32 protein-coding genes (1 of these 32 cut by a window edge) are annotated in these 41530 nt (G+C 64.1%); 23 read left to right on the forward strand and 9 right to left on the reverse strand.

The window, feature by feature from the left end:
* The 4 genes from OXT71_07750 to OXT71_07765 all read left to right on the forward strand — a co-directional run.
* On the forward strand, window positions 1–871 hold the 3' portion of the coding sequence (locus tag OXT71_07750; protein MDE2926274.1) for an alpha-E domain-containing protein. Its footprint begins 119 nt before the window's first position; only the last 871 of its 990 coding nucleotides appear in the window; its start codon lies beyond the left edge, outside the window; it ends in the stop codon at window positions 869–871.
* Window positions 872–875: 4 nt separating this feature from the next.
* On the forward strand, window positions 876–1748 hold the full coding sequence (locus tag OXT71_07755; GenBank protein ID MDE2926275.1) for a transglutaminase family protein: 873 nt from the start codon (window positions 876–878) through the stop codon (window positions 1746–1748).
* On the forward strand, window positions 1738–3465 hold the full coding sequence (locus OXT71_07760) for a hydantoinase B/oxoprolinase family protein (protein MDE2926276.1): 1728 nt from the start codon (window positions 1738–1740) through the stop codon (window positions 3463–3465). Before OXT71_07755 ends, OXT71_07760 begins: the two co-directional genes overlap by 11 nt.
* A gap of 368 nt (window positions 3466–3833) precedes the next feature.
* Window positions 3834–5159 (forward strand): alginate export family protein, encoded by a 1326-nt coding sequence (locus tag OXT71_07765; protein ID MDE2926277.1) that lies wholly within the window; start codon window positions 3834–3836, stop codon window positions 5157–5159.
* Window positions 5160–5240: 81 nt separating this feature from the next.
* On the opposite strand, the gene OXT71_07770 is transcribed toward OXT71_07765, so the two are convergent.
* The gene (locus tag OXT71_07770) at window positions 5241–5978 is read right to left on the reverse strand and encodes an aldolase/citrate lyase family protein (GenBank protein ID MDE2926278.1); all 738 of its coding nucleotides are present in this window, start codon (window positions 5976–5978) and stop codon (window positions 5241–5243) included.
* 142 nt (window positions 5979–6120) lie between these two features.
* Here OXT71_07770 and OXT71_07775 point away from each other — a divergent pair, with 142 nt between their 5' ends.
* Window positions 6121–7002 (forward strand): acetamidase/formamidase family protein, encoded by an 882-nt coding sequence (locus OXT71_07775; protein MDE2926279.1) that lies wholly within the window; start codon window positions 6121–6123, stop codon window positions 7000–7002.
* A 99-nt stretch (window positions 7003–7101) separates the two neighbouring features.
* On the opposite strand, the gene OXT71_07780 is transcribed toward OXT71_07775, so the two are convergent.
* Window positions 7102–8259, reverse strand: coding sequence for a sialidase family protein (locus OXT71_07780; GenBank protein MDE2926280.1), 1158 nt, complete (start codon window positions 8257–8259; stop codon window positions 7102–7104).
* A 365-nt stretch (window positions 8260–8624) separates the two neighbouring features.
* Here OXT71_07780 and OXT71_07785 point away from each other — a divergent pair, with 365 nt between their 5' ends.
* Both OXT71_07785 and OXT71_07790 read left to right on the forward strand, forming a co-directional pair.
* Window positions 8625–9284 (forward strand): lectin, encoded by a 660-nt coding sequence (locus OXT71_07785; GenBank protein ID MDE2926281.1) that lies wholly within the window; start codon window positions 8625–8627, stop codon window positions 9282–9284.
* Window positions 9285–9504: 220 nt separating this feature from the next.
* Window positions 9505–10689 carry a sialidase family protein gene (locus tag OXT71_07790; protein MDE2926282.1) on the forward strand — a complete coding sequence of 395 codons (1185 nt, stop codon included), beginning with the start codon at window positions 9505–9507 and terminating at the stop codon, window positions 10687–10689.
* 25 nt (window positions 10690–10714) lie between these two features.
* Here OXT71_07790 and OXT71_07795 read toward each other — a convergent pair whose 3' ends face one another.
* The 4 genes from OXT71_07795 to OXT71_07810 all read right to left on the reverse strand — a co-directional run bounded on the left by OXT71_07795 (window position 10715) and on the right by OXT71_07810 (window position 17876).
* A complete protein-coding gene (locus OXT71_07795) occupies window positions 10715–11845 on the reverse strand; it encodes a mannonate dehydratase (protein ID MDE2926283.1) in 1131 nt (376 codons plus the stop codon).
* Window positions 11846–11877: 32 nt separating this feature from the next.
* Entirely contained in the window at window positions 11878–13656 is a 1779-nt protein-coding gene (locus OXT71_07800; GenBank protein ID MDE2926284.1) for a discoidin domain-containing protein, read from the reverse strand.
* A gap of 186 nt (window positions 13657–13842) precedes the next feature.
* A complete protein-coding gene (locus OXT71_07805) occupies window positions 13843–15354 on the reverse strand; it encodes an SDR family oxidoreductase (protein ID MDE2926285.1) in 1512 nt (503 codons plus the stop codon).
* A 140-nt stretch (window positions 15355–15494) separates the two neighbouring features.
* A complete protein-coding gene (locus tag OXT71_07810) occupies window positions 15495–17876 on the reverse strand; it encodes a TonB-dependent receptor (protein ID MDE2926286.1) in 2382 nt (793 codons plus the stop codon).
* 153 nt (window positions 17877–18029) lie between these two features.
* Between OXT71_07810 and OXT71_07815 the strand changes: the two genes are divergently transcribed.
* The 8 genes from OXT71_07815 (at window position 18030) to OXT71_07850 (ending at window position 25938) form a co-directional block, all read left to right on the forward strand.
* Window positions 18030–19550 (forward strand): hypothetical protein, encoded by a 1521-nt coding sequence (locus tag OXT71_07815; GenBank protein MDE2926287.1) that lies wholly within the window; start codon window positions 18030–18032, stop codon window positions 19548–19550.
* A 35-nt stretch (window positions 19551–19585) separates the two neighbouring features.
* Complete coding sequence (locus OXT71_07820; protein ID MDE2926288.1) at window positions 19586–21106, forward strand: hypothetical protein; 1521 nt, start codon at window positions 19586–19588, stop codon at window positions 21104–21106.
* Window positions 21107–21120: 14 nt separating this feature from the next.
* Window positions 21121–21903 (forward strand): SDR family oxidoreductase, encoded by a 783-nt coding sequence (locus OXT71_07825; protein MDE2926289.1) that lies wholly within the window; start codon window positions 21121–21123, stop codon window positions 21901–21903.
* Between the two features lie 197 nt (window positions 21904–22100).
* Window positions 22101–23648: a hypothetical protein gene (locus OXT71_07830; protein MDE2926290.1), complete on the forward strand. Its 1548-nt coding sequence runs from the start codon at window positions 22101–22103 to the stop codon at window positions 23646–23648.
* 11 nt (window positions 23649–23659) lie between these two features.
* The gene (locus OXT71_07835; GenBank protein ID MDE2926291.1) at window positions 23660–24661 is read left to right on the forward strand and encodes a Gfo/Idh/MocA family oxidoreductase; all 1002 of its coding nucleotides are present in this window, start codon (window positions 23660–23662) and stop codon (window positions 24659–24661) included.
* A 102-nt stretch (window positions 24662–24763) separates the two neighbouring features.
* Window positions 24764–25033, forward strand: a complete 270-nt coding sequence (locus tag OXT71_07840) for a type II toxin-antitoxin system HicA family toxin (GenBank protein ID MDE2926292.1) — start codon at window positions 24764–24766, stop codon at window positions 25031–25033.
* Entirely contained in the window at window positions 25033–25362 is a 330-nt protein-coding gene (locus tag OXT71_07845) for a type II toxin-antitoxin system HicB family antitoxin (protein MDE2926293.1), read from the forward strand. The genes OXT71_07840 and OXT71_07845 overlap by 1 nt, the downstream gene beginning before the upstream one ends.
* Window positions 25363–25440: 78 nt before the next feature.
* The gene (locus OXT71_07850; protein MDE2926294.1) at window positions 25441–25938 is read left to right on the forward strand and encodes a hypothetical protein; all 498 of its coding nucleotides are present in this window, start codon (window positions 25441–25443) and stop codon (window positions 25936–25938) included.
* A 17-nt stretch (window positions 25939–25955) separates the two neighbouring features.
* On the opposite strand, the gene OXT71_07855 is transcribed toward OXT71_07850, so the two are convergent.
* Entirely contained in the window at window positions 25956–27380 is a 1425-nt protein-coding gene (locus OXT71_07855; protein ID MDE2926295.1) for a hypothetical protein, read from the reverse strand.
* Between the two features lie 73 nt (window positions 27381–27453).
* On the opposite strand from OXT71_07855, the gene OXT71_07860 reads away from it, so the two are divergent.
* From OXT71_07860 to OXT71_07885, 6 genes are read left to right on the forward strand one after another with little or no spacing between them, the layout of a single operon-like run.
* On the forward strand, window positions 27454–29064 hold the full coding sequence (locus tag OXT71_07860; protein ID MDE2926296.1) for a hypothetical protein: 1611 nt from the start codon (window positions 27454–27456) through the stop codon (window positions 29062–29064).
* Between the two features lie 26 nt (window positions 29065–29090).
* A complete protein-coding gene (locus tag OXT71_07865) occupies window positions 29091–30710 on the forward strand; it encodes a hypothetical protein (GenBank protein MDE2926297.1) in 1620 nt (539 codons plus the stop codon).
* On the forward strand, window positions 30707–32368 hold the full coding sequence (locus OXT71_07870; protein MDE2926298.1) for a CRTAC1 family protein: 1662 nt from the start codon (window positions 30707–30709) through the stop codon (window positions 32366–32368). Before OXT71_07865 ends, OXT71_07870 begins: the two co-directional genes overlap by 4 nt.
* Window positions 32365–33636, forward strand: a complete 1272-nt coding sequence (locus OXT71_07875; protein MDE2926299.1) for a tetratricopeptide repeat protein — start codon at window positions 32365–32367, stop codon at window positions 33634–33636. The genes OXT71_07870 and OXT71_07875 overlap by 4 nt, the downstream gene beginning before the upstream one ends.
* A 32-nt stretch (window positions 33637–33668) precedes the next feature.
* Window positions 33669–33776 (forward strand): type II toxin-antitoxin system RelE/ParE family toxin, encoded by a 108-nt coding sequence (locus OXT71_07880; protein MDE2926300.1) that lies wholly within the window; start codon window positions 33669–33671, stop codon window positions 33774–33776.
* A complete protein-coding gene (locus tag OXT71_07885; GenBank protein MDE2926301.1) occupies window positions 33776–34138 on the forward strand; it encodes a helix-turn-helix transcriptional regulator in 363 nt (120 codons plus the stop codon). Before OXT71_07880 ends, OXT71_07885 begins: the two co-directional genes overlap by 1 nt.
* A gap of 77 nt (window positions 34139–34215) precedes the next feature.
* Here OXT71_07885 and OXT71_07890 read toward each other — a convergent pair whose 3' ends face one another.
* Together OXT71_07890 and OXT71_07895 are read right to left on the reverse strand one after the other, a co-directional pair.
* Entirely contained in the window at window positions 34216–37704 is a 3489-nt protein-coding gene (locus OXT71_07890) for a TonB-dependent receptor (protein MDE2926302.1), read from the reverse strand.
* 130 nt (window positions 37705–37834) lie between these two features.
* Entirely contained in the window at window positions 37835–39610 is a 1776-nt protein-coding gene (locus OXT71_07895) for a VWA domain-containing protein (protein MDE2926303.1), read from the reverse strand.
* A gap of 130 nt (window positions 39611–39740) precedes the next feature.
* On the opposite strand from OXT71_07895, the gene OXT71_07900 reads away from it, so the two are divergent.
* Window positions 39741–40676, forward strand: coding sequence for a tetratricopeptide repeat protein (locus OXT71_07900; GenBank protein MDE2926304.1), 936 nt, complete (start codon window positions 39741–39743; stop codon window positions 40674–40676).
* A 520-nt stretch (window positions 40677–41196) separates the two neighbouring features.
* On the forward strand, window positions 41197–41530 hold a 334-nt coding region (locus tag OXT71_07905; GenBank protein MDE2926305.1), incomplete at its 3' end, for a carboxypeptidase-like regulatory domain-containing protein.

Raw genomic sequence — 41530 nt, forward strand, 5'->3', positions numbered from 1 at the left:
AATCCACTTTGGCTGGAGCCGCATTTACATCAGTCTGAACCGGAATCCGCCCGGGGGCAGCCTGGAGCTTCTTTGGGGCGACGAAGAAGACCCGCTGGTCGACTCGTTTACGCTGGCAGATTCCTACACCTTGGCCGACGATCTCACCTTTGAGAGGTCGAATTCCGATTCGATATACAGCTGCTTCTCCATGGGCCGCGAGAACGCCCGCCAGATGCGCAACCGGATCAGCGGCGAAATGTGGAGTTGCCTGAACCTGTCCTATTTGAGGCTCCAGGAGATGACCATCGAGAAGATCTGGGAGGTCTCGCCGGAGGATTTCTACGTCGCCACGGCGCATGACATCGACACCTTCACCGGTGTCGCCGAAGTGACCATGTATCGGGACGAAGGCTGGCGTTTCTGGCGGTTGGGGCGAGCCATCGAGCGGGTCCAATCCTCGGCCTCGTTGTTTCTGGCTCAAATTGAAGCCGGACGGCGGATCGACCCCTCCTTGGGCGAGGACTGGACCAGCCTCCTGCGTTTCTGCCAGGCGTTCGATGCCTACAACCGAAAACACAGCGTCGACGTCAAACCGGATCAGGTCCTGGACTTGCTCGTGACCGATCCGCAACTGCCCGGCTCCCTCTTTCGGTCCCTCGATGCGGCGGTCGCGGAGCTGGACGCCATCGGCCCCGGCCCCAGCGCTCACTCGGGGGCGCCGGCCCGGCGTCTGGCCGGGCGCTTGCGAGCTCTGATCCACTACGCCTGGCCGGACCGGGAGGACCACGAGAGTCTCCTCCAGTGGATCGGGGAGCACTGCCGGGAACTCCATGGTTTTGTCATGTCCGCCTATGTCGACTACCCCATCGAGGACTCTCCTCTTCGCTGATCCCATGACCGGGACGGTCCGATATGAGATCGAGCACGTTTCCCGGTACCGGTACGCATTCCCGGCCCGGGAGTGCGTCATGTTGCTCTGTCTGAAACCGCGTAGCGACGGCGGCCAGCGACTCCGGGATTTCAGGATCGAAACCAGTCCACCGGCTTCCCTGACCAGTGAAACGGACTGCTTCGGAAACGTCCGTCACGTTCTCTATCTGCACCGCGAGCACGATGGCCTGGAAATTTCCGCACGGTCGACGGTCGAACCGGCGGTTCCGGATCCTCTTCCCGGGAGTCTCGGCACCCAGGCCTGGCGGGAGATCCTCTCCTGGGGCAAATCTGCGGACTATTGGGACTTCACTCGCCCCAGCGCTCTGGCGCGCCCGTCAGCGCTGCTGGACGAGTTTGTGTCCAGGACCGGTATCGAGCGCGCGGACGATCCTCTCGAGGGGCTGCTTCGCCTCTCCCGCCAGCTTCACCGCAGCTTCAGCTACGTTCCGGGCAGTACGTCGGCGGCATCTCCCATCGACGACATCCTTCAATCGGGCCGCGGGGTCTGTCAGGACTACGCCCACGTCATGATCACCGTCGCCCGGTCCTGGGGCATTCCCTCGCGGTACGTCTCCGGGTACCTGAGCGAAACCGGCCAGCCCGGCGAGCAGGCTGTCGGAAATGCCACCCATGCCTGGGTTGAATGCCGGCTGCCGGAACTGGGTTGGATCGGCTTCGACCCCACCAACGTGAGTCTGGTCGACCAACGGCACGTGCGAATCGCCGTGGGCCGCGACTATAAGGACGTCTCGCCGACCCAAGGTGTCCGCCAGGGAGGCGGAGAGACCAATCTCGAGGTGGATGTACAGGTCATCCAGAAAGATGCGTTCTAAGGTCGACCCCATCACTCGTGAAATCGTTCAGAATGCGCTCTCCTCGGGTGCGGACGAGATGGCGCTGGCCCTCTACCGCACCGCGTACTCCACCATCGTAAGGGACTGCCTGGATTACTCCACCTCCCTGTGCAACGCGCGCGGGGAGATGATCGCCCAGGGCGTCACCATACCGCTGCACCTGGGTTCGGTGCCGCACGCCATGGAGACCCTGCTGGAGAAGTACGGCCGGAAGATGGAGCCGGGGGATGTTTTCATCATGAACGATCCCTTCGGCGGGGGAATGCACATTCCCGACATCTACGTGGTGAAACCGGTTTTCTGGGAAGGTGAAATCGTCAGTTTCGCCGTGACGACGGCCCACCATCTGGACCTGGGGGGGAGACTGCCGGGGAGCTCGGCCTGCGACAACACGGAGATATTCCAGGAGGGGCTGCGCATCCCATGGCTCAAGCTCCATCACCGGGGGGATCCGGACGAAGCGATCTTCGCCCTGCTGCGCACCAACGTCCGGGTGCCTGAGAAAACCGTGGGGGACATCCGGGCACAGGTCGCCGCCTGCAATATCGGGGAGCAGGCGGTGGAGCGACTCATCGCTCGCTATGGAGCCGAGACTCTTTCGGCCTGTGGCGACGATCTCATCGACTACACGGAAGAACTCATGCGCGCCGAGATCGCGTCGTGGCCCGACGGAACCAGCACCTTCGTGGACTACATGGACAGCGACGGTGTCGGCGGGCCCCGGGTTCGTTTCCAGGTCACCGCCACCATAGAGGACGACACCTTCACCGCTGATTTCAGAGGGACCGATCCTCAGGTCCGGGGAGCGCTCAATTCGACTCGCTCCTTCACCTGCGGGGCAGTGGCCGTGTGCGTGCGCTGCGCCATGAGCGGGGATGTGCCCAACACGGCGGGGATGTTCCGTCCTCTGAATGTCATCACCGAACCTGGAACCGTTGCGGACGTCGTGATGCCGGGAGCCTCCTCAATGCGGGGCGTCACCGGATTTCGCATGGTCGACACCATCTTCGGAGCCATGGCCGGTCTGCTTCCCGATCGCATCCCGGCCGCCGGAGAGGGTGGAAACACCCTGGTCGTTTTCGGTGGCCGGCACCAGGACCGGTCTGCCTATATCTACTACGAGTCGCTCACCGGCACCTGGGGAGGCCGGCCGGGGATGGATGGCAACGATGGTCTCTGCAATCCCATCGTCGTGGCCAGCAACATCCCGGTGGAGCAGGCGGAAGCCGAATACCCGGTGCGGATTCGGCGGTATGGCCTGGTGGGCGATACCGGAGGACCGGGAAAATACAGGGGAGGGTTGGCCGTGGAACGGGAATGGGAACTGCTGGAGGGCGAAACCCATCTCGCCATACGCTCCGACCGCCGCGATCATTTGCCCTACGGCTTGGTTTCCGGGAAACCGGGAAAAGGCTCGATAAACGTCCTGCACAGAAAGGACGGCAGCCGAGAGGTGCTGCCCGTCATGATCTCGACGACGATGAGAGCGGGTGAAGTTCTTTATCATCGGCAACCTGGGGGCGGCGGGTGGGGAGACCCGTTGGAGCGGTCTCCCGAGTCCGTAAGGCGGGACGTGAAGAACCAGAAGGTTTCGCTCCGGTCGGCCCGGGAAGACTACGCCGTCAGCTTGGATTCGGAGGATTGCCGGATCGGCGAGAGGGCTCCGGGTCGAAAACCGCAGCGCCGAATGGAGTGAAACAGGAGAAGTCGATCCGGTGGGTGGAGGGACTTGTCCAACCGGGTGTATGTCGCTGAAGGGGGAGGAATAGAAGGACCGGTTCCGGTATTGTTACACGGCGGTCCTAAACCGGGCGCAGGTCCGGTGGTTTTTCACTGCGCGGGTGCCAAATGCTGAAGGGCGCACGAGTACGCATGAAGATTCGCGATGATGGAATTCTCCGACTTTCTGGTGCGCTGACGGAAACACCGCGGTCGCAGCGTGGCGTACCCCCGGGCGCATGCCGATCCGGCTCGCAGTCGTGTCGCGGAGATGACACAGACGGAGACACGGCTGTCCCCGGTCTGCGGAACACTTCCAATTCTTCCTTTTTCCTCAATCGGATCGTGTTGGCCGGCGTCCTCTGGACGCTGTCGTTGACGGCTGCTCCCGCTAGCGGCGACGACCAGGAAAAAGATGAGAAGAGGGCTCCGGCCGCGACTGAACGCAGCGTGGGGAACGAGCTTCCCAGTTGGGTTTCTCTCTCCGGCGAGTTCCGCGGCCGCTTCGAAGGTCGCCGTAGCCTGGGTTACCGGAAGGGGAACGACGACGGATACGGTCTGATCCGGACCCGTCTGGACCTGGGGCTCACACCGGCCTCCTGGCTGAAGTTCGGGTTTCAGGGACAGGACGCCAGTGCACCGGGCATCCGTGAAGGGTTGCCGAACATCGGAGTCTTCCGCGACGGGTTCGACTTGCGGCAGGCATACGCCCAGGTCGGGAGCGAGAACTCACCGGTCACGTTGACTGTGGGCCGCCAGGTCCTGGCCTATGGAGATCAGCGCCTCGTCGGCGCGTTGAACTGGACCAACACCTCCCGGGCCTTTGACGCCGTGAAGCTCCAATTCCGCGGAGACGGGGCCCGGGTCGACGTCTTCTCAGCGCAAGTGGTGCAGAACGACCCTGCGGTTCGAATCAACCGCTCCATGGAAGGGAACAACCTGCATGGCGTGTACGGCGCCATCGAAAACGTGATCCCCGGCTCCACCCTGGAGCCCTACCTCCTGTTGCGGTCGGCTGCTTCCGTCGTCGACGAGTTGAACCAGAGAGGCAAGCTCAACCGCTACACCATGGGCTTGAGAGCTTGGGCGAAGGGGCTGGGGCCCTGGGACTACAACCTGGCTATGGTCCGGCAGTGGGGCGACATGGCTGGCGCGGTGATCGACGCCTGGGGCTATTACGTGGAGTTGGGCTATTCCATCGCCGCCGAATCGAGCCCCAGGCTCTATGTTCACTACAACTTCGGCTCGGGTGACGAGGACGCCAGCGACGGCCGGGCGGGCGCCTTTGACAACCTGTATCCCACCGCCCACTTCCACTATGGCTACAACGACCTGGTGGGCTGGCGCAATCTGAAGGACATCCGGCTCGGAGCCGAGTTCAAGCCCCATCCGAAGTTTGGACTGACTGTCGACTTCCATTCCTTCTGGCTGGCCACGGGCAATGACGCCCTCTACAACGTTTCGGGGGGATTGTCCGTTGCGCCGCCGGCCGGCGGGGCCACCGACCTGAAGGTCGGAAACGAGCTGGACGCCATGTTCACGATGCCGGTGTCCAAGGCCGTGAACCTGGGCGGCGGCATCGGCTACCTGTTCCCCGGTCCCTTTCTCAAGGCCAATACGCCAGGGGACGGGAACACCTTCACCTACCTGGTCGCGTCGTACAGGTTCTGACGGCGGAATGGACCGGCGGCCCTGGTCTTCGCCGGGACACCCGTCCGGACATGAAGCTCCGGACCGGGCGGCCTCCGGCTCCTATACCTGAGCCCTCTCCAGAAGGACGGTGACCCCCATGTCCAGGTATTTCTGGCGGGTTTCGGGCGTGTAGTTGCGGAAGAGGACCTTGGTGCCGGTTCCGCGAAGCTGCTCGCAGGTGTGCCGGACACAGTCGTCGACGCTCTTGAACGGGTGGTGGGGGTGGCTCTCCAGGCTGAAGGTCAGGTCCATGGGCCCGAAGGAGAGGCAATCCACGCCCGGTTGAGCCAATTGCCGGGAGGCAGTCACGGCCGCCACCGACTCGAGCTGCATCCAGAGGACACCGGTCTCTCCCCACCAGCGCCGGTACTCCCGGTGATCGTCCTCGGGATTGAAGTTCAGCCGGTGAACGCCGCCCCAACTGCGGACACCGTCCGGGGCGTAATAGAAGTTGTCCACGGCTTCGCGAACAGTCTCCACGGTCTCGACCTGCGGCACCTCGATGCCGGCCGGACCCAGGTCCAGGACGTTACCGATCAGGTAGGTATGCCGTGTGTGCTTGATTCGGAACTGCACCGGCATGTCCAGTTCGGCCGCGACGGCGCAAACCCGGATCAGATTCGACTCGTTGTAGGCGTCATGCTGGCTGTCGACCCACAGGAAATCGTAGGAGCCGGTCTCGGCGATGGGACGGAGCATCTCGTCCCCGGCCGTGGGTGGAGCGTACGCGCCGATAATGATTTCGCCTGCGTGGATGCGTTTTTTCAGAGCTGCCGCGCGGGCGCTGATGGAGGTCATGGTCATTCTCCTGTCGGGATGGTTGGTGAATCAGAGGGCAGATTATACACCGCGTCGAAGTCCGGCGAACGTCCCGGCGGGCACGGATTCGGGCTGATAGACTCTCGGCGATCGATTCCATCACAGGAGTGTGAGGTGAGCCATGCACAGACTTTCCCAGGGTCCTCTCTACTACGAATACAGCCGGCACAATGAAGTGCGTCTGAGGATCGAGCCTGGAGAGAAGGTGCTGGTCGAGGCTGAAGACGCCTTCTCGGGGCAGGTGCGGACCAACGAGGATCGCCGCGACCGGAAGGCGATGCCTTTCGGCAACCCGCAGACCGGTCCCATCTACGTGAACGGGGCGCGACCCGGAGATGCGCTGGCCGTCCATATCCACGAGATTCGCCCCAGTATCGGCCAATGCGCCACCCGGACCAGCGATCCCAAGCAGCTTGCCGAGTGGATTGGCACGGACTGTCCCCACGGCACCCACGTCTGCCCCATCCGGGACGGAAAGATCTATTGGAGCGACGAGATCACGATTCCGTATCGGCCCATGCTGGGTTGCATCGGGACGGCTCCGGACATGGGAGTGCCCACCACGGGTCCCGCAGGACCCCACGGGGGCAACATGGACATCATCGAGACCGGTCCCGGCAGCACCGTCTATCTCCCGGTCTACGTTCCGGGCGCCTACCTCTATCTGGGAGACGCCCACGCCGCCATGGGCCACGGCGAGCTTTCGGCCAGCGGGCTCGAAATGCCTTCGGAGACGATCATCACCGTGGACCTGATCCGCGGAAAGACCATTCCCGGACCCCGGATCGAGTCGGCGGAAGAGATCATGACCGTGGCCACCGGCTGTCCCATGGAACGGGCCACGGCTCAGGCCTACGCCTGGCTCATCCTCTGGATGGAGGAGGAATATGGCTGGAACCGCTGGAAAGCCTACGATCTGCTGACCCACGTGGGCCGGATCTCGGTCGGCTACTACGCCATCGGGACGGTGGCGGCCAAGATCGCCAAGGAGTACCTGGCCTGACCCGCATTTTTCGCGCGTCTTGAAGAGCCGCCGGCAACAGCGGCGCCTTCCCGCCTGCCGCTGCCGCTCCTACACCGGGAGGGGGGACCCGGCTCGCCGTCAGTTTTCGTCCGGCCGGATGAAGAATACGTATTCGTTGGTGTCGCGTCCCCTGTAGATGATGCTGTAGATCACCATCAGCTCGTCCGGGACCGAATCGTCGTAGGTGTTGATGACGCAGTTCTGCCCGTAACCGTCGGGATGCCCCTCGTCGCCGCTGACGATGATCCCTTCCCCCCAATTGACGCCGTCGTCCGACTGGTAGAGGACATAGCGGCGGCTCCCCTCGCTGTAGTGTCCCGATCTGCCGTGCAGATAGTACTTGCCGCCGAGGTAGGCGAGCTCGGGATCGCGAATCATCTTGTCCAGGAAGGCTTTCTTCTGGGGACTCCAGGTATGCCCCTGGTCCTTGCTGATGCAGTAGTAGAAGTGATCCTCGTCGGCTGACTTATAGGCCCCAGCCAGCATCCGGCCGTCCTCCATGATGGTCATGGTTCCGTACCATGCCTCATCGTCCAACGACATGGCGCTTCTCCTGCTCCATGTGCGCCCATCGTTCTGGCTGACGTAGAGGACGTGGGGACCCCCATGGCTGTCGACCATGACGTAGTTGGTCTCTCCCACCACCGCCGTGGAGCAGGGATAGCCGACGAATTTGCCGTCCAGGGTTTCGTAATCGGACCACGTGCCCCCGTTGTCGTAGCTTCGGATCAGCCCCAGCTTGATCCGGGTTTCTTCGGAGCGGACCCGGAATTGGGTCAGAAACAGGACAATGGTGCCTTGCTCCGTGACCAACCCCTCCTCGACCCAGACCGGATGCTTCTGATCTCGGGCGTAGGCCTCGAAGGAGTACGGGAGCTTGTTGTACCGGTCCCAGGTCTTGCCGCGGTTCCGGCTCACGGCGTACTCGCTCCAACCGTCCAGGTTGTGGTCGCTGGTGTTGGCGTAGAAGGCAACGATGTCGCCGTTGGGGTATTCCATGCAGACCGGTCCCCCGTGGGAGCATCGCCCGGGCGCATCGTTCTCGAAATCCGCGATGACGTTGCCGAAGATGTCATCGCCCACCTTGGTGGACGGGTCGTGATCGTAGATCACCGCGCCGTCGATGGGATGGTACTGTCCGGAATCCTGCGCCAGCAGATGCCGGGGCAGGGGAGCGAACATCCATCCAAGGGCCAATACCAGGACTGCAACCAGATCCACTCGCCGATTCGTCATCGTCTTTCCTCCTCTGGTTCGGAAACGTTGCGAGGGACATTATCCTCTCTAGTCACCTCACTTCAACAATCTGGGGAAAAAGTCCCATGTAGAACTGAGGCGGGGCTAAGTACGCCGGCCGGACAAGGCGTGACGAGTAGACCTGCGCGACACTTTATGACCGAGGAGCAACCGAGTCCACCGGATTACAGAGCCGGCTGAATGCCGTGACGACTCCTGGCATGGCCTGTCCACGGAAACGCTCCCGAAGAAGATCTCAGGAGTCCTCTCCGGTGTTGACCGGATCGTGATCGTGGGCGCCGGTGCGAACGGCAAAGTGGTACCATTCCCCAACGCTTCCGGTCCCCAATCGCAGGAGAACAGTGATGAACAAGACAGGCCCCCTGTTCCTTGCCGCATTCCTGGTGGGCGCTCTCGCCTCGTTCCCGGTATCGGGTCAGAATGCGGATCCCAAGATGAGTTTCTTCATCGTCAGCTCCGGTGCCGGGAACGGTGCCGATCTGGGCGGACTTGCCGGAGCCGACCAGCGCTGCCGGATGCTGGCACGGGCCGTCGGCGTCGGCGACAAGACCTGGCGTGCGTACCTGAGCGCGACGGCGTCGGATGGCGAGGCGGCCGTCAACGCCCGGGACCGGATCGGCAGCGGGCCCTGGCACAACGCCAAGGGCGTCCAGGTCGCCCGGGACGTCGACGATCTGCACTCGGACAACAACAACCTCACCAAGGAAACGCAACTGAACGAGTTGGGGTTGATGGTCAACGGACGTGGGGACAGTCCCAACCGGCACGATATCCTGACCGGTTCCCAGTTGGACGGCACGGCCTTCCCGGCCGGCAAGGACACCACCTGCGGGAACTGGACCAGCCACGGCGAAGGAAGCGCCCAGGTCGGCCATCACGACCGCACCGGCGGGGGCCAGAATCCCTCCTCCTGGAACTCGGCACACGGTTCCCGGGGCTGCAGCCAGGAGAACCTGCAGGGTACCGGAGGCGATGCGCTGTACTACTGCTTCGCTACCGATTGAAGCCTCCGTCCCGTCGGGTCAATCGATCGAGCTTTCGAGCCGTTCCACCCCTGCGAGGCCCTCGGCAAGCCAGCCGGCGCCGGAGTCGTCATTAGGGAACAGGCGAACTTTCTTCAGAGACACGTGGCGGCTGGCCGCCGCCCTCGTTTGGGCACCGGGCTCTGCGTTTCCCCAGACTGCGCTGGGAAGTGCTCCAACCGGCTCCGGCCGACTGGAGAAGGTGCGGGATTTCGATATTCGGAAGGATCCCCGCTATTACTATGGTCCGGGACCCTCTCCGGTCATCTTTCCGGACGGCGAGATCCTTCTGGCTTTCCGCCGGCATCCCGCCGCCGCCCGCAAGCACACTCACATCGAAACGGAGAATTTCGTCGTCAGTTCCCGTGACGGCGGACAAACCTGGGGAACCCCCGTCCCCGTCGACTACGGGGGCGTCCACAACGTCAATCTGACCCTGCTCGCGGACGGTTCGGTCCTCTACTGCACCGCGGTCATGGAGACCGTCACCAGGGCCTCCTATGAGCGGGTTCGAGCCTTGCCCCAGGAAAGGGTTCCAGGCGGCGCCGGACGCTATCGCCTGTCCTACAGCGCCGAGGAACTGGGAAACTACGCCGTGATCTCGGGCGTCAGCGTGAGGCGATCCCTGGATCGAGGTCGAACCTGGAGTCCCCGCTACTGGGTCTCTCCCATCGACGGCGTTCCCTCCCTGCTGCCGGGGGCTCCTTCACCCGCGAACCTCAGGAGTCCCGTGATCCAGCTCCACAGTGGACGGCTCGTTCTTCCCGTGTATTCCTATCCCAATCCATGGCGTGCGGCCCTGATGGAATCGCCGGACATGGGCAAGAGCTGGTCGTTCGTTGGAGAAATCGCGGGACCCTCGGACCCGTTGCAGTTGCCTTCCGGCGGCCTGGTCGACGGCGCCGTCGCCTACAACGAGACCTTCGTCCAGGAGACGGCCTCGGGCAGGTTGGTGGCTTTCATCCGGATTCACGCCGGCGCCACCGAGCGCCAGCGTGAGAATTGGGGCGGGGACGTGAATCCGGCCGGCCGTCTGGTGACGGCGTCCTCCGACGACGGCGGGAGGACCTGGAGCGCGCCGGTGCGCCATCGGCTCTGGGGTTATCCCTATTGGGCCACGGCGCTGCCCAGCGGACGGATCCTCCTGGCCTACGGATACCGCCAAGAGCCCTTCGGCGTCCGGGCGCGCCTGCTGGACCCGGAGTGCAGGCATATCGACGAGGCCGAGGAACTGGTGGTGCGGGATGACGGATTCATGCGCGATCTGGGTTATCCCCAAGGCGCCCTGATGCAGGACGGGCGGGTCCTCCTGACCTATTACTTCAACCGGCAGCGGGAAGAGGGGAGGCACGTCTACCTGGCGGCCTCCATCCTGGAGGAGGTCTGAGGCAGAGCATGAGACCGCCTCCGGGTCAGGAGCGGGCTCGCCGTTGTCCCGGAATGCTGTGCAGCAGGCCCCTCATGTAACCGACGGCGAAGGCGACGTACTGCTTCGGCAGAGGCTCGTCTCCGGTGATTCCCATGGCGTGGTCGTAGTCGATGACCCCGTCGTAACCCACCTCCGCCAGGGCGCTCAGCACCTTCTCCATTTCCATGTCGCCTTCGTCCACGGCGACCTCGGAGTATCCGCCGTTCGCCGGAAGGGTCCCGCGAACGTTCCGGAAATGGACGTGAAACAGCTTTCCCTGGCTCCCGAAATGCCGGATGCCCTCGAGCACGTCCTCGCCGGATTCGTAACGGGTGCCGACGCAGAAGGTGATCCCGTTGTTGGGACTGGGGACTTCCGAGAACAGGCGGTCGAAGTCCTTGAACCGGCACAGAATCTGAGGATTTCCCAGGTATTCGTAAAGCGGGGGGTCGTTGCCGTGCATGGCGACCCGGGTGCGGCTCCCGTCGACGACGGGGATGACCTGTCGGTAAATGTTCAGCAGGCCGTCCCAGAGTTGCTGCGAGCTGACGCGATACTTGGGAGCGGGCGCCGCCTTGGACTTCTCCAGGTCGAAGGAATAGTACTCGTAGCCTCCCCGGCCGCGCGGGCGAGTCCAGCCGGTCCGCCGGTAGTCCAGGTGCAGGGCGGCCTGGCAGGCCTGGATGCCGTAAACCGGAATCTCGAACTCGGCCAGGATCTCTCCGATCCGCTTCAGGTTGTCGATTTGTTTCTGGCCGCCGGGCCGCCCCAGGTGGGCGTCCAGGTAGTGGGGGCCCAGGGAGTTGGCCCGTTCGATGCGAAGTCCGACTCTCCGGAGCCGGTCGGTCAGCCGCCGGAAAGCGTCCCGGGTAAAGCTGCCGGTCCCGTTGTAGCCCTCGACCATGCTCAGGACGATGTCCACGTAGTCGACGCCGATCTGCTTCAGGAAACGAAGGTCGACGTCGTCCTCGCTCTTCAACCAATTGGCGTTGACGCGGGTGCCGATGCGGATTCGAGGCCGGTTCGATGGGGTTGTTTCCCTTGCCGGGGCGGGCTGTGAGCAGGCGCCGAGCGTGGCCGCCAGCCCGGCCTGGCCCAGGAAGGTTCTCCGGGTGGAATCGAGGGGTCCGTTCATGAAGGTCCTCCTGGCGTTGTTCGTGCGGCGCGTCATCTCGCCGGCGCGGTGGTGAAGGTGGCGTCGGTTCCGTAGCTGACGCCCTGCTCGTTTTCGCCCACCAGGCGATAGTGGTAGGTGGTCCCGGGCGCCAGATCCGTGAGGTCGGAAAAGACCAACCTGGGGGTGACCTGCAACCCGGCATAGCCGGCGGAGGATTCCCGGCCGTAACCGGTATCGGTCCCATACTGGAAATGGAAACGGGTCCGCACGCCCATGGGATTGAGCCTGCCTTCCACCTTGACCGACCGTGCCCGGACCCGGCTTGCCGCGCCGGTCCTCACCAGGGGACGATGGCCGGCCGGCAGGGTGTAGGTGCGGTCCTCGCCATGGGTCGTGCCTGCTGCGTTCGTTGCCACCAGCCGGTAGTGATAGGTGGTCCCCGGCGTCAGGCGTCCGATGTCCGTGTTGACGTTGTAGAGATCGTCGTCGGTCCTCATGACGGCCCCCGAGCCGAAGACCTCGATCTCGCCCAGACCCCGGTGACGGTCCTCATATCCCGAAAGGAGGCGCACCTTCAGGTGACCGGCCCGGGTTGCCAGGCCCTGGTCCAGGGTGAAGGCGAAATTGGCATTCGGTTCCCCTTTGCGGGGCAGGGTCCGCTTGAAAATCGTTGTATAGGTTTCTCCGTCCTCCGAGGCCAGGATCTCCACCTCCTTGCCGGGCCATTCGGGGTTCTGGTGGAGTTGGACCGCGTCGATGGTCACGGGCCGTTCAAAGGTGTAAACGAACTCCTGGGGTGCTTGCGGGTCGGGAGAGCTCTTCCACATGCGGCCGGAGCCGTGGCGCCAGCCGTCGGTGAGCGTCGCCGGATCGTCCGGCGAGTCCTGGGGCCAGGAGACCAGCCGGCCTCCGTTGTCGGGGAAGAGCAGCGACTCGTTGCGGTAGACCAATTGGAATTCGTCGAAATCGATGGACCCCGAGGGCGGGTTCTCCACGTCGATGAAAGCCGCCAGGTGGAAGAAGTCGTCGTTGAGGTGCCCCTGGACCTGGTCGATGGAGCCGTAGTCGTAGCGCCGGGCGACGCCCCCTTGCCGGGTAGGATTGTTTCCTCCGTAGCTCCAGTACGAAGTATCATTCCAGAGGCGGTAGTCCACCCTGTGCCACTCGCCGTCCATCAGGAAATCGGTCAACAGAAACCCTGTGTAGGCCCAGTTGGACGCCCTCCAGCCGGGATCGTCCACCATCTCCACGTTGACGTAAGCCTGGCTCCACCAGAGCAACTCCGAGCCGTTGGGTTTCCAGTCGTTTCCCCGCACCCAGACCGTAACCCTGGCGTCCCTCAGGTCCGGGTCCCCGGCGGCGAGGCAGGGGCCGGGATCCCGGTCGGGGTCGAGGCAGCGGCCGCACCACAGGTATTTGGTCAGGTGCAGCGTGCCGATACCGTCGTCGTGGTTGTGGTCGTTCCGGCTGGGCTCGGCCAGCCTCACGTATCCTCCCGACGGCCCGCCGGAGGCGAACAGGGACTGGTTCAGCCAGGTGTCCCAGCCCCCCATGCCCTCCTCCCAGCTCTCGTGGTAGTAGGCGGCCAAACGGGGCGGGAGGGGCCGTTCGGCCGTCCGGAACCCGTAGTCCTTCGATGGGCCGTACTCGAAGTAGTAGGTGGTGGGTTCCCCGTGAGGATGGATGGAACCGTTGACGGTCAACGCCCGGGTCCCCAGGGCGCTACCCGATCCCGTCGTCACCGTGGGCGCATTGCCCGGGCCGGGACGATCCGGCGCTTCCGTGCAGGCCATGAACCAGAAACAGGCTCCCGCCACGAGCCCGCCCATGACCCTGGTGCGATTCGGGAAGAACCGGGTCGGGCGAAAATAATGTGAAGTGGCTCGTGACGCTCGGAACCTGGACTCTGGCGGCGGGCACTCACGTCGTCGCGTCAACATGTCCTGCCCCCTTTCGCGCGGATTCTAACACGCGACCGGCGGAGCGTCCCTCGGGTGAGCGTCAGGCAGGACGATTCATTCTACGGTGCCTTTCCTTCCGTCCTCGGCTTCCGCCGTCTCCCAAGTCGCTCGAACCGCCAGGAAGGCGATTCCCCGGAGCAACCGCTCGAAAATAAAGTGATGCAACGGGTAGAGGGCGTACCAGTAGGCGAGGCCCAGAAATCCCCGGGGGTCGAATTCGGCGGTCTGCCGGACCCGGGACCCCGATCCGTCGGGTTCCACCTCGAATTGGAGCCAAGCGCGGCCCGGAAGGCGCATCTCGGCGACGAGCCGGAGCAGCCGGTCCTCTTCGTACGCCTCCACTCGCCAGAAATCGATGGTCTCGCCAACCGCCGGCTGTTCTGGATTCTTTCGTCCACGCCGCATGCCGGGACCGCCGGCCAGCAGGTCCAGCGCACCCCGAATTCTCCAGAGCCAGTCCGACCCGTACCATCCCGACTCTCCTCCGATTCGCCGGATCGGCAGGAAGGCCTGTGGGGCCGGAACCGGGACGTAGCGAACTCGAGAGTCGACGATCCGGGTCCCGTACCGGGCTCCGGCCCGGGTCGTGACGCCGCCCAGGGAAGAGATGGCGTCGGACCAGCGTGTCTCCGCGAACTCACGGTCTTCATTGGCGAGCGCCCGCTGGATCGCCTGGACCAGCCCGCGAGGACGGATGCCGAACGTCTCGAGGGCTCGCGCGCCGTCGACGACGGTTTCGTTGCGGAGGCTCTCCACGAGCTTGCGGCCCACCCTGGCGTAGATGGGAGTGATCAGCCCCAGCCACAAGCCGGACAGCCGGGGAGAGAGGACGGGAACGGAGATCATCCTTCGGCGCAGCCCCCGCTGGCGGGCGTATTCTTCCATGATGTCGGCATAGGACGCTCGTTCGGACCCTCCAATCTCGATGATCCGGCTCCCTTCAAGAGGAGTCTCCAACCCGGCGATCAGGTATTCGATGACGTCTTCCACGGCGATGGGCTGCGACATCGTGTGAACCCAGCGGGGAGTCAGCATGACGGGCAGCTTCTCCACCAGGGACCGGATCATCTCGAAGGAAAGGCTTCCCGACCCGATGATGATGGAGGACCTGAATTCGATGGTGGGAATCCCGGAGCCGCGGAGAATCCGGCCCACCTCCTGCCGGCTCCGAAGATGGCCCGACAGTTTTGCGCCGCTCCCCAGTCCCCCCAGGTAGACGATGCGCCCGACGCCCGCCTGCCGGGCTGCGGAAGAGAACGCCTTCGCGGCCCTTCGATCCTGGTCGGCGTAGTCTCCGGCCGACGCCATGGAGTGCACCAGGTAGACCGCCGTGGAGATCCCGCGCATCGCCTCCGGCAGCGTCTCCGGCTTGAGCAGGTCCCCTTGCACCACCTCGGTGGTGTCCTCGGCCTGTGGCCTGAGGATCTCCGGCCGCCGGACCAGGCACCGAACCGCGCAGGCATCGGCTTCGAGCCGGCGGAGCAAACGGCCGCCGATGTACCCGGTGGACCCGGTCAGCAGAATTTTTTCCCGGTCGCCGGACACTGCCGATATTCTCGGCTTCATGTATCCATTGTCCGAAATTTCCGGAGCGGCGGCGGAGGAGCAGCGGAGGAACGGCGGCGCAGTGGCGCCTTGCCAAGCGCCGATCTTCCGGAGAGACACCGGGCAACAAACCGTGGCGCCGCCGCCCACGTCGCGCCAGGTCAGAACCGCATCTTCAACCGCACCGTGGCCAGCCGGCCGGGCGCCAGGGCGGTGCCCGAGAACAGGCCGTTGAAGTTGATCACGTTGAGCCGGTCGGTCAGGTTGCGCACGTCGAACTGTATCGAGACCGATTGCGCGTCGGCCTCCCAGAGCCGGGCCCCGACGGAAAGATCAAGGCTGAAATTGGGCCGGACTCTGGCCCGCTCGAAATTCACCCGCGCCAGAATCTCCGGAGCAATGAAGCGCTCGTCATCGGCGCCGGAATCCGGCGCCTCTCCTTCTTCCTCGTCCTCACCCTCATCGTCGTCATCGTCGTCGGCCAACTCCACCGGCAACCCGCTGCCGTACCGGGCCCCGATCCCGAGCCAGACCCGCCGGTGGAGATCGAACAAGAACCGGGTGGCGACCGTGTTGCGCTGATCCTGACTGATGGGAAACCGCTCGACCACATCCCGCAATTCCTCCGCCTCGCCTCCCTCGATGAACAGCCCTCCCGTTACGGGCGAGGTGGCCCGGCCCAGCAGGTTCGAATAGCTGACGAAAGAGGAGACCCGTCTCCAGCGCGGCAGCTCGAGCCGGACTTCGGTCCCCTCGATGCGGGCCGTGTCGAAGGTGATGGGGAACGAGACGCCCGTGTTCAGAAAGACGTCGTCGTCGATGTAGTTCCGAAAGGTTCGCCAGTAGTGGTTCAGGTCGAGGCGCAAAACGTTGGCCACGGTCTTGCGCAACCCGATTTCGAAGAAGTTGGCTCGGCTTGCGGGCACCGGGATCGTTCCCTCGACGGCGTCGATCTCCAATGCCGAAGCGCCGCTGGACAGCAGCAGATTCTCCATGGGAGGAGGTTGGAAGATGCGGTCGTAGGAGGCGAACAATTGTATTTCGGCCTGGGGAACGTAGTAGCTGACGGCGGCCCTGGGACTGACCGCCGTTTCCTCCACCAGCAGGCTGTAGGCATCGAAGCGGACCCCCAGAGTCGTGGCGAAATTCCCGAGACGGATCTGGTCCTGAACGAACAGGCCCAACTCCGTGCTGCGCCGCTCCTCTTGGAACGCCAGGTCCGGGCGGCTCAATTCTCCCGGTGCCGACAGGAGAAATGTCTCGCGGATGTCGTTGATCCGGACGTCGCCCCCGAATTTCAGGGTGTGCCGATGATGGTCGACGGTGATGCCGCCGACCACGGCGGCTTCGCGGAATCCGCGATCCTGCTGGACATGGACCGGGGTCGCCAGCGGGTTGCTCCACAGCTCGCTGGAAAGGTCTCGGATCATTCCACGTATGGAGCCCAATGTGCTCGGCGAGATGGTCCGCTGGTAGTGGATCTGCCCGGCCATCTCCCCCATGCGGCGATCCTGGCGCTGTCCCGCCGCCTGCTGTTCCAGGTCGTTGGGCACCAGAAATCCGGTGCGGTTGTACCGGAGGTAGGCGGTGAACTGGTCGCGAGGGGAAAGGTCATGGGCCAGCCGGGCGTTGACGCCTCCCGCACTTGCCCGGTTGGTAAAGTTCTCGATGGAGGGCGGGTCCAGGTATCGATCCGTATTTCCGGCTTGCAGTCCTAACGAGAGGGAGGTGCGGTCCGCGGCAAACTGGTGGAACATGGAACCGAACCAGGTTCCGTATCCCCCGGCCTGCAGATCCAGAGCCGTGCGGTGTCCCCGCCGCTCGGCCCGGCGCGTGTCCAGCGCGATCACTCCCCCCAACCGGCGGCCGTACTCGGCCGGGATCCCGGCTGTGAGAACGTTCACCGCTTCGAACTCGTCGTTTTCGAACGCGGGGGCGAACGCGATGGATCGGTTGTCGTAGAGGGGCATCCCGTCGATGACGTATTGGGTGTCGTATTCCGAACCTCGCGGATGCAGGACGGCGTTGGCCTCCAGCAGCCAGCCGGGCAGGGTGGTCACGACGTCGATGGTGCTGCGGCCCAGAGTCGTTCCGGGAGTGCGATTCAAGTTCATCCGCCCCACTTGCATGGCATTGGAGGGTTGCAGGGGATCCAGGAGAGGCGCCGAATCTTCGACCGTCAATTCCTCGTGGGGCGTGCCGACCTCCAGGACGACTTGAACGGACTGCGGGACTGCCGAGCGGATCTCCACTCGCCGGGACAGGTCTTCGAAACCGGCATGGGAGACCGTGAGCCGGTACTGGCCGGGGCGCAAACGCTTGAGGACGGCATGGCCTGTCTCGTCGGCCGTCACAGTCGCGACGAATTCCGGGCTCCGGCCGGCGAGTCGGACCAGGGCCGGGATCGCGCCGCCGCTGGGATCGGACACCTGGACCGCCAGGCGCCCTTCCATGACCTGCGCCATACCCAGCGCAGGCAATCCAAGGGCTGCCAGTCCGGCGGCAACCAAGAGCCGGGGAAAACGCAGCAAGAGATAGGACATCCGGCTCTCCATCATAGTCGGGACAGTGACGGGCGCCCAATAATCGGCCTTGAAGTCTCCCCGCCATTCCTCCTTCTCGTTGGTCCCGGAAACCGGGCTGTGATAGGTTTTCCGGAAAGATCCCACCCTTCCACCGGAACCGAAGGAGCCATCATGCGGGTACCAGTAACTATGTTCGCATTCCTGGCCTGGAGCAGCGCTTCCGTTTGGGCCCAGGAATCGGGACTGGAAATCGGCTCCCGGCTGGAGCTGTTCGTGGATGACGCCCTGATCGAGGAGACCCGCGGGGACGCCCGGGTGGAGCTCCGCCGGCCCGTTCCCAGGGAGGTCGTCCTGGTGACCGACCGGAGCTGGGAAGGGAATGCGTGCGGCCACTTCACCATATTCCAGGACGACGGCCGCTACCGCATGTATTACCGGGGGTCCCACTTCGAGACCGGCAAGAGGCTGGTGCGTCCGCATCGAGAGGTGATCTGCTACGCCGAGAGCCTGGACGGGGTCCGCTGGTACCGCCCCAACCTGGGCATGGTGGAGTTCGAAGGGTCCAAAGCCAACAACATCATTCTGGACCGGCTTCCCGTGGGAGGATCGGTTCACAATTTCGTCCCCTTCAAGGACGCCAACCCCGCGGCGGCGCCGGACGCCCGCTACAAGGCCGTGTCGAGAGGGAGTCCGGAACGGGGGCTCTACGCCTGGAAGTCTCCCGACGGCATCCACTGGGACCTCATGTCCGACAGGCCCGTCATCACCAAGGGTTATTTCGATTCTCAGAACCTGGCCTTCTGGGATTCGGTGCGCGGCGAGTATCGCGAGTACCACCGGGAATTCAGAAAGGCCGCCGGGTTGCCGGAGGGACATCGCGGGCTCCGCGACGTTTTGACCGGCACCTCCCAGGACTTTCTGAACTGGACCGAGCCGGTCTGGCTCCGCTATCCCGGCGCGCCTGACGAGGAGCTCTACACCAACCAGATCCGGCCCTACCACCGGGCTCCACACATCCTGTTGGGCTTTCCCAGCCGCTACATCGAGCTGGGATGGTCCGATTCCATGAGAGCCCTTCCCGAGTTGGAGCACCGGCGCCTGCGAGCCGGAGTCCATATTCGTTACGGCACGGCTCTGACCGAGGGCCTCTTCATGGCCGGCCGGGACCGGATCCGCTTTCACCGCTGGGAGGAGGCCTACATCCGTCCGGGGCTGAGGCCGGTGGACAATTGGGTCTATGGGGACAACTTTCAGAACTGGGGCATCGTGGAGACCCGAAGCCACATCGAGGGAGCTCCCAATGAACTCTCGGTCTATGTCAACGAGAGTTACTGGAGGGGGGACGGAACCAAACTTCGACGCCATACCCTTCGAATCGACGGTTTCGTGGCGGTGACGGCTCCCATGGCGGGGGGCGAGATCGTCACCCGGCCTCTCGTCTTCGAGGGCGGGCGACTCACCCTCAACTTCTCGACGTCGGCCGCCGGAAGCATCCGGGTGGAGCTGCAGGATGCGTCGGGTACCCCACTGGAAGGTTTCGGCCTCGACGACTGCTCCGTGGTCTTCGGCGACGAGCTGGAAAGGGAGGTCCGGTGGAAGGGAGGGCCCGACGTCTCCTCCCTGGCGGGCCGTCCAGTGCGGCTGCGCTTCGCGCTCCGGGACGCGGACCTGTTCGCCCTCCGATTCCGGTGACGTCGACCTGAACCATCGGCACAAGGAGACTCATCATGCCATTGCGAGTGATCTTGTTCGTCCTCCTGTTCTGGAACGGTGTTTCCGTCCGGGGCCAAGATGCGGGACTGGAGATCGGGTCGCGCCTCGAGCTGTTCGTGGACGACCGGCTGATCGAGGAGACCCGGGGAGCCGCCCGGCTCGAACTTCGGCGGCCCCAACCCAGGGAGGTCGTCCTCGTGACCGATCGGAGTTGGGAGGGCAACGCGTGCGGTTACTTCACCGTCTTTCAGGACGGCGGCCGCTATCGCATGTACTACCGCGGATCCCAATTCATCACGGGCGAAACCCTGAAACTCGGGCATCGCGAGGTGGTCTGCTACGTGGAGAGCCTGGACGGGATCCGCTGGTACCGTCCCAATCTGGGTCTGGTGGAGTTCGAAGGGTCGAAATCCAACAACATCATTCTGGACCGGATTCCCGTGGGCGGCACGATTCACAATTTCGTGCCGTTCAAGGATGCGAATCCGGCGGCCGCTCCGGACGCCCGCTACAAGGCCCTGTCCAGCGGGAGCGAGTCACGGGGACTCTACGCCTGGAAGTCTCCCGACGGCATCCACTGGGACCTCATGGCCGACCGGCCGGTCAGCACCAAGGGCGCCTTCGATTCCCAGAACCTGGCCTTCTGGGATCCGGTGCGCCGCGAGTACCGCGAGTACCACCGGTACTTCAGGAAGCTTGACGGCGACCCCGGCGGAAGGCGCGGCATCCGCGACATCCTGACCGGCACTTCCCGGGACTTTCTGGACTGGACCGATCCCGTCACGCTCAGCTACCCGGGTGCGCCTGACGAGGAGCTCTACACCAACCAGATCCTGCCCTACTACCGGGCTCCCCACATCCTTTTGGGCTTTCCCACCCGCTACGTCGAGTGGGGATGGACCGATTCGATGAAGGCCCTTTCCGAGCAGGAGCACCGGCGACTGAGAGCGGGGGTCCATGTCCGGTTCGGCACGGCACTGACGGAGGGCATCTTCATGGCCGGACGGGACCGGACCAGTTTCCGGCGCTGGCAGGAGGCCTTCGTTCGTCCCGGACTGAGGCCGGTGGACAACTGGGTCTACGGGGACAACTATCAGAACTGGGGTCTGGTGGAGACCCGAAGCCATATGGAGGGAGCGCCCAATGAGCTCTCCGTCTATGTGAATGAGGGCTACTGGAGGGGGAACAGCACCAATATCCGCCGCTATACCCTTCGAATCGACGGCTTCGTGGCGGTGACGGCTCCCATGGCCGGAGGCGAGATCGTCACCCGGCCTCTCGTCTTCGAGGGCGGGCGACTCATCCTCAACTTCTCGACTTCGGCCGCCGGGAGCATCCGCGTGGAGCTGCAGGACGCGGCGGGAACTCCCCTACAGGGTTTCAGTCTCGACGACTGCTCCGTGGTCTTCGGCGACGAGCTGGAAAGGGAAGTCCGTTGGAAGGGAGGGCCCGATGTCTCCTCCCTGGCGGGCCGTCCGGTGCGGCTGCGCTTTGCGCTCCGGGACGCCGACCTCTTCGCCCTTCGCTTTCGCTGACTCCGCGTCTGAACATGGGATTACTCGACAGCTTCTCCCTGAAGGGCAAAGTGGTGCTCGTGACCGGCGGGGCGGGGCGGCACGCGCCGGCCTTCATCCAGGGCCTGGCCGAAGCCGGAGCGACGGTCTACGGAGGCGACCTCCGGGCGGACCGGATGCGGACCGTGGCCGACGGGCTGGCCGAACGGGGCCTGCCGGTGATTCCGGTCCCGTTGGACCAGGGGGACGAGCAGTCGATCCGGGATCTGAAGACCGCCATTCTGGATCGGGACGGCGGGCTGGATGTTCTGGTCAATGCCGCGGTGGGCCGGAGCATGGGGGATTGGACCGATGACCCGATGCGCTTCTCCCGGAGCATGCAGGTCAACGCGACCGGCCTCTTCTCAGTGACGCGGACGTTCGGCGATGTGATGGCGGAGCGCGGCGGAGGCTCCATCGTCAACGTGGCCTCGATTCACGGCCGGATCGGACCCGACCGGAGCCTATACCAGGGCCTGGACCGCAGTCCCTTCGTTCCCGACTACTTTTTTCACAAAGGGGGCATGATCAATTTCACCCGGTTCGTGGCCAGCTACTACGGACCGGCCCAGGTGCGATGCAACTGCGTCAGTCCGGGGGGTATCCGGATCCTGCCGGCCACGGATGAGTTCGTCCGGCGCTACAGCGCCCGCACCATGCTGAACCGGATGGCCGAAGCGCGGGACGTCGCCGCCGCCATCCTGTACCTGGCGTCGGATGCGTCCAGCTACGTGACCGGAGCCAACCTGGTCGTCGACGGAGGGTATACGGCCATGTAGCCGATGCAGAGTCGGTGCCGGAGGGCGCCCGTGCCGTGCGTCGATCCGGATCGGTCCCTCCGCAGACTTGTCTCGAGAGGTTCGCCATGAACGTTTCCAAGTCGGATTCAACCCCGGTCGCACTCCCGCGATCGGGACCTGTGCGCCTTCCGGCGTGTCTTTTGGCCTGTTTTCTCTGGACTGGCGGCGGGATCGCCATGGCGGCCGGGCCGGAACCGGTTCAGATCGGTAAGCAGAAGCAGCTCTTCCTGGACGACCGGATCGTGGCGTCCCGGCGAGGCGTCTATTCGCTGGTCAATCAACCGCTGAAATACGCCGGAAACCCCGTCCTGCAGATGGACCGCTGCTGGGGCGCCGACATGGATTTCGGACACAGCAACCTGATCTACGACCGGGAAGAGAAGATCTACAAGATGTGGAACCAGGTGGTGGACTATCTCTGGAAGGAGAACCTTCTGGGGTACTACACCTCCGTCAACGGCATCGACTGGGAGGCGCCGGCGGTGGGGCAGTTCGACTTCCGTTCGCCATTCTGCAGAGGGCGGTCCTCCCGGGAGCACAATTTCGTCTTCGGCAAGCCGGGAGGAGTCCGGGCGCCGGGAGTGTTCAAGGATCCCCACGAAAAGGACCCGGAGAAGCGCTACAAGATGCTCTACCGGCGTCCCTCGCTCAAGCCGGGGCAGGAGGGATTCCACGCCGAGACCGTCAAGGGGGGTGTCTGGGCGGCCCATTCGCCCGACGGGATCCGTTGGACCAACTATCCCAGTCCCCAAGTCAATCCCGTCTACATGAACAACGACACCCACCAGGTGGTGTTCTGGGACCAGGCCCGAAGCCGGTACGTGGCCCACATTCGGCTCTGGCCTCCCCTCTTCGAAGGCGATTCCCGATTCCTGGCACGAGAGGGCCGCGTACGGGCGCCCGGCATCGCCACCAGTCCCGATTTCCTGAAGTGGGACGCGCCCCGGGGGATGAAGGACCCGGTGGAGGTCAACCGGCCCTACCTCCTGATCCCGCCCGAAGAGAGGGACGCTCCCTGCACCGGAGGCTTCTACACCTTGGAGTGCCTGCCGTACGAGAACCAGTACGTGGCCTTTCTGACCCGCTACCACATCTGCAGCGGGATGGAGCCGGGGATCCCCCCGGTCCGGGGAACCGCCCGGACGCCGTGGCTGGACACCGTGGACATCCAATTGGTCGCCAGCCGGGACGGCCGGAAGTGGCGCCGGTTGGGGAACGGCCGTCCGTTCCTGCCGGTCGGGTCCGCCGACACCTACGATGCGGGGATGGTCTACATGGCCCAGTTGCCGGTGGTGCGGAGAGACCTGGGAGAGATCTGGCTCTACTACATCGGCTACCGCAAGGGTCACTGGGCGCTTCCGCGAGGGGAGAATGAGGAGAGCAGCATCAACCTGGCCAAGTTGCGCCTGGACGGATTCGTCTCGCTGACGGCAGGGGAGGGGGAGTTCACCACCAAGCCCCTGGTTTTCGATGGGGAACGACTGGAGATCAACGCCCGGACCGCGGGCGACGAGGGGCGAGTCACGGTCGAGGTTCTGGATGCCTCGACGGGGGAACCGGTGGCGGGATTCGGCCGGGAGGATTGCGACGCCTTCCGGGGAAACTCGATCGCGCACACCGTCACCTGGAGAAACCGCCGGAATCTGAAGGATCTGGCCGGGGAACCGGTCCGGCTTCGATTTCAACTGCGGCGGGCCAAGATCTTCGCCTTTCAATTTCAGTAACGGGTGACGGCATGCCGCCGGGTACGGATCTACGTCTGGGCATCCTGGGGGTCTCCCATGGCCATCCCTATTCCATGTCCGCCTTCTGCAACGGCTACGACCGGGAGGGATTGAAAGAGGCCTACCCCAACATCGTTCGCTACCTGGAGGCCCAACCGCCGGAGAACCGGCGGCTCTCCGGGGCCAGGGTGGTGTCGATCTGGGCCGAGGACCGCCGCAAGGCGGAACACGCCGCCTGGATCGGGCGGATTCCCCACGTGGCGGATCGGCCGGAGGACCTCCTGGACGGAGTGGACGGCGTCCTCATCACCGAGAACGAGGGAGACACCCACCTTCCCCTGGCCCGGCCTTTCCTGGAACGCGGCATCCCCATCTTCTTCGACCGGCCCCTGGTCAGCCGCTGGGAAACGATGCGGCAACTGTGGAGCGAGGCGGGAGAGGACTACCCGCTCATGAGCTGCTCCAACCTGCGCTACAATCCGGCGCTCCGGGAATTCAAGGCGGAGCCCGGCCCGGTGGGGACGGCCCGCCTGTTCCGAGGCCTGTCGGCCATGGACTGGTTCGGCTACGGCTGGCATATGGGAGAGACCCTGGTTCAACTCTGGGGCCGGGAACCTGTGAGCGTCGCCTTTCTGGGAGAATCCGGACCTCTCAAGACCGTTCCCTGGCGGGACGGAGCCGGGAACCGGCACCAGGTCCAGGGGGGAGACTGGTCGGTGGAGGTGATCTGGTCGAAGCGGCGCCGCGCACTTCTGCAGGTCCTGCATCCCCTGGCCAAAATGTTGGAAATGTCGCTGCACGGAACGGGGGGACACTTGGTGCTGCCGGCCGACGACCCCTTCTTCATGATGCGGAGCCTGCTCGGCGACTTCACGTCCATGGTCCGGACGGGAAAGCGGCCCGTCGAACTGATGAAGGACACGGTGGCCGTGTGCCGTATCATGATCGGCGCCGACATCTCGCGGCGGGCGGAGGGACGGAGGGTAAGGGTAGAAAACGAACTCAAGCTCTGAAGCCGGTCGCCTGAGCCTTTTCGATCCACCGAGGACTTCGTTTCCTCGATGTCCCGACATTTACACTTGCAAACTGAGGCTATGGTGTCATAATATGACACCATAGCCTCAGCAGGTCGACATCGGAAAACACTGAATGAGATTTTTGAGCGGCCGACACGCGCCGGCTTGGCCTGGTCGCGTATCGAGAAGTTGTTGTTGGCGCTTGGTGCGAGGTTATCGGAAGGGCGGGGTTCCCGCATCCGTGTGCACCTGAATGGAGTTCGTGCGGTGTTCCATCGTCCGCATCCTCGGAAGGAAGTCGGCAAGGGTGCGCTCAGGTCCGTTCAAAGATTCTTGAAAACGGCCGGGATCGGGCCGGAGGAGGAATAATGCTGGAATACAAAGGATACGTTGGCCACGCCGAATACGACTCCGAAGCCCACGTATTCCATGGCGAGGTGCTGGACACGCGCGACGTGATCACTTTCGAGAGCGACACGGTCAGGGGTCTTGAGGAGGCATTTCGTGAATCTATCGATGACTACCTGGATTTTTGCACTCAGTGCGGAGAAGATCCGGACAAACCATTTACCGGCCGCCTGACGCTGCGGCTTCCGGCTGAACTCCACCGCCGAGTCTATGTTCAGGCTAAAGAGGACGGCAAGAGCTTGAACCAATGGATTTCCGACAACCTTGAAACCCAGTTCACGAGGCGATAAACCATTCAAGCAACCGGCGCCATGTGAGTTTTCTGCTGCGCATCGCAGAGCCGTCAGACCAAGAAGAGATCCACCGCAATGAATGACAAACGCGCGATGCTTCGGCATTTTCTTGCCGCGCTCGCCTACCGGACGCAGAAGGCGCTCCGCGGCGCGCCCGAATCCTTTGGCACGTTCCAAGCCGGCAACCAGGTGCGGACGCCGGTCGAGCTGGTCCGGCATATGACCAGCGTTCTCGGCTACGCGCGCACGTTCTTCGAGGGTGGCCGGTATTGGCCGGACCCGTTGCCGGATCTTGACTCGGAGGTCGACCGCTTCCACTCGATGCTGGAGGATCTGGCGCGGCACCTCGTGGCCGGCACCGAACTGAATGGCACGACCGAAGAACGGCTCCTGCAGGGACCGTTCTCCGACGCCATGACCCATGCCGGACAGCTCGCCATGCTTCGCCGGCTGTCGGGCGCTCCCGTGCGTCCGGAGAATTTCGTGGTGGCTGCCGTGGATCCAGACAATCTCGGTCCCGACCAACCGGAACCGGTGAGCCCCGACACGGTCTGGCCGGAGAGGCCTCGCTGACCGGTTCCGATTCCGCTCTACCGGAAGCGGAAGGAATAGAGATCGGCGTCTTGCAACCGGATGTGGAGGCGGACGGGACGACCCGCCAGGGAGGAGACGTCCGGGCTGCCCTTCCACTTCACCACCCGGTCGATCTCGTCCCCGTAGATCTCGTCGCAGTCTTGTAGTCCGAAGCCCGGAAGCGGATTGTTGCTCCCGTCCCGAAGCTCGAAGCGGAGGCTGCCCACGGCGGAGGTGGCGAAGTTGATCTCCAACTCGCTTCCCGCGAAGACCAGGGGACGGGTGATGAGAATACCGCCGTCATAGTCGCCGTGGACCGAGGCGAACCCGTCCACTCGGAGACTGAGCCGGCGGATGTGAGTGTCGTCTGTTCTCCAGTTGTGCATGGCGTACATGGACAGTTCCCGGGGTCCGGTCTGCAGGATCCCGTGTTCCATGTACAGCGCCCGCTCGTGCCACGTATTGGGATCGGGCCCCGGCCGCAGATAGGCCTCCCGGAAGGTTCGGTCCCAGTTGATGCCGTCCCGGCTGGAGAGCAGGACAATGTCGTTGACGCCGGAGCCGGCGGGCCAATCGGGAACCGGCACCCGCTCCACCACGAAGCGGGACGGGAACATGAGAAAGTAGCTGGGCGCCCGTTCGTAGACCACGGTGTCGTTGGTGTAGAACTGTTCGATGGGGGAGCTTCCCGATTCGATGAGCCGCGGCTCCGACCAGTTCCGAAAATCCCGGGACAACGAACGGCGCACCCAGCGGACTCCCAGATCCTTCCAGGAGGTGTTGTCGATCGCCACGCCGGGGACCTTTCGGATGCCGCGCAAGTAGATGGCATACCGTTCCTGCTGGGGGTCCCAGATCAGGATGTTGTGGGAGTCGACCGGAAAGCTGTCGATCAGCGGCTTCTCCCGGAACGGACGCCAGTGAATCCCATCCTCCGAGACCAATGCCCGGATCTGGTTCCGGCCGCGGATGATCCCCTTGTACCGTTCCCCGGGAGGCACATCCGGGTTCGGGTCCTTGAGAACCGAGAGGTTGCCGGCCCGGTTCTCCGCTTCCCAGACCAGGTTGGTCTTCTTGCGGTCCCCGAACGGGATCGGACCGATCATGGGTTTCACCCAGGTGATGCCGTCCTTGCTCTCGGCGTAGGCGGTCCGATGAGTGGCGGCGTCGGCGCGGTACCAGGCCCGAAACCGGTCTCCGTCCTTGAAGGCCACCATGTAGGAAACACCCTTCTCTTCCCACGGGTGCTCCATACGAAGAGCGGCCTCCCGGCGAACGGGAGAGTGCATCTTCAATCGGACCCCGTCCATGCGGTCGATCAGCAGCCGATCCACGAACAGTTGGCGCTCACTTCCGATTTGGGCCGGTGAATGGCCCGGTTGCAGGATGGGCATGGCCAGCAACGCCAAGAGGCTTGTGGCCAGTACTCTCGAGTGATTCATCTGGGATTCCCCCGGTTGGATGTTTCCGAACAGGGTGTCATGATTGGAGGCAATCCACAATTCGAGGAATGCATTGAAGCCCTGCCTGATTTTCTCTTTGGCGTGTCTCCTGCTGGCGTCCGGCTGGGAGGTGAAAGCCACCGAAGTCATCCCGCTGGAGCCGGAGAAGCGAGAGCTGTTTCTGGACGAGCGCGTCCTGGAAAAGACTGACAATCTGTCCCGGAGCTTTCACCGGCCCCGCAAACGGGGGGTCGTCCTCAAGGCCGACATCCCCTCGGACGGAACCCTCGTGCAGACGGTCAGCGCTCCCATGTGGATTCCCGATGAGGGGATATACAAATTCGTCTACGAAGCCAGGCACCGGCCGACCGGAGGAAAAGGCACGACCTACTGGGCGCTGGCGCTCTCCCGGGACGGCCTCAACTGGGAAAAACCGAACCTGGGGGTGCTGGAGTTCAACGGCAACAGGGAGAACAACCTGATCGACTCTCCTGAGCGGCAGCGCCTCTGGCAGGTGGTCTACGATCCGGACGATCCGGATCCCGGGCGGCGCTACAAGGGGTTCCTGGGCGCCAGCGGGCGGCGTCCGGTGGTGAGTCCCGACTGCATCCGTTGGAAACTGCTGGAGGTGGAGAAGCTCCCTTCGGGCGACGCGGGCACCCTCACCTACGACCGGGAGAACCGCCAGTTCCTGGGATTGCTCAAGTTCCTCGGCAAGCACGGGCGCTCCTACAACCTCTCCGTCAGCAAGGACTTCGTGAACTGGTCGGAGCCTCGGTTCCTCTTCGGCACCGACGACGAGGACCAGAAAATGGCCCTGGACGTGATCCGCCGCCGGCTGGCCGATCCGGGCCTGGCCAAGCCTCTGATGGTGGATCCCGATCCGGCTACCGGTTGGACGCAGCCGCCGGGGGAATTCCGGAACCGGGGGACCTGGAACGTCCAGTGCTACAACATCGGCGTGTTTCCCTACGAAGGGATGCACCTGGGCTGGCTCATGTTCTTCTATCCCACCGGGATCCGGCTCCCCGAGGGGACCAATACCGACGGGTTCAACGAGATGCAGTTGGCCATGACCCGCGATCTCAAGACCTGGAAGCGGCTGGGCGGCCGCCAGCCGTTCATCTCCACCTCCCGCCTGGATGAGGGCCTGGTGGGAAACTACGACCGGCTGCAGCTCAACGTGACGAACCAACCCGTGGACCGGGGAGACGAGCTCTGGTTCTACTACACCGGCATGAAGCGCCGCGTCCCCCAGCATGACCGATACCGGAACGGCGCGCCCCGCGATCCGTCCACCCTGTCGGCCGAGGAGCGGGCGGACTGGATCGAAGACACCCTCAGCGCCGTGTACGTCTCGGTCCTGCGGCGGGACGGGTTCATTTCGCTGGATGCGGACGAGGCCGGGGGATTCCTGCTGACGAAACCTCTGAAGCTGGCCGGGGACCGCCTGTTCCTGAACCTCCAGGCTCCGGAAGGGGAAGCCCGGGTGGAGGTCCTGGACGAAACGGGCCGCGCCCTACCCGGCTTCGGGCTGGATGATTCGGCGGCGGCCGGAGGGGACCGGGTCCGGGTCGCGGCCGGATGGAAGGGAAAGGACGGATTGTCCGGCCTGGCGGGCCGGACGGTGAGGCTGAAGATCCATCTTCGGGACGCCTCGTTGTATTCCTTCTGGACCGAATGAGCGCCAAGCGAAACGGAGAATCTCCCGTGAGTCGACGCCTTTGGACCCTGTTCGCGGCCCTGATACTCCTGCTGCTGCCGGGGCAGGGAAGATCCGCCGCCGCGGAAGAACCGGTCCCCCTGGAGCCGGGCCGCAAACAGCTCTTCCTGGACGACCACATCGTCGGCGAGATCCAGAGTCTGGACCGGGTCATGCACCGGCCCGCCAAGCGGGGAGCCGTGCTGCTGCCGGACCGGCCCTGGGACGGCCGCTTCACCGCCACCGTCTCGGCGCCCATGTGGATCGAGGGGGAGGGACACTACAAGATGGTCTACGAGGGACGGCCTCTCCGGTACGCCGAAGAGGGCTTCCGTTGGGCGCTGGCCACCTCCCGGGACGGCCTGGCCTGGGAAAAGCCCGACCTGGGCGCGGTGGACTTCCGCGGGTCCCGGGCCAACAACCTCATCGCCGCTCCGGAGAACAAGCGGCTCTGGCACGTGGTCCACGATCCCGAAGATCCCGATCCCGCCCGGCGGTACAAGGGATTCCTGGGCCACAGCGGCCGCCGGCCCGTGGTGAGCCCGGACGCCGTGCACTGGACGATCCTGGAAGTTCCGGTCCTGCCGTCCGGCGATGCCGGCACCCTGACCTACGACCGGGAACGGCGCCGATTTCTGGGCCTGCTCAAGTTCGGCGGCAAGTATGGCCGTTCCTACAATCTCTCCGTCAGCAAGGACTTCGTGAACTGGTCGGAGCCCCGATTCTTCTTCAGCACCGACGATCGGGACCAGGAGCACGCCCTTGAAGTGATCCGGAGACGGATCGCCGACCCGGGTCTGGCCCGGCCTCTCTTCGTGGACCCGGACCCGTCCATCGGATGGACACCGCCCGGCGTGGAGTTCCAAAACCGGGGGATCTGGAATGCCCAGTCCTACAACATCGGTGTCTTTCCTTACGAAGGCCTCTACATCGGATTGCCCATGATCTTCTACCCCACCGGGAGACGGCTTCCGGAGCGGCGCAACGCCGACGGGTTCCACCTGATCCAGTTGGCCATGACGCGGGACCTGCAGCATTGGGAGCGCCTGGGGAACCGCGAGCCCTTCATCGGGCCCTCGCGCCTGGACCAGGGCCTGGCCGGCAACTACGACCGGATGCAGTTGATGCCCACCAACCGTCCCGTGGAGAAGGACGAAGAACTGTGGTTCTACTACTCGGGCTTCAAGTGGCGGGTCTGCCCCTATGACCGGTACCTGGACGGGAGCCCGCGCAGCCCCGAAACCCTCAATCCGCAGGAGCGCGCCGACTACGTGGAGGACGCCCATTCCGCCATACACGTGGCGGTTCTGCGCCGGGACGGCTTCGTGTCGCTGGACGCGGGACGGAGCGAAGGGACCCTGACCACCCGTCCCCTGGTGATGAGCGGCAGTCGCCTCTGGGTCAATCTGGACGCCGCGGAGGGCCGGATCCGGGTCGAGATCCTGGATGCCGGCGGACGGCCCATCCCCGGGTTCTCCGGCGGCGATAGCCTCTCGCTCGGCGGCGACCGGACCCGGTTCCCGATCCGGTGGAATGGATCCGATTCCGTGGCCCGCTTGAGCGGACAGACCGTGGTTCTGAGGATTCAACTCCGAAAAGGCTCCCTCTACGCGCTCTGGACGGAATGAGCCGGTCCCGGAACCAGGAACCGTTGCCTCCGGCGAAGGGACTGTTGCCGGTCCTCCTTCTGGTCCTCCACGCCCAACTTCCGGCGAAAGACGGGGCCACGCCCCGTTTCGCCGACGTCAGCCGGGAGGCGGGGCTGGAATTCGTCCATCGAAACCAGGTCGCCGAACCCGATCCGGCGGCCAAGTACCTGATCGAGACCATGGGGTCCGGAGGCGGTTTTCTGGACTTCGACGACGACGGCTGGATGGACATCTATCTCGTCAACGGCCGCGGTTCGAACCGCCTCTACCGGAACCGCGGGGACGGGACCTTCGCCGACGTCACCGGGGAGTCGGGAGCCGGGGACTCCTCCTACGGCATGGGGTGCACCTTCGGCGACTACGACAATGATGGCCGCGTGGACATCTACGTCACCAACGTGGGCCCCAACGTGCTCTACCGGAACCAGGGGGACGGCGCCTTCCAGGACGTGAGCAGGCAATCGGGGGTCGCGGATCCCCGATGGGGGACCAGCGCCGCCTTCGCCGATTACGACGGGGACGGGCTGTTGGACCTCTACCTGGCCAACTATCTGGAGTTCTCATTTCAGGACCATGAACCGTGCTATTTCCGGCAGATCCCCATCTACTGCTACCCCCATGGTTTTGACGGAGTGGGCAACGTCCTCTACCGGAACCTGGGAGGACGCACCTTCATCGACGTGACCCGGAGCGCCGGCTTGCGGGAGGAGGCCCGCTACAGCAAGAGTCTGGGAGTCCTCTGGCTGGATCTGGACCGGGACGGGCATCAGGACCTGTACGTGGCCAACGACACCACCGGAAACTACCTGTTCCGAAACCGGGGCGACGGCAGCTTTCAGGACATCTCCCTGGAATCGGGGACGGCCCTGGGCGGCTCCGGCATGGCCCAGGCCGGCATGGGGGTGGCCGCGGGCGACCTGGACGGACGAGGCCGCTTCCACGTCCTGGTCACCAACTACTCGCTCCAGTACAACGCCCTCTATTGGAACGAGGACGGAGAATTCTTCAGCGACCGGATCATCGACTCGGGGCTCTCGGGGCCCAGCTTCGTTCCCCTGGGATTCGGGGCCAACTTCTTCGATGCCGACAACGACGGCGACCTGGACCTCTTCGTGGCCAACGGACACGTCCTGGAGGAGGCCGCCCGCGCCAATCCGGGCAGCCGGTACCGCCAGCCGAACCAGTTGTTCCTGAATGACGGAAAGGGAAGGTTCGCCGAGGCCGGCGATCCCGGGGCCTACTTTTCGGTCCGGAACGTCTCCCGAGGCTCGGCCGTGGGCGATTTCAACAACGACGGCAAGCTGGACCTGCTGGTGACCAACTGCGGAGGCAAGGCTGACCTGCTGGAGAACCGCAGCGGGGGAGGCGGCAACTGGATCCGCTTCCGGCTGCGGGGAACCCACTGCAACCGGGACGCCGTGGGGGCCCGGGCGACGCTTGGCGCCGGCGATCTGAAACTGGCCCGGGAACTTCGCTCGGCCAGCAGCTACCTGAGCCAGAACGACCCGCGGCTCCACTTCGGCCTGGGGCGACGAACGAAGGTCGATTCGATCCGCATCGACTGGCCGTGCGGCAGGACGCAGGACGTGACGCCGCCCCAAACTCTGAACCAGACTCTTTCCATTCAGGAACCGTGAAGACCGTCTCCGCGCTGCTGTTGCTCTTCCAGACTCTGGCCTCCCCGGGCGTACCGCTCCCGCTGGAGAGCGTCCTGGCCAAGATGCGCGACGACAACTACCTCGGCGCCCTGGAGGAGATCGAGGTCCTGCTGGGCGGTGGAAGGGGAGATCCCCGGCTCTACTACCAGAAGGGCGTCTGCGAGACGGTCCTGGGGCGTTATGCGGTGGCGCTGGAGAGCTTTGAGCGAGCCCGGGAGGCCGGGTTCAAGGACGCTTGGAGGATTCGCTCCCGGACCGGAATCGTCTACTTCCACCAAGGCCGGCATCAAGATGCTCGGGAGGAGTTCCAGCGCATACTCGACGACCGGCCCGGGGACCCCGATGCGCTGTACTACCGGGGACGCATCGAGCTGAAGCAGGGCCGTTTTCGGGAGGCAGGGGAGACCCTTCTTGCGGTGTTGGATGCAGACCCCGAATACGATCCGGCTCTCTTCCATCTGGGACGGGCGCTCCTCCGGCAGGGCCGCCTCGACGAGGGCCGGGGCATCCTTCGTTTCCACCGGAAACGGGAACATCTGAAGAAGCAGCTACGGACTCTGCTGAATCTGGCTGCCTCTCCCCAGGCATCCGCCTCCGTGCACCTGGAGCTGGCGGGCGTCTACCTGGAGCTGGGCCGGCCCAGTTTGGCTCAAGATGCGATCAAGAAGGCCGAAGAGCTGGACAGCGGCCACGCCGAAATAGACCTGTATCGAGGCGGGCTGGCCTGGCTCCGGGGCTCATATTCCGAAGCCGTCCGGCGGCTGAGCGAATACGCCCGTTCCCATCCCGGCGACTGCCGCCTGCTCAACTTTCTGGGCAGAAGCCTCAAGGCCGACGGCAGGAAGGGAGAAGCCCTCTCCGAGTTACGGAAGGCGGCCCGTCGATGCACTGTCGGCGCCGGCCTCCTGGCCGACCTGGCCGAGTTGGAGTTGGAAGCCGGCCAATTTCAGCGGGCCGCAACCCACGCGGGCATGATCATCGACCTCAACCCCCTGGCGCCGGTCGGCCCTTTTCTGATGGCCGTCGCCAGTCTCCACCGCCGGCAGTTCCATGAGGCCGAATCCTGGGCCTTAAAGGCGCTGGACCTGGAGCGGCGTCTGGCTCTCCTGCCAACGGACAGGGAAGGCTCGGTCGCCCGCTCGGAGCATCACCGGTTGCTCCACGCCGTCTACGTCAGGTTGGGCAATACGGTGAAGGCGCGGGAGCACGAGGAGAAGATGAAGCCTCTATCGAGCCCTGGAGAGTAGTGTATGTCACCGAGATCGCGAAAAAGCTGTGGGTGCTGCACGCTTTCCAGAAGAAATCCAAAACGGGTATCCGGACGCCAAAATCCGAGATCGACCTCATCCGGGCGCGTCTCAGACGATTAAGGAAGGAACTGATGTGATGACGGATGAGAACTTCGAACTGGTCGAGGGAAGCGGCAATATCTTTCGCGATTTCGGGGACCCTGAGGCCGATCTGAAGCAGGCCAAGGCCATCCTCGCAGCTCGGATCATCGCCGTGCTGGACGAACGCGGTCTCAGCGTGCGAAAGGCGGCGAGTATCACCGGCTTCGCAGCCGCCGACTTCTCGCGTATCCGAAACGCAAATCTTGGACGGTTCACGCTGGACCGGATGATCAGGATGATTGGTGCGTTAGACGACCACATAAGAGTAACGATTCAGGTCGGTCTGCGCGCGGAAGACCCAGCGACGACGACAGACGTCGGAGCGGGGACACTCCCGTCCCCGGCAACGAGGGGGTAGGGGGGACGTTAGTCTCCCCTTTACAATTCCAACACGGTAGAGGGGGGGACAAGGACGTCCCCCCCCTCCTCTCTCCCTCAGAACGAAAACCGGAACGCGAACTGGAGCCGGCGCGGCTGGGAGGCGGAAGAGACCCTTCCGGCACCGCCGCTCTCGATGGCGTCCTGTCCGCCCTTGCCACCGGGCGTATCGAAGATGGGATGGTTGAAGGCGTTGAACATTTCCACGCGGAAATCCAACTCCTTTTCCTCTCCCAGGGCGAACGCCTTGTGGAGGCCGATGTCGAAGACGCTGATTCCATCCCCCTCCAGCGGCCACATGTGTGAGTTGCCGAATCGTCCCACGGCCGGTATCGCGAAGGCGCTCACGTCGTAGTAGCGATCCACCGTCCTCTGGCTCTCGGGGAGTTGACCTGTACTCAACCGGTCGGGCATCAGCAAGCGCCGGGAACCGATGTCGTTCACGTCTCGTCCCACCCGGACGCCGAACGGCGACCCGGTGGCCGCGGTAATGACGGAGGTGGCCTCCCAACCTCCCAGCAAGGTCCTGGTGAGGCCGGTGGCGTTCCGAAAGATGGGCAGTCTCCAGGTGAAGGCCGTGTAATAGCTGTGGAGCCGGTCCCACTTGGTCCGGGTGTTGAGCGGCGTGCGGTCGAACTCGTTGGGCACCACCGCGATATAGGTTCCGGCGTAATTGGTGGCGAAGACCCGGCCGTAGGTCCAACCGGCCGAAATTCCAAGGCCGTCCCTCGGCATCCGCTCGATCTTGGCCTGCAGCGAGTTGTAGTGCTGCGACCCGTCGAAGCGGATCTGCAGGGTGGTGGCGATCAGCGGATAGGGGCGCCTCATATCCCGGTTCCCTTCCGCCCGGATCGTCTCTCCAGTGTTCAGGATGATGGGCTGCCCGGCGATCTGCGACACGTTCCAGGCCCGATGATTTCTCATGTGCCGGCCCTGATTGCCCACGTAGGCGATTTCCACCTTGGTGTCGTCGAACAGCTCGTGCTGAATCGACAGGTTGTAGCTGTAGACCTGGCCGGTCTGGGAGCCGCTGCCGTCATACGAGTAGGCGCCGTCGCTGTGCACTCTGGCCGCCGACGTGGAGGGCAGGTCCAGGAAGCCGCCGTGCATGTACTCGGGAACCTGTCCCCGAGCCTGGATGCCGCGGACGGTGCCCACATAGGGGCCGACCCAGCCGACGCCCACCTTCCAGCCACCGTACTCCTGGTCGAAAGACAGGCCGCCACCGGCGCGCAGGACCGTCCGGTTGGTGCCGAACATCCGCCAGGCGATTCCCACTCTGGGGGCGAAGCTCTGCCAGGGAACCCCCCGGCAGCGCTGGCTGTCCAGTTCCACCACCGGGACCACCAGGACCTCCCGCTGGCCGTTGGTCACCAGGGGAGAGTCATAGGGGAAACCCTTGGGCACCATGTGGACGGGGTTGTCCCGCCCTCCGGTCACGTCTATAAAACAGTTCCCCTTGTTGTCCAGCCAGTGCTCCGGAAGGGGGATTTCGTGCCTCAATCCAATGTTCAGGCTGAGGTCCGGCGTGACCTTCCAGTCGTCGTTGATGAACCAGTTGTAGGCCGACTGATTGTAGCCGCCAAAGTTTCCGAGGCCGTATCCGGCCCCTCCCGTGATCCTGGCCTGAGCATCCGACACGGTGCCGAGCAGGAAATCGGCGTAGGGCTGGCCGAAGGTGGACCCTGTGATGCCGCCGTCGGCGCCGTAGGTGATCTGCCCCGTCTGATAGCCGTTGAAGCTGACCCGAGCCGTGGGCCTCACCCAGCCCAGCCGCACGTTCATGTTCCGAATGGTCCCGATTCCGACTTTCAGGTAGTGATTGCCCTTGCGCCAGGAGGCCGTCTCCTTGATGCTGAACCCCCAGTCGCCCTGGTCGAACTCGCCCTGGCCCTGGATGTTGGAATACCCGCTGATGCCGATGGAAGGCAGGTCGGCGGGACCGCGCTGGCCGTTGTCGCCGATGGCGAAGATGCCGTCCTGCCCCGCCAGGTCGTAGCCGAACTCCTGGAACCAATCCACCGTGTCGGCGCTGTTGTTGCCGAAGTCAGACTTCCAACCGGTGAAGTTCAACTCGTTCACCACGTTGGTCCCGATCGGCTTGACCCAGCCGCCGCTGGTCTGCCACCCGGTCTCCAGCTCGGTAAACACCTCGTAGACGTTGCTTCTCATCCCGGGAACGCCCAGGCGGCCGCGCCCGACGAAGAAGCCGAAGGATCCGGCCGACGCCGAGCCGTGGGAGATCTGCGGGTCGTTCTGCCAGGTCCAGCGCCCGAAGAGCGTCGAATCATCGCCCAAGTGGTGATCCCCTCGAATCGAGACCTTGTTCTTCACCTGGTCGATGACGTGGGGATAGGCGTAGTTGGGATAGACGTTCTGGTTTGGAGATGGCCAGGGCACCTTGTCCCGAACCGCCAGGGAGACGGGGTGGATTCTGCTGGTGGGGATGACGTTGTTGGGAAATTGGACCCGCTGCCCGTCGACCACGTTGAAGGGGTCGTAGATGGGAATCAGGCCGTGCTTCCCGTCGCCCGCTCCGAAATTTCCCGCTAACTCCGAGGCGGGAGGAACGTCCATGAAGCCGGTCAGGTTCGACTCGTCCATGAAACGCTCATAGCTGGCGTAGAAGAAGGTCTTGTCCTTGATGATGGGCCCGCCCACGGCGCCGCCGAAGGTATGGCGGCTCAACGGCAGCTTGCCCAGTCCGGTCCGGTTGGCGAAAAAGCCGTTGGCGTCGAACGCTTCGTTGCGCAGATACTCCCAGGCGAAGCCGTGAAACTCGTTGCTGCCGCTGTGGCTGGTCATGCTCACCACGGCCCCTCCGACCCGGCCGTACTCGGCCGAGAAGGTGTTGCTGATCACCTTGAACTGCTTGACCGTCTCCGGCGTCGGATTCACGGTGGCCCGCTGATCGTAGAGCCTCTGGGCGCCGGCGCCGTCCAGCATGATCTGGTTGGAGTCGGGCCGCAGGCCGTTGACCGACGGAAGGCCACCCGAGTCACGGACGAAGCGGGGGTCCGTCGAGTAGCGAACGCTGACCGAACCGGTGGAGAGCTCCGCCAGCAGGATCAGATTCCGGTCGTTGATGGGCAGCTCCGTGATCTGGGTCTCGTCCAGCGTGGTGCTGATGTCCGCCGTGTCCGTGTCCAGCGCCGTGGTCTGTCCCATGACGGTGACCTGCTCGGCGATCTCGCCGGGAGCCAGGAGAAAATCGAGGCGCGCCACCTGGCCGGTGTTCAAGCGAACCTCGGCCACGTGGGTCTTGAATCCGGGCAATTCCGCCCGGGCCTCGTAGACACCGGCGATGAGCTTGTCCACCAGGTAGTTCCCCGTGTCGTTGCTGACTGCGGCTCGGGGAATGTTGGTTTCCGTGTTGGTGACGGTGATCTCGACCCCTGGGACCACGGCTCCCGTCTGGTCGATGACGCGTCCCACGATCTGTCCGTACGTGGTCAACTGACCGTAGGCGTGGGGCAGGGAGAGGCAAATGACGAGTGTCAGGGTGAGCGCCAGGATGCCGGGGCGCAGACGAGGTGCCTGATGCATCAGCGACCTCCTTGAGTTGTGCGGACTGCCTGGGAATGCAGACTAATTGCTTGAAAGCATGGTAGCCACAACGGGCCCATGAGTCAACAAGGCATGTTCTTCTCCTGTTCACCTCTCTGCTTTTTGGAGCTCACTGCACGACGACGCTACGGGTGGAGGTCGCCATTCGGCCCGAAAGGCTCTGGCGCAGGACCACCACCAGATCGTATTTGCCCGGCGGAGCGTCCTTTTCGGAGCTGGAGCTGAAATCCCGGTAACGCTGAAAATGGTCCAGGCCCTCGCTGTCCAGGTCCAGATCCAGACGTTTGAAGAAAAGGAAGTCCTCGCCCACCCACTTGCCCGAATCGTCGACCAGCGCACCGAACATCTCCATGACGCAGCGGTTCTTCCGGCCGTTGCGCGAAAAAGCGAACGAACGCGTGGGGATCAAGGTGCGGACCTTCAGCTTGCCCGACGGGTTGGTGACCTGGACCCGGAAGGGAAAGTCCCGAAACAGTTCGGGAAACTTGAAGGCGTTGGCAAGATCCGCATGCGCCGTCTGCTCCGGGTCCGCGTCGACGTATCCTTGGCGGTAACGGAGCTTGACTCCCTTTCGCGCCAGCTTGACCCGGATCTCGTGGAACTTGCCCGGCTTCCGCTTCGCGCGGGGCGCATATCCCAGCAGGTAGTAGCTGCGCCCGTCGTCGAAGGCCTTCCCGATGCCACGCGCCATGTCGTTGTCGTTCAGAAAGGAGAGTCCGCCGGTGCCCGACGACAGGGTAGTGAGAAAATCCTGGGGAGCCGTGATGTCCTGATTCGAGTGGGAAGCGTACATGTGGCTTCCCGACTGCCGGGTCGCGGCATTGGAAATGGCCGGAGGCATCAGGCCCCGGGGATCGATGCTGTAGATGGAGACCTGCGATCGATTCGCCTGGTCGATGACCGACCGCAACCGCGACTCGAAGCTGGTCCGCCGGCCCGAACCCGCCATGCTGCTGTTCACTAGCATGTGGACCTGCGCGTACTGGCTGGGGGCGAACATTGCGGCGCGCTCGCGGATGATGTTCTTCATGACGGTGCGGGCGTTCAGCGGGTATCCGGCCGAGATCAGCATCAAGTGCTTGCGTCCCGGGAGGGAACGCAGATGGCGGGCCAGGGCGCCGATGGCGGCGCAACTGAACGCCACCTGGATTTCCATCTGGGAGAGGATCTGCCTCGATTCGCCCGCCGCCATCTGGATGGCTCCTTCGATCTGCGGGACCAGTTCTTCCACGTTCCCCTGAGCCAGGCTCGGATCGTTGGCCACGCCGAGGGCGCCCATGTCGGCGAATATGTCGTCCATAATCTCCATGAAACGACTCAGATTGCCCTCCAACCGAGGTTCGAAGGGGACCTTGTCCAGTGCCTGGCTGAATCTTTCCGTGTCCCTGGTAAAGGCCTGATTGATCCGAAGCCGGTGGCGGATGGTGGCCAGCATCACCTGGTCGTTCGGGCCCAGGCGCGACTCGACGAAGCTGCGAATGGCCTCCTTGCTGCGGCCCAGAGCGTCGAAGGGCATGCTGTGCAGGTCCATCAGGAAGACGTAGTACCCTTCTTCGATCGTCTGAATCGGGACGCTGCTGATGCTCGGTGTTGGTTTTCCCGGTCCCTCAGGCTCTCTCGCCGGGATCGGCGTCCCCCGGTCTTGCAGGCTGAAGAACGTCACCGTCTGGCGTTTGCCGTCTTCCAGCACCTCCAGCTCATCCGGGCGCAGATCCCAGATGAAATTGCCGTCCCGGTCGGTTGCCACAAGGTCAACCAGAACCAGTTCCGTCGACGTCTTGAAGGTGGGGACGTCCTGGGCCGAGGCGGACGGCCAGAGGCTGCAGACGATCCAGAGGAAGGCGCCAAGCCGGATTCTGACGGGAGGATTCGTCTTCTTTCCCACGTGCGGTTCCGGGCCCTTCGGCCGCTCCGCGCCGGCCTTGTTGCAGGTTTGAGCGGATTGTACCATTCGGTTCGTGCCAGCTTCAGATCTCAGGCGTGCGGCGCAGGAGTTTCGCGGAACCTCGAAACGAATGCTTGCAACACTGGTCTGGGGCCTCGGATTCCTGCCGCTCTGGAGCCAAACCTACGATGAGGCGGTCCGCCACTTTCAGCAGCGGAACTACCCTGAAGCCTTGGCCGTCACCTATGAAATCCTGGCGGAGGATCCCGGCAACGCTGCTGGCCATCACCTCCAGGGACTGATCTTCGCCCAGTTGCGGCAATTGCCCGAAGCCGAAGCCAGCCTGAGACGATCCGTCGAGCTGGGGCCCGGCGAGCCGGGCCATCACTTCGACCTGGCCGTCATTCTGCTCCGGCAGCAGCGGCAGGAAGAAGCGCTGCCCCTGTTGGAACGCGCCGTGGAGATGGATGGATCGAACCTGATGACCCGTTTCTACCTGGGCCGGACCTATCACGAACTCAACCGCCTCGAACGGGCGCTGGAGCAATTCAACACGATCGTCGAGAGCGACTACAGCTTTCCCGCGGTCCACTACCATCTGGCCCGGGTCCATCGGAACAACGGAGCGGCCGGGGAGACCATTCGAGAGCTCCGGTACGAGATCGAGCTCTATCCGAAGAATGTCGTGGCCCGGCTCGAGCTGGCCGAAATGTTGCTCAAGCAGGGACAGGCAGCGGAAGCCCTGGAGCACCTGCAGGTTGCCGGGACGGGCTTCTACAGCCGCGACCGCCGGGCGGTGGCGGTGGCCAAGAGCCGCCGGCTCTACGTCACGCTGACCGCCCTCCCGCCGAGTCATCTGCACCTGCTCCTGGCCAAGGCCTACCGGGAATTGGGACGGCTGGAGGAAGCCGTCTCTTCGGCCCTGAAGTGTGTGGATCTCGATCCCCAATTGGCCGACCCGCACTACATCCTGGCGCAGATCTACCAGGAGCAGGATCGGATGGAGAAGGCGGCGCGGGCGATGGAAACCTTCAACCGGTTGAAGGCCGGGAGGGGGGACTGTTAGTCCCCCCGTCTTCCCTCTTCCTCGTCGCTGCGGGGATAGGAAAACTCCCGCTACCAGCGACTGGGAAGTTGCCATTCCCCGGATCTCGAAGCTCGCCGGCTCCACGAGGGGTCGGCTCCTGAACGCCGACGCACTCTTTTTTCCCTTCCATGGAAACAGCCCTGCGGGGCGCAGACAGCGATGGCCGCCACCACGCCGCCCCGTCACCAGAGCACGGCGCTCGCCCGGCTCGTCACACAGCGCTTGGTGTATCAATTCCGGCATTCAAGCCCACCACGCCCACTGAGTCCTCCATCCGGAGACCCGCCGGGTCCACACGGTTTGCTCGGACCGTTGGACGGTATGATATTGCTTGCATGGGACTCTGATGGAGTTGAATCGGCTAGGACAGCGGATATGTCTGGCTACGGTATTGTGCGTTGTTCCGTTGGCGATGCCTTCGGCAACTGCGCAGTCCACATCGGGGTCGATCCTGGGCGACGTGGCGGACCTGTCGGGAGGATTCCTGCCGGGAGCGATCGTGAGCGTTAGAAACAACGCAACCGGTGCGACCCGGGAGGCGTTGACCAACGAAGTGGGGGCCTTCCGGTTCTCGGGGCTGCCACCGTCCAACTACTCTGTGACGGTAGAGTTTCCCGGCTTTCAGACCGTAACGCGGCCGGCGGTGACGCTGGCCGTGGGCGGCACGACGAAAGTCGATTTCGAGTTGAATGTGGGGTCGGTCGCCGAGTCGATCACCGTCGCCGGGGCGGCGCCGCTGGTGCAGCCGACGGAGAATACGGTCCAGGTTGTGGTGGCCAACCAGCGAGTGCAGGAACTGCCGACCAAGAGCCGCGACTTCATGGATCTGATGC

Source organism: Acidobacteriota bacterium, from assembly GCA_028874215.1.
Lineage (GTDB): Bacteria > Acidobacteriota > UBA6911 > RPQK01 > JAJDTT01 > JAJDTT01.

Bases quoted from the DNA above. Each gene is read 5' to 3' on its own strand.
- OXT71_07755 (MDE2926275.1), top strand. From the start codon at position 876: ATGACCGGGACGGTCCGATATGAGATCGAGCACGTTTCCCGGTACCGG.
- OXT71_07885 (MDE2926301.1), top strand. From the start codon at position 33,776: ATGACGGATGAGAACTTCGAACTGGTCGAGGGAAGCGGCAATATCTTT.
- OXT71_07810 (MDE2926286.1), bottom strand. From the start codon at position 17,876: ATGTCCTATCTCTTGCTGCGTTTTCCCCGGCTCTTGGTTGCCGCCGGA.
- OXT71_07850 (MDE2926294.1), top strand. From the start codon at position 25,441: ATGAATGACAAACGCGCGATGCTTCGGCATTTTCTTGCCGCGCTCGCC.
- OXT71_07775 (MDE2926279.1), top strand. From the start codon at position 6,121: ATGCACAGACTTTCCCAGGGTCCTCTCTACTACGAATACAGCCGGCAC.
- OXT71_07825 (MDE2926289.1), top strand. From the start codon at position 21,121: ATGGGATTACTCGACAGCTTCTCCCTGAAGGGCAAAGTGGTGCTCGTG.
- OXT71_07870 (MDE2926298.1), top strand. From the start codon at position 30,707: ATGAGCCGGTCCCGGAACCAGGAACCGTTGCCTCCGGCGAAGGGACTG.
- OXT71_07815 (MDE2926287.1), top strand. From the start codon at position 18,030: ATGCGGGTACCAGTAACTATGTTCGCATTCCTGGCCTGGAGCAGCGCT.
- OXT71_07800 (MDE2926284.1), bottom strand. From the start codon at position 13,656: ATGGGCGGGCTCGTGGCGGGAGCCTGTTTCTGGTTCATGGCCTGCACG.
- OXT71_07760 (MDE2926276.1), top strand. From the start codon at position 1,738: ATGCGTTCTAAGGTCGACCCCATCACTCGTGAAATCGTTCAGAATGCG.
- OXT71_07830 (MDE2926290.1), top strand. From the start codon at position 22,101: ATGGCGGCCGGGCCGGAACCGGTTCAGATCGGTAAGCAGAAGCAGCTC.
- OXT71_07835 (MDE2926291.1), top strand. From the start codon at position 23,660: ATGCCGCCGGGTACGGATCTACGTCTGGGCATCCTGGGGGTCTCCCAT.
- OXT71_07845 (MDE2926293.1), top strand. From the start codon at position 25,033: ATGCTGGAATACAAAGGATACGTTGGCCACGCCGAATACGACTCCGAA.
- OXT71_07770 (MDE2926278.1), bottom strand. From the start codon at position 5,978: ATGACCTCCATCAGCGCCCGCGCGGCAGCTCTGAAAAAACGCATCCAC.
- OXT71_07820 (MDE2926288.1), top strand. From the start codon at position 19,586: ATGCCATTGCGAGTGATCTTGTTCGTCCTCCTGTTCTGGAACGGTGTT.
- OXT71_07855 (MDE2926295.1), bottom strand. From the start codon at position 27,380: ATGAATCACTCGAGAGTACTGGCCACAAGCCTCTTGGCGTTGCTGGCC.
- OXT71_07900 (MDE2926304.1), top strand. From the start codon at position 39,741: ATGCTTGCAACACTGGTCTGGGGCCTCGGATTCCTGCCGCTCTGGAGC.
- OXT71_07785 (MDE2926281.1), top strand. From the start codon at position 8,625: ATGAACAAGACAGGCCCCCTGTTCCTTGCCGCATTCCTGGTGGGCGCT.
- OXT71_07780 (MDE2926280.1), bottom strand. From the start codon at position 8,259: ATGACGAATCGGCGAGTGGATCTGGTTGCAGTCCTGGTATTGGCCCTT.
- OXT71_07805 (MDE2926285.1), bottom strand. From the start codon at position 15,354: ATGAAGCCGAGAATATCGGCAGTGTCCGGCGACCGGGAAAAAATTCTG.
- OXT71_07890 (MDE2926302.1), bottom strand. From the start codon at position 37,704: ATGCATCAGGCACCTCGTCTGCGCCCCGGCATCCTGGCGCTCACCCTG.
- OXT71_07795 (MDE2926283.1), bottom strand. From the start codon at position 11,845: ATGAACGGACCCCTCGATTCCACCCGGAGAACCTTCCTGGGCCAGGCC.